At 57.9% G+C, this 57,671-nt stretch carries 48 protein-coding genes (1 of these 48 running past the window's edge); 39 read left to right on the forward strand and 9 right to left on the reverse strand.

From position 1 onward, the window contains the following. The 18 genes from X566_RS25065 to X566_RS17390 all read left to right on the forward strand — a co-directional run. Window positions 1-507 (forward strand): hypothetical protein (locus X566_RS25065; RefSeq protein ID WP_034469906.1); only part of this gene is annotated, 507 nt, incomplete at its 5' end. A gap of 818 nt (window positions 508-1,325) precedes the next feature. After that, a complete protein-coding gene (locus X566_RS17315; protein ID WP_034469920.1) occupies window positions 1,326-1,778 on the forward strand; it encodes a hypothetical protein in 453 nt (150 codons plus the stop codon). 3 nt (window positions 1,779-1,781) lie between these two features. After that, window positions 1,782-2,579 (forward strand): hypothetical protein, encoded by a 798-nt coding sequence (locus X566_RS17320; protein ID WP_034469922.1) that lies wholly within the window; start codon window positions 1,782-1,784, stop codon window positions 2,577-2,579. Between the two features lie 13 nt (window positions 2,580-2,592). Then, on the forward strand, window positions 2,593-4,170 hold the full coding sequence (locus X566_RS25175) for a hypothetical protein (RefSeq protein WP_034469923.1): 1,578 nt from the start codon (window positions 2,593-2,595) through the stop codon (window positions 4,168-4,170). A 765-nt stretch (window positions 4,171-4,935) separates the two neighbouring features. Continuing rightward, entirely contained in the window at window positions 4,936-5,607 is a 672-nt protein-coding gene (locus X566_RS17335) for a transglycosylase SLT domain-containing protein (RefSeq protein WP_034469926.1), read from the forward strand. A gap of 19 nt (window positions 5,608-5,626) precedes the next feature. Further along, window positions 5,627-6,202 (forward strand): 3TM-type holin, encoded by a 576-nt coding sequence (locus tag X566_RS24425; RefSeq protein WP_081740304.1) that lies wholly within the window; start codon window positions 5,627-5,629, stop codon window positions 6,200-6,202. Between the two features lie 85 nt (window positions 6,203-6,287). Continuing rightward, window positions 6,288-6,959 (forward strand): response regulator transcription factor, encoded by a 672-nt coding sequence (locus X566_RS24430; RefSeq protein WP_081740305.1) that lies wholly within the window; start codon window positions 6,288-6,290, stop codon window positions 6,957-6,959. Further along, window positions 6,949-8,343 carry a sensor histidine kinase gene (locus X566_RS17345; protein ID WP_034472238.1) on the forward strand — a complete coding sequence of 465 codons (1,395 nt, stop codon included), beginning with the start codon at window positions 6,949-6,951 and terminating at the stop codon, window positions 8,341-8,343. Before X566_RS24430 ends, X566_RS17345 begins: the two co-directional genes overlap by 11 nt. Window positions 8,344-8,467: 124 nt before the next feature. Further along, window positions 8,468-8,923, forward strand: a complete 456-nt coding sequence (locus tag X566_RS24435; RefSeq protein WP_244434864.1) for an RT0821/Lpp0805 family surface protein — start codon at window positions 8,468-8,470, stop codon at window positions 8,921-8,923. Between the two features lie 107 nt (window positions 8,924-9,030). After that, entirely contained in the window at window positions 9,031-10,422 is a 1,392-nt protein-coding gene (locus X566_RS17350) for a hypothetical protein (RefSeq protein WP_034472240.1), read from the forward strand. Between the two features lie 113 nt (window positions 10,423-10,535). Further along, window positions 10,536-11,639, forward strand: a complete 1,104-nt coding sequence (ccmI, locus tag X566_RS17355) for a c-type cytochrome biogenesis protein CcmI (protein ID WP_034469929.1) — start codon at window positions 10,536-10,538, stop codon at window positions 11,637-11,639. Window positions 11,640-11,646: 7 nt separating this feature from the next. Further along, window positions 11,647-12,138, forward strand: a complete 492-nt coding sequence (gene ccmE / locus X566_RS17360; protein WP_034469931.1) for a cytochrome c maturation protein CcmE — start codon at window positions 11,647-11,649, stop codon at window positions 12,136-12,138. Further along, a complete protein-coding gene (locus X566_RS17365) occupies window positions 12,135-14,117 on the forward strand; it encodes a heme lyase CcmF/NrfE family subunit (RefSeq protein WP_034469933.1) in 1,983 nt (660 codons plus the stop codon). Before ccmE ends, X566_RS17365 begins: the two co-directional genes overlap by 4 nt. An 8-nt stretch (window positions 14,118-14,125) precedes the next feature. Further along, window positions 14,126-14,662 carry a cytochrome c-type biogenesis protein gene (locus X566_RS17370; protein WP_409337843.1) on the forward strand — a complete coding sequence of 179 codons (537 nt, stop codon included), beginning with the start codon at window positions 14,126-14,128 and terminating at the stop codon, window positions 14,660-14,662. Window positions 14,663-14,758: 96 nt separating this feature from the next. Continuing rightward, the gene (locus X566_RS17375) at window positions 14,759-16,321 is read left to right on the forward strand and encodes a Do family serine endopeptidase (RefSeq protein ID WP_034469935.1); all 1,563 of its coding nucleotides are present in this window, start codon (window positions 14,759-14,761) and stop codon (window positions 16,319-16,321) included. A 246-nt stretch (window positions 16,322-16,567) separates the two neighbouring features. Further along, the gene (locus X566_RS17380; RefSeq protein WP_034472243.1) at window positions 16,568-17,293 is read left to right on the forward strand and encodes a response regulator transcription factor; all 726 of its coding nucleotides are present in this window, start codon (window positions 16,568-16,570) and stop codon (window positions 17,291-17,293) included. 3 nt (window positions 17,294-17,296) lie between these two features. After that, the gene (locus tag X566_RS17385; protein WP_034469937.1) at window positions 17,297-18,703 is read left to right on the forward strand and encodes a HAMP domain-containing sensor histidine kinase; all 1,407 of its coding nucleotides are present in this window, start codon (window positions 17,297-17,299) and stop codon (window positions 18,701-18,703) included. Between the two features lie 8 nt (window positions 18,704-18,711). After that, entirely contained in the window at window positions 18,712-21,672 is a 2,961-nt protein-coding gene (locus X566_RS17390) for a bifunctional [glutamine synthetase] adenylyltransferase/[glutamine synthetase]-adenylyl-L-tyrosine phosphorylase (protein ID WP_051444307.1), read from the forward strand. Between the two features lie 27 nt (window positions 21,673-21,699). Here the strand turns inward: X566_RS17390 and X566_RS17395 are convergent, their stop codons facing one another. The 5 genes from X566_RS17395 to X566_RS17415 all read right to left on the reverse strand — a co-directional run bounded on the left by X566_RS17395 (window position 21,700) and on the right by X566_RS17415 (window position 28,706). Continuing rightward, entirely contained in the window at window positions 21,700-24,027 is a 2,328-nt protein-coding gene (locus tag X566_RS17395) for an ATP-binding protein (protein ID WP_034469939.1), read from the reverse strand. 246 nt (window positions 24,028-24,273) lie between these two features. Continuing rightward, complete coding sequence (locus X566_RS17400) at window positions 24,274-25,647, reverse strand: cation-efflux pump (RefSeq protein ID WP_034469941.1); 1,374 nt, start codon at window positions 25,645-25,647, stop codon at window positions 24,274-24,276. A gap of 169 nt (window positions 25,648-25,816) precedes the next feature. Then, window positions 25,817-26,788 carry a zinc-binding dehydrogenase gene (locus X566_RS17405; RefSeq protein ID WP_034472248.1) on the reverse strand — a complete coding sequence of 324 codons (972 nt, stop codon included), beginning with the start codon at window positions 26,786-26,788 and terminating at the stop codon, window positions 25,817-25,819. 35 nt (window positions 26,789-26,823) lie between these two features. Continuing rightward, complete coding sequence (locus tag X566_RS17410; protein ID WP_034469943.1) at window positions 26,824-27,606, reverse strand: SDR family oxidoreductase; 783 nt, start codon at window positions 27,604-27,606, stop codon at window positions 26,824-26,826. A gap of 101 nt (window positions 27,607-27,707) precedes the next feature. Then, a complete protein-coding gene (locus X566_RS17415) occupies window positions 27,708-28,706 on the reverse strand; it encodes a nitronate monooxygenase family protein (RefSeq protein ID WP_034469945.1) in 999 nt (332 codons plus the stop codon). A gap of 315 nt (window positions 28,707-29,021) precedes the next feature. Between X566_RS17415 and X566_RS17420 the strand changes: the two genes are divergently transcribed. Continuing rightward, window positions 29,022-30,260 carry a CaiB/BaiF CoA-transferase family protein gene (locus X566_RS17420; RefSeq protein WP_081740306.1) on the forward strand — a complete coding sequence of 413 codons (1,239 nt, stop codon included), beginning with the start codon at window positions 29,022-29,024 and terminating at the stop codon, window positions 30,258-30,260. A gap of 6 nt (window positions 30,261-30,266) precedes the next feature. Here X566_RS17420 and X566_RS17425 read toward each other — a convergent pair whose 3' ends face one another. Beyond that, window positions 30,267-30,953: an HAD family phosphatase gene (locus tag X566_RS17425; RefSeq protein WP_034469947.1), complete on the reverse strand. Its 687-nt coding sequence runs from the start codon at window positions 30,951-30,953 to the stop codon at window positions 30,267-30,269. A 447-nt stretch (window positions 30,954-31,400) separates the two neighbouring features. Here X566_RS17425 and X566_RS17430 point away from each other — a divergent pair, with 447 nt between their 5' ends. The 10 genes from X566_RS17430 to X566_RS17475 all read left to right on the forward strand — a co-directional run bounded on the left by X566_RS17430 (window position 31,401) and on the right by X566_RS17475 (window position 42,146). Continuing rightward, complete coding sequence (locus tag X566_RS17430; protein WP_034469948.1) at window positions 31,401-32,339, forward strand: ABC transporter permease; 939 nt, start codon at window positions 31,401-31,403, stop codon at window positions 32,337-32,339. Beyond that, window positions 32,336-33,244: an ABC transporter permease gene (locus tag X566_RS17435; protein ID WP_081740307.1), complete on the forward strand. Its 909-nt coding sequence runs from the start codon at window positions 32,336-32,338 to the stop codon at window positions 33,242-33,244. The genes X566_RS17430 and X566_RS17435 overlap by 4 nt, the downstream gene beginning before the upstream one ends. A gap of 244 nt (window positions 33,245-33,488) precedes the next feature. After that, the gene (locus X566_RS17440; RefSeq protein WP_051444308.1) at window positions 33,489-34,919 is read left to right on the forward strand and encodes an ABC transporter substrate-binding protein; all 1,431 of its coding nucleotides are present in this window, start codon (window positions 33,489-33,491) and stop codon (window positions 34,917-34,919) included. An 18-nt stretch (window positions 34,920-34,937) separates the two neighbouring features. After that, the gene (locus X566_RS17445; RefSeq protein ID WP_034472253.1) at window positions 34,938-35,930 is read left to right on the forward strand and encodes an ABC transporter ATP-binding protein; all 993 of its coding nucleotides are present in this window, start codon (window positions 34,938-34,940) and stop codon (window positions 35,928-35,930) included. Continuing rightward, the gene (locus X566_RS17450) at window positions 35,927-37,030 is read left to right on the forward strand and encodes an ABC transporter ATP-binding protein (protein ID WP_034469951.1); all 1,104 of its coding nucleotides are present in this window, start codon (window positions 35,927-35,929) and stop codon (window positions 37,028-37,030) included. The genes X566_RS17445 and X566_RS17450 overlap by 4 nt, the downstream gene beginning before the upstream one ends. A gap of 120 nt (window positions 37,031-37,150) precedes the next feature. Then, window positions 37,151-38,191: a branched-chain amino acid ABC transporter permease gene (locus X566_RS17455; RefSeq protein WP_034469952.1), complete on the forward strand. Its 1,041-nt coding sequence runs from the start codon at window positions 37,151-37,153 to the stop codon at window positions 38,189-38,191. A gap of 2 nt (window positions 38,192-38,193) precedes the next feature. Further along, on the forward strand, window positions 38,194-39,969 hold the full coding sequence (locus X566_RS17460; protein ID WP_051444310.1) for an ABC transporter permease subunit: 1,776 nt from the start codon (window positions 38,194-38,196) through the stop codon (window positions 39,967-39,969). Further along, the gene (locus X566_RS17465) at window positions 39,966-40,676 is read left to right on the forward strand and encodes an ABC transporter ATP-binding protein (protein WP_034469954.1); all 711 of its coding nucleotides are present in this window, start codon (window positions 39,966-39,968) and stop codon (window positions 40,674-40,676) included. The genes X566_RS17460 and X566_RS17465 overlap by 4 nt, the downstream gene beginning before the upstream one ends. 97 nt (window positions 40,677-40,773) lie before the next feature. After that, window positions 40,774-41,019 carry a DUF6489 family protein gene (locus X566_RS17470; protein WP_034469956.1) on the forward strand — a complete coding sequence of 82 codons (246 nt, stop codon included), beginning with the start codon at window positions 40,774-40,776 and terminating at the stop codon, window positions 41,017-41,019. 134 nt (window positions 41,020-41,153) lie between these two features. Then, a complete protein-coding gene (locus X566_RS17475) occupies window positions 41,154-42,146 on the forward strand; it encodes an alpha/beta fold hydrolase (protein ID WP_034469958.1) in 993 nt (330 codons plus the stop codon). 27 nt (window positions 42,147-42,173) lie between these two features. Here the strand turns inward: X566_RS17475 and X566_RS17480 are convergent, their stop codons facing one another. Continuing rightward, a complete protein-coding gene (locus X566_RS17480) occupies window positions 42,174-43,094 on the reverse strand; it encodes an alpha/beta fold hydrolase (protein WP_034469960.1) in 921 nt (306 codons plus the stop codon). A 214-nt stretch (window positions 43,095-43,308) separates the two neighbouring features. On the opposite strand from X566_RS17480, the gene X566_RS17485 reads away from it, so the two are divergent. After that, complete coding sequence (locus X566_RS17485; protein ID WP_034469961.1) at window positions 43,309-44,598, forward strand: DUF445 domain-containing protein; 1,290 nt, start codon at window positions 43,309-43,311, stop codon at window positions 44,596-44,598. Window positions 44,599-44,657: 59 nt separating this feature from the next. Here X566_RS17485 and X566_RS17490 read toward each other — a convergent pair whose 3' ends face one another. Next, entirely contained in the window at window positions 44,658-46,187 is a 1,530-nt protein-coding gene (locus X566_RS17490) for an acyl--CoA ligase (protein ID WP_034469963.1), read from the reverse strand. Between the two features lie 33 nt (window positions 46,188-46,220). Further along, window positions 46,221-47,225 (reverse strand): 2-dehydropantoate 2-reductase, encoded by a 1,005-nt coding sequence (locus X566_RS17495; protein WP_034469965.1) that lies wholly within the window; start codon window positions 47,223-47,225, stop codon window positions 46,221-46,223. 209 nt (window positions 47,226-47,434) lie between these two features. Here X566_RS17495 and X566_RS17500 point away from each other — a divergent pair, with 209 nt between their 5' ends. The 9 genes from X566_RS17500 to X566_RS17540 all read left to right on the forward strand — a co-directional run. Then, complete coding sequence (locus tag X566_RS17500; RefSeq protein ID WP_034469967.1) at window positions 47,435-48,295, forward strand: alpha/beta fold hydrolase; 861 nt, start codon at window positions 47,435-47,437, stop codon at window positions 48,293-48,295. 165 nt (window positions 48,296-48,460) lie between these two features. Beyond that, a complete protein-coding gene (locus X566_RS17505; RefSeq protein WP_034469969.1) occupies window positions 48,461-49,336 on the forward strand; it encodes a branched-chain amino acid ABC transporter permease in 876 nt (291 codons plus the stop codon). 12 nt (window positions 49,337-49,348) lie between these two features. Beyond that, window positions 49,349-50,500 (forward strand): branched-chain amino acid ABC transporter permease, encoded by a 1,152-nt coding sequence (locus X566_RS17510; protein ID WP_034469970.1) that lies wholly within the window; start codon window positions 49,349-49,351, stop codon window positions 50,498-50,500. Continuing rightward, complete coding sequence (locus X566_RS17515; RefSeq protein WP_034469971.1) at window positions 50,497-51,255, forward strand: ABC transporter ATP-binding protein; 759 nt, start codon at window positions 50,497-50,499, stop codon at window positions 51,253-51,255. The genes X566_RS17510 and X566_RS17515 overlap by 4 nt, the downstream gene beginning before the upstream one ends. Window positions 51,256-51,271: 16 nt before the next feature. Then, window positions 51,272-52,051, forward strand: coding sequence for an ABC transporter ATP-binding protein (locus tag X566_RS17520; protein ID WP_034469972.1), 780 nt, complete (start codon window positions 51,272-51,274; stop codon window positions 52,049-52,051). A 100-nt stretch (window positions 52,052-52,151) separates the two neighbouring features. After that, the gene (locus X566_RS17525; RefSeq protein ID WP_034469973.1) at window positions 52,152-53,999 is read left to right on the forward strand and encodes a long-chain fatty acid--CoA ligase; all 1,848 of its coding nucleotides are present in this window, start codon (window positions 52,152-52,154) and stop codon (window positions 53,997-53,999) included. Between the two features lie 87 nt (window positions 54,000-54,086). After that, on the forward strand, window positions 54,087-55,277 hold the full coding sequence (locus X566_RS17530; RefSeq protein WP_034472258.1) for an ABC transporter substrate-binding protein: 1,191 nt from the start codon (window positions 54,087-54,089) through the stop codon (window positions 55,275-55,277). Window positions 55,278-55,424: 147 nt separating this feature from the next. Next, window positions 55,425-56,582 carry an ABC transporter substrate-binding protein gene (locus tag X566_RS17535; protein ID WP_409337837.1) on the forward strand — a complete coding sequence of 386 codons (1,158 nt, stop codon included), beginning with the start codon at window positions 55,425-55,427 and terminating at the stop codon, window positions 56,580-56,582. Window positions 56,583-56,783: 201 nt separating this feature from the next. After that, window positions 56,784-57,671, forward strand: partial view of an ABC transporter substrate-binding protein gene (locus X566_RS17540; RefSeq protein WP_051444313.1) — the 5' portion only. 312 nt of this gene lie beyond the right edge of the window; 888 of the gene's 1,200 nt are visible here — the first part of the coding sequence; its start codon is at window positions 56,784-56,786; its stop codon lies beyond the right edge, outside the window.

Here is a 57,671-nt window from a genome sequence, read left to right on the forward strand (position 1 = left end):
GCGGTGGGTGGCGTCGATATCACCAACCTCATCGCTGGTGCTGCAACGCAGGTCACGTCTCATGATGGCGGCGCGCTCAGTCTGACGGCGCCCGGGACGTTGTTCGATCTTGTTTCCAGTGGTCCAGTCTACTTTCCGGTCGCGTGCAACGTCGTGATCATCGGGACGATTCGCGGCAACGGCGGATCGTCCTCGCATCAAATCCCAGGAGCCGGCGTCTACCCGTCCGAAGGCAAAGATATGACCTTCGGCATCTATGTGAATGACGGCCTGATCCCCGGTTCTGATCTGACCTTTACGTGGGCCACGACGCTTGCCGCCGGCGTCGTGTTTCCGCTCCCAGCCGACTTCAGCATGGTGGTCATGGGACAAGCCGTGATCCCCGCCGGCACGCACACCGTCAAGATCAAGGCCCGGTACATTCGTTACGAGAGCGGCGTCACGGACTGGCGCTCTTACGTGCGGGTGACATCCGCAAAGATGGTCATGACCCAAAACCGCAGGTAGCTATGACGTTTCCCACCTATCATACCGGATCAGTGAGCGTGAGTGACGGTGGCGTCGTCGTCACCGGCCTCGACACGCGCTGGCAACGTGTCAACGTCCGCGAAGGTGACCGCATCATCATCGATCCGGACGCAGGCCATCCCGAAGTGACGATCCTGTCAATCGAGGATGCGACGCATCTGACGCTGGCACAGCCCTGGACGCATGGTGACAAGGCCGCCGNGTCGTATCGGATCATCAAGGGCTCGATCGATCGCACGGTCGGCGCGCGCTCGTTTGAAGACATCGACAAGGCGCTGGCGGCGCTCAATGCCGACGGCTTCTACCACTTCGTGCCGCCGGCCGACGACGGACCGGACGAATCCGATGGNTACGATGGTCAGTACGCCTATCAGGAATCGACCCGCAAGAAGTGGATCAAGGAGGACGGCGCGTGGCGATATCTCGGCGTCACCGATGCGATCTTCTCGCGCTATGACATCCTGATGGATGATCCCGGTCAGCCGGGTTCCGGCGAACAGCTCTTGAAGTGGGTTGCGCCGTCCGTGGTCACCTTCCGCGCCGGGCTTGCGGAAAGCCGCGCACGGGCGGACATCGCCGCCACGGCAGCCGCCACGTACGCACTGCGCAAGAATGGCGTCGCGTTTGCCACCATGACGTTCGCGGCGGCTGCCAGTGTCGCAACCTTCACGCTTGCGGCCGACACGTCATTCGCCGCAGGCGACGTGCTCACTATCGTTGCACCCAATCCCCGCGACGCCACCCTGAAAGGCGTTGCGGCCACCATCGTCGGCTATCGCTAAGAAAGGACGCTTCCAATGGCCGTTACCGCGAATGTCTACAACCACTACATGGCGCTGATCGCCGCACAGACGATCAACAACGCCAACCTCAAGCTGATGCTGCTGAAGTCCACGGCATCGTTCAACGCCGCGCACACCACCGTTGATGCGGTCGCCGGCGCCGGCCCGACCCGTGCGCACGAGTTCTACGGCAATGGTTGGCCGCAGGGCGGCAAGGCGGTGACGAACGTCGCGGCAACCACGATCACCACCAACGATGCCAAGCTTTCCGGCGATCAGACCTCGCAGACTGCGAGCGGTGGCAACATCGGCCCCTGTCGTTATGTGCTGCTGTACGACGCAACCAGCATGAAGCCGCTCGTGCTCTATGACCTCGGCCAGGACGAGTATGCCGGCGACACCACCGACTTCAAGTTGACCTTCGACCTGCTGGGCTCAGCCGGCACGATCTATACCTTGACGGTCTGACCGATGCTCGCATTCGGCGCACTGGAAGAACATCCGCTCGGCGATTACGGCTTCGCGGGTCCAGGTGTGAACCTGAGCCTGCCGCCGATCGATCTACTGGCGGACGTTCGCCCGGCCGCCGCGCGCGCGGGTCGCGATGTCGCGCTGCCTGCGGTCGGCGTGGCTGCGCAGACGATGGTTATAACGCCGCAACCCGGCAAGTGGCTGGGTCTGCCCAGCATCGCGATCGCGGCCGATGCCAAGTCGGCGACGATCGGTTTCGGCCGCGCGGTGACGCTCCCGGCAGTGATGTTGTCCGCCGACGTGCCGGCGCCGACCCTGCGTCTCGGCAAGAACATCAATCTGGTGCGCGTGCCGATCGCGATGACGCTGCCACCGGTGATTGTTTCGCCCGGCAAGTGGCTTTCGTTGCCGCCGGTGACGATTGCGGCGGCTCCGAAGTCCATCGGCGTTCTTGCCGGCCGATGGATGAAGCTGCCGGCGGTGCCGCTCACCTTTCAGTATGGGCCGTTGGTCATCCAAGCCGGCCGTATCTTCAATCTGGCGCACACGTTCCAGCGCACCAATGACGTAGGCGCACTCGCCGAAGGCGCGCTGGGTGAATTCGCGCTTGGCGGCGAAGGCGCGCCGCTGAGGCAGACCTATTCGCGACCGGTTTCAATCCGCTTTAACGCGACGCAGCCGACCGTTCTCGCCGGCCGCAATCTAGCACTGCCGCCGGTGCACCCCGTTGCACAGTTGCCATCGCCAGAAGTCATCGCGCGCAGTCGCCGCAAGCGCGTGAGTGTCGTCACCAGCTAAAGAGGTTCGTTCCATGCCTAAACTTTTCGACCGCGTGAAGGTCAACGTCCCGACCGCCGGCACCGGCTCGATCACGTTCGGTCCCGCATCGTCCACTGCGTTCCTGACGCCAACTGAAGCCGGCGCGATCGACGGCGATACCGTACGCTATATCCTGGTGGATGGCACCGACTTCGAAGAAGGTGTCGGCACGATCTTCTCGTCGGCTGCGCAAATGGCCCGCACGACGGTCACCAAGTCCAAGATCGGCGGCGTCGTGGGGGCGACAAAGATCAACCTGAGCGGCACGGCAGTTCTCGCGTTCACCGCATCGGCATCCGACATCCTCAATCCAGCGAACAATCTTGCGGACCTGCTGGATAAGGCAGTCTCACGCACGAACCTTGGGCTCGGCACTGGGGCGACTCCTCAGTTCGCCGGACTCGAATTGGGCAATGCAGCGGATACCAGCGTTACGCGCCCGGCTGCGGGACGTTTGCAAGTCGAAGGCGAAGAGGTTCTGACAACGAAAGACCTATCGTCGAATTTGACTGCAACTCAGAAACAGCGTTTACGAGCTAATGTCGGTGTGGCCCTCAAAAACTACATCATCAACGGCGCGATGATGGTTTCGCAGGAAAATGGCAGCGCCGCTCTGACGGCGAGCGGTTCATATCCTGTAGATCAGTTCCTGATTGGGGTGGGTACATCAGGAACGATTCAGTTTTCGCAGGTCGCGGCGATCACGCCCGCAGGAAGTCCGAACCGGCTCAGCGTCCTCGTGACGACCGCTGATACGTCGATTACTTCTGGCGAGCTTGTCGGCATCGTCACCAATCTGGAAGGTCAGATGGTCGCCGATCTTATGCTCGGCACTGCCAGTGCGAAGAACATGACTCTCAAGTTCGGCGTCAAAGCCCCGGCCGGAACATACTGTGTGGCCTTCCGCAACGGTGCGACGCGATCCTATATTTCCGAGTTTACAATCTCCGGTGGGGAAGCGAACACCGATGTCTATAGGACGATCACAGTCCCTGGCGATCAGTCAGGTACTTGGGCGAAAGACAACACGCAAGGGCTGTCGGTCACCTGGACGTTGGCTGCTGGTTCGAGTTTCCAGACTCCGGCCGGTACATGGGGCAGCGGAAACTATGTTGGGTCGTCGAGCCAATCCAACTTCATGGCTACCAACTCTAACGTATTTCAATTGTTCGACGTGGGATTGTACGAGGGATCGGTCGCTCCTGAATTCGTCGTTCCCAATTTTGCGCAAACGCTCCGTGAGTGCATGCGGTACTGGGAGAAGTCCTACGACTATGGCGTCGCGCCGGGCAGTGTTAGCTCCCCAGGGCATTGCGCAGCGTTTGACGTCGGCACGTCTAACCAGACCATTCTAACTGGTGTGCGATTTCAAGAACCTAAGCGCGCATCAGGGTGCGCCGTTACGCCTTACTCGTATGGGTCAGGCGCGGCAAACAAGGTCTACAACTCCGGTGTGGGGGGCGATGTAACACCAAACGTCGATAGTATCGGACAAACAGGATTCCGCATCTTCGCCGCTGGAATGACGTCCGGGATGTACTTTCACTACACTGCAAATGCGAGGCTGTGATGTCCAGCATGCCAAGTTCACGGACGAGGTGCATTCGTTCGCTGAGTTCATGCGCCCGAACGGGATCGTCGTTCATAGCGCATTGTTGCCAGTAGCGGGGGGCATCCGCATTGAGTATGACGCGAGCGGCGGTGTTGTTGATCCATACGAGCCGCCACCACCGCCGGTCCCGACCTCTATCTCCGACCGGCAGTTCTTCCAGCAACTCCCGACCGACGGCGTGATCAGCGAGGCCGAGGCCCTGTTGCGACTGGCAGGATCCCGGCCGCCATGCTGGCGCTGATCGATCAGCTCCCGGCCGAACAGCGGTTCGGCGCACGGAGGTGCGACTGTGTTTGATCACTGCCATCCAGTCGTTTTAGCGCTCGGGGAGCTTTGTCATTTGAGTCAAACTCGGCTGAATGAGTTGTTTATGAATGCAGCGCCTCTCTAGCAGCGAGTGAAAGATTATTCCCCTGAGACCGTAGTCCGCATATGAGCGGGAGCGTCGAAAGACATCGAAGCCGTATACTAATGAGCACGGATCGGCAACGAGCATAATAGCTTAAAATAATTCGTCAGCCGATCGGAGCTTTTGGAGCGAAAGATCAATACTCCATGCTGGGGCGCCGAGTGGTTGTAACCGTGTGCGATGGCGGTAGCACTAAATTAGCGGCGTCGGCTCAGACCAAATAGCCGCTGGATATCGCAGTTGAAACTCAAGTCCATGGCTTCGATGGTCGGTGCCAACCCGACGTCGGGCAACGGATTATTTATGGAAATGTTATGGCCAACACGATTAGCTCGATTGTATCTGATGATACGTTGTCGCGCATTATCCAGATCGAGAGTGCAGGCAATCCGCTTGCAAAAGCCCGCACCTCAAGCGCGTTAGGAATTGCGCAGTTCATCGAGAAAACCTGGTTGGATGTGATCAGTCGACATCGTCCTGATCTCATGAGAAGCCGGAACAGAAACGATGTTCTTCGTTTAAGGACAGATCCAATCCTTGCCATCGAAATGTTAGGGCGATTGACGGAAGACAATGTCGCCATGCTGGGCGGTCCGGTTTCTGACGGCGATGTTTATCTCGCTCATTTTGCTGGCGTTGGAACTGCGAAGAGGATCATAAACTCTGGAGCATCCGTTCTCGTAAGTTCAGTCATGTCTCGTGCTGCAGTTGAAGCTAATGGTTCGATTTTGCGCGGTAAGACCTGTGCTGAGGTTCGAGCTTGGGCCGCAAAGAAGATGTCCGCGGCTGGCGGGCGAGATTGGATCGGCAAGTGGTACTTGACCGAGAACATGAAGCATCATGTCGAGGAGAGTCTGCAGCAAAGGCAGCAGACATCGGGCGAAGCAGAGGGTGCAAACGTGCGGCAGCCCGTTACGGCTATCGTGTTCTTCCTTCTGATGGCGCTCCTCGTCGCTGCTTTCATATTTATCAGACAAATTCCGTAATCAGCGAGTGGCGGGTGAAATGAATTGGAACGATGTAGCGCGCCAAGTGATTGGTCTTGGAGCGCCATTTCTTGGCAATGCTCTAGGAGGACCTCTGGGTGGAGCGGCTGGTCGAATTCTTGCAGAAGCTCTTGGGGCACCAGCAGCTACACCAGGCGGCGTAAGTGAGGTGCTGCCATCCGCGAATCCAGAGAAAATTTTGGAAGCCGAGAACCGCTGGATTGAAATGATTCGTGCTGAAGCTGATGCGCAACGAACAGCAATTAGTGAAACACATCAAACGATTCGAGCGGAGCTCATAAGCAACGATTTTGTTCAGCGTTGGTGGCGGCCGATTTATGCATTCGAACTAACGCTCGAATGCGCTGCACTATGGGCTGTCGTCGTTCACGAGTTCTGGACCGGTGATGTACAGACCATCAACGCGCTGGTGAACGCAATGGCCTTGTTGATCGCCTATTGGGGATTTCGATTCGGTGTGTTAGGTGTCTATGTCTCTGGTAGAACACGTGAAAAGCTTTGCGAAGTGACCGGTCGAGAGGCCGATAGCGGCGCAGTTGGCAAGTTGGTGAAGGCGATAACCCGTAGAAAATAGGATGATGTGACATCATTCATGCGCCGTTCACATGTAGCCGGGTCATTTAGTCTTAAGAGGGCAACGCCACGATAAGGAGGATGAGGTGCGGCTTCTTGTGGTCGAGGACGATCCGGACCTCAATCGTCAACTGACGGCGGCGCTGTCCGATGCCGGATATGTCGTTGATAGAGCCTTCGATGGCGAAGAAGGGCATTACCTTGGCGAAGGAGAGCCCTACGACGCCATTATTCTCGATATTGGCTTGCCGAAAATGGACGGGTTGTCCGTTCTAGAAGCTTGGCGTCGTGCCGGCAAAACCACGCCGGTCTTGATCCTGACGGCGCGTGACCGATGGAGCGACAAAGTCCAGGGCTTTGATGCCGGCGCGGATGATTATGTTGCTAAACCGTTTCACGTCGAGGAGGTCTTGGCGCGCATTCGTGCCCTTGTCCGGCGAGCTGCTGGTCACGCCAAGAGCGAGCTTACCTGTGGCCCTGTTCGACTTGATACGCGGACAGGGCGAGTAAGTGTTGACGGCAATCCAGTTAAGCTGACGTCGCATGAATATCGGCTGCTTGCTTATCTGATGCATCATGCGGGACGTGTCGTGTCCCGAACCGAGTTGGTTGAGCATCTTTATGACCAAGATTTCGATCGAGACTCCAATACGATCGAAGTTTTCGTAGGACGTATTCGCAAGAAGCTTGATGTCGATATCATCCAGACCGTCCGAGGTCTCGGATATCTGCTTACACCTCCGACCGATGCGCCTTAGTTCGCTTGCAACTCGGCTCTTCATCTCAGCAACAATTTGGGTGGTGCTGATCCTTTTTGTTACCGGTATTGCACTGTCCTCCCTCTACCAACAAGCTGTTGAGCGATCGTTCGATCGGCGGCTTAACCTTTATTTGCGAACACTCATTGCTGAAGTTGCTCCACCGGAAGACGCTGATGACAAGATCACTCCAGCTCTCGGAGAGCCGCTGTTCGAACTTCCCCTTTCGGGATGGTATTGGCAGATCGTAAGACTCGATGGCGGTAGGCGCAGCAATCCGTCCAAACCCGATGAGCGTGCGTCGCGTTCTTTATGGGACCAGAAGCTTCCCAAACTCGAAGATCAGGGAATTCCGCTCAATACGGCAGGGGTGCGTGTCGGCTATGTAAAAGGCCCGGAAGACCAACAACTGCGTGTGGTCGAGAGGCCCGTCGATTTTGGTGCGGACGGAAAATTTGTTGTTACGATAGCTGGTGATGCTACTGAAATATTCGAAGAAACCAGGACATTTGATTTTTACCTCATGGCGACGTTTGTCGCGCTTACGTTCGGGCTTCTGTTAACGACGTTGTTTCAGGTCCGGTTCGGTCTTGCGCCTCTCAAGCGCATTACGTCCGGGCTGACTTCGATTCGTGCGGGCACCGCCGAACGTCTAGAGGGAAGTTTCCCGGTGGAGATTGCTCCTTTGGCACGGGAAACAAATGCGCTGTTGGATGCAAACCGGGAAATCGTCGAGCGCGCGCGAACTCATGTTGGCAATCTTGCCCATGCTGTAAAGACGCCGCTCTCGGTTATCGTCAATGAAGCGGTTGCGCATCGCGATGAACCATTCGCATCCAAAGTTCTCGAACAGGCAGAGGTGATGCGAAACCAAGTTGCGCATCATCTCGAACGGGCGAGAATTGCCGCTCGTCTTACTGCAGTGACCACGCTGACGGACATTGCGCCCGTTGTTGAGAGTCTGCAGCGGACGATGGAAAAGATTCATCATGACCGGGACATCGAAATCGAAACCGATATTGCGGCCCCCCTCAAGTTTCGCGGAGAGCGCCAGGATTTGGAGGAAATGGTTGGCAATCTGGTGGATAACGCATGTAAATGGGCTCGATCACGCGTTCGCATCGAGGTTTCGTTGGGGAGCGCTATGCCAGACGATGCGATGACGATGGTTTGTATCGTCGTCGATGACGATGGACCGGGGCTCACGCTGGCGGAGCGTGCGCAAGTTGCGCGTCGAGGGCAGCGTCTCGACGAGACCAAGCCCGGATCAGGACTCGGACTATCCATCGTTACAGACCTCGTGCAGCTCTACCGTGGCAGCTTGAACCTGGGTGTGTCTCCATTTGGTGGTTTGAGAGCTGAACTGCTGTTGCCTGTCGGTTAATCGCTCTTGCTGTTGGAGGGCCGCCCCAGCTTCGCCCCAATCCTACGCCTTTGGTAGAAGAATGTGGTTCCGTTGGGCGGAATCGCGCCAGGGGGACAAAATGCTGCATTTTAGATTTGCGATCATGGTTGCTGGGGCCGTGGCGTTGACGGGTTGCGCGGGTGGTCCCGATGCAGGCCCTCGTGAGGGGACGGGCACGGCTGTTGGTGCGCTGACGGGAGCGTTGATCGGTTCGGCATTCGGTGGAGGAACTGGGGAGCGGATTGGTGGGGCCGTCGCCGGTGCGGCCATCGGAGGTCTATTAGGAAATCGTATCGGTGCTGCTCTGGATGAGGAGGATCGTCGATACGCCTATGAGGCCGAAATGGCTGCATTGGAGCAGGGTCAAGTCGGAGCCCCTGTGGGTTGGAGAAATCCCGGTTCCGGACGCTACGGCAACATTGTTCCAGGCCCGGCTTATACCCAACGAGGGGCCCGTTGCCGTTCGTTTACCCATACGATCTACATCAATGGACAACCGCAGGTGGCGCGCGGTACCGCTTGCCGTAACCCGGACGGGACCTGGACCGCGGTTGGTTAGGCCATCCTAAACACCATCTTAACGGGGTTTTTGTATTGTTCCCGCGACGCACAAGTGCGGACGCGGGGATTTCTACGACTATGGAGCAGCGGGCCCAATCGCAGCCTGTGAAACCGGTGGCGGTCGATCGGCTGCGAGCCTATTTGCGGCAATTGAGCCCCGGCGCCCAAGCGATGCTCATGGGGGAGTTCGAACGGGCGCTGACGCGTGGTGATGATGTATTCGTTGCCAACCTCGTGTTGGATGAGCTGCGGAGGATCACCCGCGTCCGAGAAACGAACGAGAGGCGCCGCATCCTAGAGCCGGCCCGGCTTGTATTTGCGTGTCTTGAGCCATTCCTGGTTGATGACCGTGAGTTGAAACCTGGGCAAATCCGTCGCTCATCGCTTGAGCCGATTTGGGTTTGGCTGTGCCAAACCGCAATTTCGGATGAGATACAGGAATTTGATCGAACGCTCGCGGTAAACGAAGCCCAGCCATCAGATCGAGCCGTTCGAAATGTTCAGGCTGCGGCGGTTCGGGCAATTTTTGAAGCGACATCACCGTCTTCCCGAGGAGGGGAGCGGAGCCGTAGCTTGATCCGGGTCGGCTCTCTTTCTGCCGTGGAAGATCTACAGACCATCGGATTGGCCATCGCCCACCGGGATGCCCTTGAGATATTTCAAGCACGTCTTCCCAAGATCATGCGTGCCTTTGGCGACACTCAAGTCGCCTCAATTCGAGGACAACTAAATCAGCTGCCGATACTGCAAAAGCCAGAGATTCTTCCGTTGACTTTGTGGCTTATCATGCAGCGGCTGACGTCGCCCTGGCAGCTCGTTCGGCTTGCGATTAGCGTCGTCGGTTCAGATGAAGAAAGTCGTATAGCAGGCACCCCGTTCGGTGTCGCCATTACAATGGCGCTCTATAGCCTTGCGCGTCTTGTGGAAGATCTTCGAAGCGATATCAAACGAGGTCGTTTCGACAAGTGCGCGCATCATCTGAAACCATTGCATGACGGATTGCGCGATCTTCGTACGGAATTGGATATTCGTTCCGACTCGCATTTAAGCAGGCAGCTCGTTGCTATTCGTACAGACGTCTCCAATGTACTAAAATCGGAAATTGAGAGCGTTCCCGGACGAGTGCGTAGGTTGTTGCGGCAGCGCTCCGACAAGGACATTAGTGCCGGGGCCAAGCTCGATCCGGCCGAAATCGACGAGACGGCCGCGTTGATTGACTTCGTTGCAACGTGTCGCAGCTATGCAGGGGAGCTCGCCATCAACGAAGTAACGCTCCGGTCGTTCTCCGACCTGCAGCATTACGTGGAATCGTCGACGGAAACGCTAGTCGAATCCCTCCGCAGCGGTGAGCCTCGGGCGAGAGCATTTCGGCAGTTACAGACCGAAGCCGCGATCCGCTTCTGTGAACTGATCTTCGGGCATGATTACGCGTCCTTGATGAATAAGGCTGCAGAAGTGGCCCTAACCGGGGAGCGGAAGGCTCCCAAAGCCAGTTGATTCAGAGGCTTACCGTCGGAAATCTCCCCAAATCGTCAATTGCATAGCGCTGTCAGTCATGGTGTAAACCAGCGATCCGCCGTGCGGCGGAGCTGGGGTTTCCGGAACCTGATATGTCGTTGTGGTTCGTGTTAGCGCTGATGACGTCCGTCGCGATTTTCGCGGTGTTATGGCCTCTGAGCCGTTCGCCGGTCTCGCGTAACGACGGCGGTGGGACAATGATCTACAAAGATCAACTCGCTGAAGTAGAACGTGATTTGTCTCTAGGAATCATTTCTCAAGCGGACGCGGAAATTGCCCGTATTGAGATTTCCCGGCGCCTCCTGTCGGTTGCCAATTCCCCGCAAGCTGAAGAACCTGTTTCGCGCGTGGGTCTCCGCCGGGCGATCGTTGTCATGGCGTTTGTCGGCATACCCGTCTTTGCCGGTATTCTATACCTCCAGCGTGGTTCGCCGACGTTGAAGGACTTTCCGCTTGCCGGCCGTATGACCGAGCCAGTTGCCTCTGCGTCGCTCGAAACGCTTGTGACGCAGGTTGAGGCTCATCTCGAGAAGAACCCACGCGACGGCCGCGGTTGGGAAGTCCTGGCGCCAGTACTGCTTCGGTTAGGACGCATCGATGATGCCGTGCGAGCGTACCGAAATTCGCTCGCGTACGGTACGGATACGGCTGTTCGCCGCGCTGATCTTGGTGAGGCTTTGGCCGCGGCGGCGGGTGGTGTGATAACCAGCGAAGCCAAGGCCGAATTCGAGCGCGCATTGCAACTCGACGCAAAGGACCCAAAGGCGCGATACTTCATGGCGGTTGCGGCCGAGCAGGATGGTCGTGCGAATGATGCGGCTACGATTTGGAGGGACATGCTCAAGACGGCGCCGGATGGCGCGCCGTGGCGCCCTGCGGTTGAACAAGCGCTCGCTCGTGTGAATGCCAGCATAGCACCTGAATTATCGAACGAGGCTGTCGCGGCGTCGAAGGATATGACCGCCGATGAACGCTCCGAAATGATTGCAGGCATGGTTGATAGGCTTGCTGCGCGTCTGAAGCAAAACGGCGATGACGTGGAGGGGTGGTTGCGTTTAGTCCGCGCGTATACGGTACTGGGGCAAGCTGAGAAGGCAAAACAGGCAATTTCAGACGCGCGCTCGGCTGCTCAAGCAGATCCGGAGCGGTTGCGCCGATTCAACGACGCCTTGAAGAATCTCGGTCTTGAAGGTTAGTCCAGCTATGACCAGAAAACAGCGAAGGCTTGTATTGATCGGCGGCGCGCTCGGCGTGCTCGCAATAGCCGCAGCGTTGGTCCTAAGCGCATTGCGCGATTCTATCGTCTTCTTTTCGACGCCCAGCATGGTTGCTGAAAAGAATATCCAGCCCGGTCAGCGGTTCCGGCTTGGCGGTTTGGTGCAATCGGGGTCCGTGAAGCGCGGCGAGAAGTTGCAGGTGACATTCGTCGTCACGGATGGCAACCGCGATCTGCCGGTGGCATTCACCGGTATTCTCCCGGATCTATTCAGAGAAGGGCAGGGTGTTGTTTCTGAGGGGACGCTCGATACCGCCGGCATATTCAGGGCAGATACGGTGCTCGCAAAGCACGACGAAACCTATATGCCGAAGGAGGTGGCTGACGCTCTCAAAAAGCAAGGCCACTGGAAGACCGAAGCGACTTCATCCGCTCCGGCGACGGATGGCGCGCAGACCGTGGATCGCAAAGTGCAATGATTGCAGAAGCCGGACACTATGCGCTTGTTCTTGCGCTGACGCTGGCTCTCGTGCAGGCGAGTGTGCCTTTGCTTGGCGTGCGTATCGGCGATTCCGCCTTGATGAGAGTTTCCGGCGCTACTGCAGTTGCGCAGTTCGGGTTTTCTCTGTTGGCCTTCGGGGCCTTAACGACGGCCTATGTCGTTTCCGATTTCTCGGTCGCCAATGTGTTTGAGAATTCTCATTCGCTGAAGCCGCTCGTTTACAAGATCACCGGCGTTTGGGGAAACCATGAAGGCTCGATGTTGCTATGGGTCCTCATTCTGGCGCTCTTCAGTGCTCTCGTTGCGATTTTTGGAACGAACTTGCCACTGACGTTGCAGTCGTTGGTACTTGCTGTTCAGGGGTGGGTCGCAGCGGCATTCTATCTCTTCATTCTCCTGACCTCGAATCCATTTCTTCGGCTTGCGGATCCTCCGATGGAAGGGCGGGATCTCAATCCCGTGCTGCAGGATGTTGGACTCGCGATCCATCCTCCAATGCTCTATCTCGGTTACGTGGGCTTCTCGATTTCGTTTTCGTTTGCGATCGCAGCATTGATTGAGGGGCGGATCGATTCCGCGTGGGCACGTTGGGTTCGCCCGTGGACGCTTTTAGCCTGGATTTTCCTGACGCTTGGCATCGCAATGGGCTCGTACTGGGCCTATTACGAACTCGGATGGGGTGGCTGGTGGTTTTGGGATCCAGTTGAGAATGCATCTCTGATGCCGTGGCTTGCAGGCACGGCCCTGCTGCATTCGGCGGTTGTCATGGAGAAGCGCAATGCTCTCAAGGTCTGGACCGTCCTGTTGGCGATTCTGACGTTCTCGCTTTCTCTCTTGGGGACCTTTCTGGTCCGATCCGGTGTGCTTACGTCCGTTCATGCTTTTGCCACCGATCCAGCGCGCGGCGTTTTTATTCTTGTCATTCTTTGCGCGTTCATCGGCGGAGGATTATCTCTCTATGCTTGGCGAGCATCATCGTTAACTCAAGGCGGCTTGTTTGCACCGATCTCACGCGAAGGTGCGCTGGTGCTCAATAACCTGTTCCTGACCACCGCTTGCGCGACAGTGTTGGTGGGGACACTCTATCCCTTGGCGCTTGAAACGCTGACCGGCGACAAGATCTCGGTTGGAGCGCCGTTTTTCAATTTGACGTTCGGTCCATTGTTTGTCCCGTTGCTGATCGCTGTTCCATTCGGGCCGCTGCTTGCTTGGAAGCGTGGTGATTTGGTTGCCGCCGCGCAGCGTCTGCTGGCTGCAGGTGTTGTTGCGCTGTTCGTTCTGGCACTGGTTTTGGCATGGACCAAAGGAGGGGCGGTCTTGGCGCCGCTTGCGATTGCGCTTGCGGTGTTCGTCATCGTTGGGGCTCTGACGGATCTGGCTGAGAAGATTGGCCTCTTTCGACTCAAGATGCCGCTCTCTGCAGCCCGTGCCGTTGGGCTGCCACGATCGACATGGGGAACAGCTTTTGCGCATGCGGGACTTGGCGTCGCATTGTTGGGTATCGTTTGCGAAACCACCTGGAACAGCGAACGTATCGTCTCGATGAAGCCCGGTGACATTGTGACAGTCGGAGGGTACGAAGCCAAGCTTGTGGGGCTGACGCAACGGCAAGGGCCGAACTATCGAGAGCGAGTTGCCCGGTTCTCGATTCTGAGCGACGGGCGCATAGTTGGCGAATTGTCGCCGTCGAAGCGGTCATTTTCCGCGAGGCGATCCGCGACGACCGAAGCAGCGCTGCTCACGCGAGGCGTGAGCCAGGTCTACATTTCGCTTGGCGAAGAGAGTCAGGATGGTTCGATCGACGCCCGGCTGTACTACAAGCCCTTGGTGTTGCTCATCTGGCTCGGTGCGGTCCTGATGGCATTTGGCGGCATTCTGTCTTTGTCTGATCGGCGCTTGCGTGTTGGCGTTCCTAAGCCGGCGCGAGGGATGCGTCCGATGCAGCCCGCAGAGTGACAATGCGCATTCTTCATGTATGCGCTACCGTAGCGGTGCTTTGCATTGTTCTTTTGAATGCAGCATTCGCCGTGCAGCCGGACGAGATAATGCGTGACCCCGCACTGGAAGCGCGGGCCCGAGCATTGTCGCGCGGGTTGCGTTGCATGGTTTGTCAAAACCAGTCGATTGATGACTCGGACGCGCCTTTGGCCCGCGATCTACGGCTGCTTGTGCGTGAGCGAATTCGCCAGGGGGATAGCGATGCGCAGGTGATTAATTTCCTAGTCGATCGCTATGGCTCCTTTGTGCTTCTGAAGCCACGCTTTGAGACCCAGACGTTGTTGCTCTGGCTGCTGCCGCCGTTTGCGCTCGGTATTGGAGTTCTGACACTAATCGTCTCCGCCAGACGAAGACGGCAGACCAATATCGTGGCTGGCCGATTGTCCGCGTCCCCGCTCAGCCCAGAGGAGCGGCAGAAGTTGGCGGAACTTATCGATGAGGATCATGCTTCTGACGCCTCACCAAAGTCCGCTGCGCCTAAGAGCGATATTACAAAAGTTTAATCTGGCCGAAAGCGGACCGTAAGCCAGCATACTCCATGTTGGACTCGACATACGACGCGGACGGCGTCGATGGAGTTTCGAACTGGAGATGTCGCTATGACCAGCGGGCCCGATCGTTCTTCCCCCCAATACACCCGGCGCGGTTCAATGATGGCTGCGCGCAAGTTCGCACTAATGGCCACGGTTGCGGCTGGCCTGGGCGGCGTAGCTTATGGACTGTCTCCGCCCTTCCAAACCGGCAGTTTTTTTGCGACCCCGGCACAGGCGCAGGTGAGCGCAAACGTTCATAGCGCTCAGCAGCCGGTCGGCTTCGCCGATATCGTCGAACGCGTGAAACCGTCGGTTATTTCCGTGCGCGTCAAGGCAATGGAAAAGCCTTCAGCGGAAAACAGCGATGACTCGCCGTTTCAACCGGGCTCGCCAATGGAGCGCTTCTTCCGTCGTTTCGGTGGCCCCGATGGCATCCCGGGCTTTCGAATTCCGCGGGGCCGAGGAGGGCCGATCAGTGGCCAAGGTTCCGGTTTCTTCATTTCTGCCGACGGCTATGCCGTAACCAATAACCATGTCGTCGATGGTGCAGAAAGCGTCGAAGTGTCGACCGATGACGGGAAGACCTATCCGGCAAAAGTCATCGGTACCGACCCGCGCACGGACGTCGCGCTGATCAAGGTCGACGGTCGCACCGACTTCCCATTTGCAAAGCTCGCAGACGGTCAGCCGCGTATCGGCGATTGGGTGCTGGCGGTTGGCAACCCGTTCGGTCTGGGAGGTACCGTGACTGCTGGTATTGTTTCCGCCCGCGGCCGGGACATCGGCTCTGGCCCTTATGACGACTTCATCCAGATCGATGCGCCGGTCAACAAGGGCAATTCGGGTGGACCGGCTTTCAACACCCAAGGTGAGGTGGTTGGCGTCAATACGGCGATCTTCTCGCCGTCAGGCGGCAGCGTCGGTATTGCTTTCTCGATACCGGCATCGACTGTGAAATCGGTGGTGGCTCAGCTCAAGGATAAGGGCGTGGTCAGCCGTGGCTGGATCGGTATCCAAGTCCAGCCGGTTACCGCTGAGATCGCGGAAAGCCTGGGCCTGAAGAAGGCGGAAGGTGCGTTAGTCGCAGAGCCACAGGCCAATAGTCCGGCAACCAAGGCGGGGATCGCTTCAGGTGATGTGATTACCGCGGTAAATGGCACCCCAGTTCGTGATGCTCGCGAGTTGTCGCGTACCATTGGTGCGATGCCCCCAGGCAGCAGCGTGAAATTGAATGTCGTGCAGAAGGGGCAGGAGAAGTCGGTCGATCTCACCCTCGGCGAGTTGCCGAATCCGCGTGAGGCTCGGGCTGCCGATAGTGATCAGGCTCGTCCGCAACGCGGAGCGGAGCTGGGTCGGCTTGGCTTGACGGTTGCGCCGGCGACCAGCGTCGCCGGGGCAGGTAACGAGGGCGTGGTGGTGACGGAAGTCGAACGGAACAGCCCTGCGGCGGACCGCGGATTCCGCGAAGGAGACGTGATCCTGGAGGTCGGTAGCAAAACTGTGAACAACGCTGCCGATGTGCGCAGTGCCATGCAGAGCGCTCGTAGCGATAGCAAGCACACAGTTTTGATGCGCTTGCGCTCCAATGGCCAGACGCGATTTGTCGCCGTTCCGTTGTCACGGGGATGAGCCCTCACCATATAAGTTTGGGAATGGATCGCCGGCATAAGTCGCCCCCCGCCGGCGCGCCTTTCCCGGGGGCGAGCCAACAGCTCGTCCCCACAGTTGCTCTTCCGGCGGAACAGAGCCCCCCTCTGTCGGAAGGTGCGCGACGGGCGGCGAAGCCCCCAATTCGCCGCCCGTTTCCGTTTTTGATGTCCGTCTTTCCTGTATGTGCAGACCTGCAACGACTTGATCGGCGTGGCACCTTTCGCCATGTTGACCGGAGGTCAAATCATCGTGGCTGAGCCCCTTTCCGATATGCGCCTACTGATCATTGAGGATGACCGCGAATCGGCGGACTATCTTGTGAAAGCGTTTCGCGAGGCCGGTCATGTCGCGGACCGCGCTGCGGACGGTGAAGAAGGGCTGGCTCTTGCTGAGACCGGCGATTACGACGTGATGATCGTCGACCGCATGCTCCCAAAACGCGACGGATTGTCCGTCATCGGCGCATTGCGCGAAATGGGGAATCGGACGCCAGCTCTGATCCTTTCGGCCTTGGGGCAAGTAGACGATCGGATCAAAGGCTTGCGGGCGGGTGGTGACGACTATCTACCGAAGCCCTATTCGTTTGCCGAGCTCCTGGCGCGGGTCGAGGTGCTGTCACGTCGCGGCACTGGGCCAGCGGAAGAAACCAGCTATCGCGTCGGCGATCTCGAGCTGGACCGCCTTTCCCGACGGGTTGTCCGTGGCTCGCAAGAAATCGATCTGCAGCCGCGCGAATTCCGGCTGCTCGAATACTTGATGAAGCACGCTGGACAGGTTGTGACGAGAACCATGCTGCTTGAGAACGTATGGGACTATCACTTTGACCCGCAAACCAACGTGATCGACGTGCACATTTCGAGATTGCGATCGAAGATCGATAAGGGCCAGGACAAGCCTTTGCTGCACACCATTCGCGGCGCCGGATATATGATCCGCGATGGCCTGCGGTGATCCGTGACGGCCTTTGGTAAGCTAATCAGGACGACCGCGTTTCGGTTGACGCTAGTCTATCTCCTCCTATTTGTGTTCTTTGCGCTTACACTTCTTGGCTATTTCGCCTGGAATACTCGCCGCCTTGTCACCGAGCAGATCAGTCAGACGGTCAACGCCGAGACCAACGAACTTGTCGGTCGTTTCGATACCGAAGGCTTGAGAGGGCTGGTAACAGCCATCGAAAGCAGAGCGTTACGGCCTGGGTCAAATCTCTATCTCGTCGCGACGCCTGCTGGCCAAGGAGTTGCCGGGAACGTCGGTTCGCTTGAACCCGGCGTTCTTGGCAGCATCGGTTGGGCCGAAACAAAATATCGACGGCTTGAAGAGCAGGATCTAGCGGATCACAGGGCGCTCGTCCGTATTTCGCAGCTTCCCGGTGGCTTTCGGCTGCTGGTCGGCAGAGATCTGGAGGAGCGGAGGAGGGTCTTCGGGATCGTCGCATCTGCAGCCCAATGGTCTTTTCTTGTCGTTATTGTATTGGGTCTGGGCGGAGGGTTGTTCGTCGCCAGACGTGTGCTGACGCGTATTGATGCCATGACCGGTACGGCTCAACGGATCATGGCGGGAGACCTGAGTGAGAGGCTTCCTATCGGGCGTAGTGGCGACGAGCTTGACCGGCTTGCTGGAAATCTTAACGCCATGCTTGAGCGCATCGAAGCGCTCATGCATGGTTTGAAGGAAGTGTCCGACAATATCGCTCATGATTTGAAGACGCCATTGACACGCCTGCGCAATCGAGCAGAGGAGGCTCTCGCGCGGTCCGGAAGTGAAGCGGATTATCGTGCCGCGCTGGAACGTACGATCGAAGAATCGGACGGCTTGATCCGAACATTCAATGCTCTTTTGATGATCGCCCGAGCTGAGTCAGGCCAGGCCCGGGAGGACATGATAAATTTCGACGCAGCGGATGTTGCGCGCGGCATTCATGAACTTTATGAGCCCCTGGCTGAGGATAAGGGACTTAGCCTGATCGTAAATGCAGAGGAGGCCTGTCTGCATGGTAACCGTGAGCTCATCAGTCAAGCGCTGGCTAATTTGGTGGAGAACGCCATTAAGTATGGCAAGCCGACTGCAGCTGATGGAGCCTTGAAAGTTTCCGACGCACAGGTCACAATTGCCTCGAGGATCGATGGTAATTTCGTTCTATTGAGTGTCGCCGACCACGGTCCCGGTATTCCAGAGGGAGATCGCCAGCGGGCGGTGGAGCGTTTCGTGCGTCTGGAAGCAAGTCGAACACTGCCAGGATCGGGCCTTGGCTTGAGCCTGGCGTCCGCGGTGGCGACGCTGCATGGTGGCGAGCTGCGACTCAGCGACAATAGCCCGGGGCTGTGCGCAACGCTTGTTCTTCCACGCCGGGGTATGGAATAAGAGCCTCCATGGATAGCGCCGCGACAATTGGCGCGGGCGGTTGCGCGCTGGCGGCGCGATTTATAGCTGGTCCGCGATCATCTTCTTCGGATGCTTGCGAACGGCTTTCTGATTGGCTGGGTGAACTCACGTTTGAACAACGTGCGGCGATCGAGGCGAACTGCGAAGCGTTCCCGCAAACGCGAATAATTCTGGAAGGCATCGCGGAGGCGTCGCCATTCCTGTTTGATCTCATTCGCGCGGATCCGCTCCGTCTCATCCGTCTGCTAGATCGAGATCCTGATCAGCACATCATTCAGCTGCTCGAAGACGTCTGTGCGAATGTGGACGCAGCCGCCGACGAGGCGACCGTCATGATAGCCCTGCGCCGCATGAAGGCAGAGGCGGCGCTTCTGATCGCTCTGTGCGACATTGGAGAGGTCTGGCCCATCATGCAAGTTACCGCAGCCTTGACGGACGTGGCGGTGACGGCGGTTCGATGCTCCATTCGATACTTGCTGGCGCAGGAAGCCGATCGCGGTCGTATCGTACCTAAGAACGCAAGCGCCCCCGAACAAGATAGCGGGCTGATCGTACTCGCTATGGGCAAGATGGGAGCAGGCGAGCTTAATTATTCAAGCGACGTTGACCTGATCGTTTTCTTTGAGCCGGAGCATTGCTCGCTAAAACCCGATATCGAGCCACAACCATTCTTTGTGCGCATCGCCCAGGGAATGGCCCGTTTGATGCAGCAACGTACGACGGACGGATATGTGTTTCGGGTCGATCTGCGGCTCCGTCCAGACCCTGCTTCAACGCCGGTTGCAGTCTCGGCGGCGTCCGCTCTGAACTACTATGAGCGAGAAGGGCGAACGTGGGAACGTGCCGCCATGATCAAGGCCACGCCCTGCGCCGGCGATTTGAAAGCGGGTGAGGCGCTGCTCGGTGAAATCGCTCCATTCGTCTGGCGCAAGCATCTCGATTTCGCAGCTTTGGCCGATGTCCACGACATGAAAAGGCAAATGCATGCGTACAAGGGGCACAGCGAGATTGCTGTTGAAGGGCATAACATCAAGCAGGGGCGCGGTGGTATTCGCGAGATAGAGTTCTTTGCGCAAACCCAGCAATTGATCGCGGGTGGACGGCATCCGCGTCTACGGACGAAGCAGACGCTCGAAGCGCTTGATCGTTTGGTCGAAGGGGAGTGGATCACCGATCAAGTGCGTGATGAGCTCGCCGATGCGTACAGATTTTTGCGAAAGGTCGAGCATCGTTTGCAGATGGTTGCCGACGAGCAAACTCATACACTGCCCGAAGATGCCGAAACGATGGAGAGGTTCGCACGCTTTCTTGGGTTTTCCGATCGCAATGCATTTGCTCTCGTGTTGTTGGGGCACCTCAAGCGTGTTCAGCAGCATTACAGCCACTTGTTTGAAGGCGAGGTTGGTAAGTTAGAGAGTCTTCCGTTCGAATTTCAGAATGGGGCACAAGACGCTAGGCTTCTGGATCACCTTTCAGCATTGGGTTTTAAGCAGCCGGCCGCGGTTGCCGATACTCTGAGGTTGTGGCTGTCCGGTGAATATCGAGCACTGAAATCTGAAGCTTCGCGTGATGCGCTGTTTGCTCTCTTGCCGTCACTCCTATCTAATCTGGCCAAAGCGGAAAACCCGGACGTTGCTTTCAGACAATTTGACAGCTTCCTGCAATCCGTTCAGCGAGGAGCTTCGCTGCTTACGTTGCTGCAACAGAATACCGAACTTGTTTCGTTGATCGCCTCGGTCGTGGGAACCGCTCCGCGGCTTGGCGACATGCTGGCGCAGCAGCCGCGTCTCATGGATGGTCTTGTTGATCCCCGCTTCTTCGGCGCGATGCCAAAGCGAGATGAAATTTCGAAAAGACTTGAAGCGTCGCTCGTCGGCGTGGATTCTTACGAAGATTTTCTCGATCGATTGCGCCTGTTCGGGCAGGAAAGCCTCTTTTTGATTGGCTCCAGGATATTGTCGGGGACAGTTTCTGCTCAATTGGCTGGGACTGTGTTTGCGGATGTTGCCGAAGGGATCGTTCAGACAATCCACGGTCTGGTCCTGGATCAATTCGCGCAACAGTATGGGATGGTTCGTGGTCAGGAAACCGCCATCATCGCCATGGGGCGGCTTGGCAGCCGGGAAATGACGGCGTCCTCCGATCTCGACTTGATTTTCGTGTATGACTTCGACCACGATCATCCCGACTCGAATGGGCCTCGCTCGCTGGAAGGGAGCCAGTACTTTGCGCGTCTTACGCAGCGTCTGATCAGCGCATTCACCACGCGAACGAATTACGGTGTTCTGTACGAGATCGATATGCGGCTCAGGCCGTCCGGAAGGTCTGGTCCTGTCGCGACGCGGCTGGATTCCTTCGCGCAGTATCAAGAAGTCGAGGCATGGACCTGGGAGCACATGGCGCTTACGCGGGCTCGGGTCGTCTCCTCGTCACCCACATTTCGGCGAAAAATCGAGGAGACATTCCGAAACGTTCTGACGCGCCCTCGCGACCATCGCATTATCGCTAACGACGTCCTGGAGATGCGTCACGCGATTGCCGAGGAGAAGGGGGATTCCGACATTTGGGATCTCAAATACGCTTCTGGCGGAATCATCGATATCGAATTTTTGGCCCAGTATCTCCAATTGATCCATGCGGCAGATCAACCTGCCATTTTGGACACGAGTACGCTGACTGTTCTCGATCAGGCGGTACGCTTGAACAAGCTTGCGCAATCGGATGCCGATGTTTTGCGACCGGCGATGCGATTGTATCAAGACCTCAATCAGATTCTTCGGTTGTGTCTGAGCGACCGGTTCAAACCGGACTCAGCAGGCGACGATCTATTGAGGCTGCTGACCCGCGCCGCTGGCGATCCCGATTTCTCTACGCTGGAGGCGCGCTTGAAGGAGACGCAGTTGGATGTGCGCCGGGTGTTCCTGAGGGTGCTTGAAGGTGCCACTTGAGCGGAGCAGCTAAGCGAGCAACCTGCGTTAGGCTGCGACAGCGTGCAGCGGCAGATCAAAGCGGTAGCTATCGCGCGGCAAGACGACCATAACGACTGTGCCGACCCCGAGCTTTGAGCGCAGCCTCATCGATCCGCCGTGGAGTTGCGCAAGCGATTTGGCGATAGCGAGGCCGAGGCCGGTTCCATGGTACGTCTTCGATAGCTGGCTTTCGACTTGCTCGAACGGACGACCGAGTTTGGTAAGCGAATGTGGTGCAATACCAATGCCGGTATCGGCAATGAGCAACATGACCGATTTCTCGAGTTGGCGTGTTCGTACGGTGATTTTTCCGCCGTCCGGTGTGAACTTCACGGCATTGGAAAGCAGGTTTAGAGCGATCTGCTTCATCGCGCGCCGGTCGGCGACGATATGCATATCAGTTTCCACCTCCGAACGCAGCGAAAGGTGCTTATCTTCGGCGCGGCGTGAAACAAAACGTAGCGATTCATTGACCGTTCGAGCCAGGTCAAGCGGCTCAAGGTCGAGTTTAACCCGCCCTGCCTCGATTTTCGACATATCGAGAATATCGTTGATCACGTCGAGCAGATACTGGCCGCTGGTGAGAATATCGCGGCAATACTCCTGGTACTTTTCCGATCCAAGCTGACCAAACAGCCCGCTACCCATGATTTCTGAGAAGCCGATGATGGCATTCAGGGGTGTGCGGAGCTCATGGCTCATGTTAGCCAAGAACTTCGACTTACTGTTGTTCGCTTCCTCCGCGCGGTTCTTTTCCAGAGCATACTTTTGCGCGAGGTCCGCAAGCTCTGTCGCTTGCCGCTCCAAGGCAACTTTCGATTGCTGCAATTCCTTCACGTTCGCTCGAAGTAGGGCATCGTTATCCAGAAGCCGTTGCTCGTGAGCTTTGATCTTGGTGATATCGGTGCCGACCGAGACATAGCCGCCGTCTTTGGTGCGACGCTCGCTGATATGCAACCAGGTTCCGTTGTCGAGTTGCGCCTCGAAGGTGCGTGCACCATGAGGCTGGGCGGAAGCATCGCCGATCCGTTCGCGGATTTGCGGCATACTGCCGACTTCGACGACGGTCTCATACGAAGTGCCTGGAGCGACAGCAGAGTCTGGAAGCCTGTGCAACCGCTGGAAGTACGAGTTGCAGAGCACGAGGCGGTTGTTCGCATCCCACAGTACGAATGCCTCCGGGATCGTCTCGATTGCATCGCGCAAACGCAGGTCAGCTTCGACGGTTCTTTCCGCGAGATTTTTCTGCTCAGTAATATCGAGAGCGATGCCGATTAGATGAGGGCCCCGTTCTCCCGCGGAGCGGACAAGCTCGCAGCGAACACGAAGCCATATCCAATGGCCTTGGACATGGCGCATACGGAAGGTTTCGTCAAAATGCGTTGCTTGTCCAGAAATGAGCTGATCGGCGAACGTGAAGAGGTCGATATCATCTGATCGAACCAGCGCGTTGACTTCGCCGAAGGTCAGAAGATCGCTTCGAGTTTCGAGACCTAGCATCGTGAACATCGATTGGGACCAGAATATTCTGCCGCGCGACAGATCCCAATCCCACAGCCCACAGCGTCCGCGGTTTAGGGCGGTATCAATACGACCCCGTACTGCGTCATTGATCAAATCGCCTTCGCGGGCGCGCGTCGATTGCCAGTGGAAGGCGAAGCCGAGAATAAGCACGACGAAGCCGGTCGTCGCCGACAATGTGATTGATAGGGCTGCGTGGGATGGTATCGGACCTTCAGTCTGTTCCTGAACAACAATCAGTTGTGCGGATGAGGGGCGGATGCTTCTCAACGAGGCGAGCATCGTTGTCCCGTTCGTCAGACGGACCTCGGTCGTGCCGGCGCGCGAGCCTGCTGTAAGGGTCGATTCCGCAGCGCCGAGGAGGTCGGCAACTTGATCCACATCCGTTAGAGCGTTGCTGTCTGGTGTTCTGGCGAGCACATGGCCGACGTCGTCGAGAATGAAGACGTGCCGGCCAGCCGCTATACCCCAGGAGGGAATCAGGCCCGGCAACAGGGTCTGATAATGTTCGGCGGTGGCGGCACGGTCTTGACGCGTAGACGTCTGGCGATCGAGGCGGTCAGCCAAAATATCGGCGAGTGCGGCTATTTCTTTGCGCGTAGAGTTGTATTGCTGTCTGCTCTGGTCGATCACCTGAACGGCGGCGCCGACGAAGATCGTGAGCAGGAAGGCGACGATTAGGGTGGGGACCGCTCGGCGGAGCATCGGCTCGGCGAGAACAAGCCGATGATAGGCCGGCTTTGCGATCGATTGTGCCAATCCCTTGATCGAATCGGATTGGACGCATGCCTCAACTGCACGCGCTCGCGCCATGCGAAATTCCCCCTCAGGATGCTTCCCCACATCCACATCGAAAGCTGCAGGAGCTGCTTTCGAATCAATGTGATTTGAATCGACGGCGGCCGATTTGTCGAGAGTCAACGAATCGTTAAGGCGAAATAAATTTGTCCCAAGGTGTTTTGCGACGGCTGCTCGCCGCAAACATGAGTCCGAAACGAGAACCTCGGCACGATTGCGTTGACGGCTTGGGTACGAATCCGGCTCGAGCGAGGGAAGCTCTTACGGATCGTCAGCTGGCTCCGCATGGCTGATGACGCGTTTGACCGTTGAGAATTGACGCCGTAACTGCCGCTCGATCTCATCGATCCGCTGATGGACGTCGCTGACGGTCATGCCGGGATCGCATCGGCAGTGAAAGTTAACGAATTCGCCAGCGTCACTGTCGCGAACCCGCACGTTGTGTACGTCGTGGAGCTTACCGTCGGCCTCAGCAAGCGATACCAGTGCATTTCGGATCAATTCGACACGTTCTGAAGTGGCTTCCACACCGAGCGGAAGTTCTGGCTCCAGCGGTTCGATGTGTGTGTCCACCTCGACATCGGAGCCAAAGTCGGAGCGGATGGCGGATTCGAGCGCCTGGGTGATATCATGGGCGCGACTGAGAGGCATATCGCGGTCCACCTCAAGATCAATGCCGACCGTCAGTTTATCTCCCAGATCGTGTACCGTGACGTGATGAATGGCTAGACCGGCATTGCGGGCAATGACCATGATTCTGTCGCGGATGCTCTCATTGTCGCGTGCGACAGGGATTGCCGTGAAGGTCAGATCTGCCTGAGGCAGCACCTGATCGATCGTCGCTTGTGCCTGCCATTTCAGCTCGTTCAATCGATCAATCGGAAGGGTCCTTGGTACTTTGACACTGGCGTCGACAAAATATGTGGGACCAACCATCCGCACGCGTAGACGCTCGACGTCGATGATCCCTGGAATCGAGCGCAGGGCAGCCTCGGCTTTATCGGCGGCTCCCTCTGGGGCTCGATCTGTCAGAGTCTCGATCGTGTCGCGTCCAAGCCGCAACCCCAGAAACGAAATGAGAATCGCGATGCCGATAGCAGCTGCTGCGTCACCCCATTTGTATCCCCAGGCACTAAGGGCCAAGCCGATGATGACCGCGATCGACCCATAGACGTCGGATGCAAAGTGCAGGGCATCGGCCGCCAATGCCTGGCTCTTGGTTTCTTTTGCGGTCCTGTGTAGCGCCCGCGCGCGCCAGAAGTTGACCGCCATATCGATCAGCAGGACGACGAATGGAATGGCGGAAATAGAGCTCGGGGCTGTGCCCTCGCGCAGACGGCTCACAGCCTCGACGACAATGCCGCCGGCAAGAATGTAGAGCAGGGCGATGATACCGAGCGCGGACAGGCTTTCGATTTTGCCATGGCCATAGTGATGCTCAGTGTCAGCTGGACGATCCGAGAAACGGACGACGACCCAAGTGATAATGGTCGCGAAGAAGTCGACTAGACTATGGAGCGCGTCCGAGATCAGTCCGAGACTTCCGATCGCGATCCCCACCACGAATTTAAGGGTGGCCATGCCGGCGCTGGCCGCAATGGAAATCGTCGCTACGCGTTGCTTGGTGCTTGCCATCGTCCGCCTCGTCTGAGCGGTACCGTTTAGGCAGCGAGAACAGCGGGGTCAATTCGCAGCAGGGCCAAATTAATGGCCCTTGCAAATGAAAATGCATATGGTTCGCAAAGTCGCGCCAGCAAGCCCGCACGGGGTCGCGCTGAGATGCGCTCGCCCGACCAGAGTGACATCACGTACGAAGAACAATTTTTCCGAAGTGCCTGTTCTCTTCCATATGTGCGTAGGCATCGTCGGCCTGATCCAACGAAAACACTTTATCGATCGGCAGCGCGAGCTTTCCGGACACCACCGAATCCCAGATATCGTCCTTAACCGCGGCAGTAATAGCGCGGATCTCATCGATCGTGCGGGTGCGGAATGTCACGCCGATGTAATTGATCCGCCGCAGTGCGTGCAGATCGAAATCGAACTCTCCGATCATGCCGCCCAGCCTGCCAACATTGACGATGCGGCCCTCGATCTTGGTCGCGCGCAGATTTCCGTTGGCGACGACACCAGAAACCTGGTCGACAATCATATCAACACCATCTCCGTTTGTTGCTTCCAGTACCTGATCCACCCAATTGGAATCGAGTGTGTTGATAGCAAGATCGGCGCCATAATCGTTCAAGCGGGCGCGCCGTCCCGAATCCGTCGAGGTGCCGATGACGAGGCTTGCACCCTTCAGCTTTGCAATCTGCATGGCCATGAGACCGACACCGGAACTTGCGCCCTGAATAAGAACGGTCTGGCCTGACTTCAGCGCACCCGCGGTCACGACGGCATTGTGCATGGTATTGAGTGCAACCGGTAGAGTTGCCGCTTGTTCGTAACTCATGTTGTTAGCGGGAATCGCGAAGACTCGTCCGTGATCCATCAGGCCGAATTCGGCAAAGGCGCCATTAATCGAGCCCATCACACGGTCCCCCACCTTGACGCCTTTTACGCCAGGACCGATCGCTACGACCTCGCCAGCGCCTTCGCCACCGAGGATCGAGCCTGTTCCGCCGCGCGTACCGTGGGCTCGTCCCTTTGCCATGCCGAGATCTGCGCGGTTGAGACAGGCGGCGCGGATACGGACGAGAACCTGGGTGCCGGTTGCCTGCGGCTGAGGCACGTCAGCAATAACGGGACCATTTTCTCCGAGCACGTAAGCTTTCATGGGATGTTCCTGCATCTTGGAAGGCGCGGGTGACGTCACATCGTCCAGCCGCCGGCCGTTAGGCCGCCGTCGATCGTCACGATGACACCGGTGGTGTAGCCTGAGCGATCGGATGCAAGAAAGGCCATCATATCCGCGATCTCGCGGGGCTTTGCAGCCCGGCCGAGAGGATAGCCCTTGACCAGTTCACGGTAGCGGCTTTCGTCGCCGAACTGGCGTTTCGCAACCTCCCGCAAACGATGAACCATCCGGTCGGTCTCGACCGGTCCGGGATTGATACCGATGACGCGGATGTTGTCTTTCAAGCTGCTTCCACCGAGTGTTCTCGTGAATGCCATCAGGGCTGCATTGCCGGTGCTGCCAGCAATGTAACCGGCGTTGAGGCGTTCGCCAGCGGCGCCCAAATCGTTGATGATGACGCCGTGCCCCTGCGCCTTCATGCGCGCATAGACGAGCCGCGTCAGATTGATATAGCCGAAGACCTTCAGCTCCCAAGCATGGCGCCATTTTGCCTCATCGACAGTCTCGAGAGTTCCTTGCGGAATATCGCCGGCATTGTTGACGAGAATATCGATCGGCGAGGCGTTCTCAGCCAGCTCGGCGAGATCTTCGGATCGTCTGAGGTCCGTCACATGACAGACGACCTCGACACCATGGGACGTGCGGAGCGCTTCCGCAAGCTGGTCCAACATTGCGCCGTTGCGTGCTGCCAGATGCAGGTGGCAGCCTTCCTCGGCAAACGCTTCCGCCGCTGCGGCACCAATCCCTTTCGAGGCGCCGGTGATCAGCACGCGCTTGCCGCGCAGATGAAGGTCCATGGCTCGCCTCCCGATGTTATGACCCGCCGTCGTATAGTCAAAGAGCGCAGATCACGGGAATGATCTGCGCTCTTGTCTTAATCAGCACACCCTCGGCCTGCTTAGGCGGCTGCTCCCTGACGCTTACCGCCGACGATCATGCTCTCAAGACGACCGCGGATGATCTCTTCGGCATCCCTGACAATGCGGGTAATCAGTTCGGCGCATGTCGGAATGTCATGGATCAGGCCTTGGATCTGACCTGCCGTCCAGATGCCGTCCTTCCAATCGCCGGTCGCATAGACCTGCTTGCCCCGAGCGCCTGCGACCAGATCGCGAACGTCTTCGAACTTGGCGCCTTCCTTTTCCATCGCAACCACTTGGGTGCTGATCGGATTCTTTGCCACGCGAGAGGTGTTACGCATGGTACGGAAGATCAGTTCCGTGGCACGTTCGTCATTGGCGACGATCTGCTCCTTCACGAGCTGATGGATCGGGCTTTCCTTGGTCGCCATGAAGCGCGTGCCCATGTTGATGCCCTCGGCACCGAGCGTCAGCGCTGCAGCAAGACCCCGGCCATCACCGAACCCACCCGACGCGATCATCGGAATCTTGACCTTGTCCGCGGCCGCCGGGATCAGGATCAAGCCGGGAACGTCATCCTCGCCAGGGTGCCCGGCGCATTCAAAGCCATCGATCGAAATCGCGTCCACGCCCATGCGCTCGGCAGACAGTGCGTGCCGTACGCTGGTACATTTATGGATGACCTTGATGCCATGCTTCTTGAATTCGTCGACATGCTCCTGCGGCTTATTGCCAGCCGTTTCGACAATCTTGATGCCGCTGTCGATGATGGCCTGCCGGTATTCAGCGTAAGGCGGGGGCTTGATGGTCGGAAGGATCGTCAGGTTCACCGCGATCGGCTTCTTGGTCAGCGTCCGCGCGCGGGCGATCTCCTTGCGCAGATCATCGGGGGTTGGCTGAGTGAGCGCGGTAATGATGCCGAGACCGCCTGCCTCGGACACCGCTGCCGCGAGCTCGGCGCGCCCAACCCATTGCATGCCGCCCTGCACAATCGGGTGCTCGATCCCGAGCAACTCCGTAAAGCGTGTCTTTAGCATTCTAATTCCCCTGCCGTTTCCAGGTGTTACCAATACGCCTAAGGCGTTTGTTTATGAGCGCAGATTGCCGCCGGGGAGATGGAAAGTCCACACCTCCCGCGCAGTTTCCGCGAATGCAGCCTATGCTTAAGCGCAGGCTGCTGCGCTGCACGCTCGGGAGGGCTCCGTCGCGGTGCCGGTTCCTGCACGGTTGCTGGAACTGGGGCGGACTTGCGGCTCAATCGCTGCTTCCCGTAAGAATGGTGGCACAAGAACGACGTGGTGTCGTCCATGCAGCAAGTCACGCGCTGCGTCCAGGGATAGGACCAAGGATCAATGACAATCTCTCAAAAAACAAAGGGTCCATTGGATGGGGTGCATGTGCTGGAGATCGCCCATTTCATTGCCGGTCCGCATGCCGCCATGATCCTGTGCGACCACGGCGCCGACGTTATCAAGGTGGAGCCGCTGACCGGCGAGCATTCACGCAATGCCGTCGCGGTGGACCAGTTCAACAACAGTCTTTTCTTTGCCTGCCACAATCGCGGCAAGCGGGCGGTCGCGCTCGACCTTGGGCATGCGGACGCGAAGAAGGCGCTCGATCCGCTGCTGAAGTGGGCTGATGTGGTTATCACCAACTACGCGGGTAGCGTACCTGACAAGCTCGGTTTTGGCTTCGAAAGGCTTCAGCAGATCAACCCGCGAGCCATTTTGGTGCATATTACCGGTTATGGAAGTTGGAGCGACAAGCGCAAGTACGTTGCCTTTGACGGCATCATTCAGGCCAACAGCGGCCTTGCGCATCTGAATGGCCATGAGGATGGCCCGCCACTGAACAGCCAGGTTCTGGTCGCGGATCATTCCACAGCGGCCCACGCGGCAAACGCCGCTTTGTGCGCCCTGTTCGAGCGGACGAGGACCGGAAAGGGGCAGTTCATCGAGGTCGGAATGCTCGAAGTCTTGTCCTCGATGCTAAATACGGTTGTGCCCGACTATGATGTGAACGGCGAAATTCCGATGCGTTATGGACAGCGCCCGAAGGATCGGTTCGGCGGGTCTTTTAAGGCCAAGGATGCCTACTTCGTCGTCGCCCCCGCGACGCCAAAGATGTGGAAGGATCTGTGCAACCTGATGGGGCATCCGGAGTGGACCGATCCGAAGATCGGCCGCCGGCCCGGTTACATCGACGATCCCGAATTGCGCAAGGTCATCGACAAAACGGTGGAGGACTGGGCTGCGCAACGGACGGCAGAGGAGGCCGTTGTCATTTTCCAGAAGCTCGGCATTCCGAGTGGCGTTATCCGAAGCATCGAACGGGTATTCGAGGAGGAAAACAACAAGCCAAACTCGCGCGTGCTGACCAAGGTCCAGCTGCCGAACAACCCGAAGCTGGTGACCGTGCCGGGGCGATCGTTCCGCTTCCCTGACGAGACGACGGAATACAAAGCTGCGCCAGGCCTCAATGCAGATACGTTCGAGGTTCTGTCCGAACTCGGTATTTCCAGCGGCGAGTTGGAGGGTTTGGTGTCCGCGGGAGTTCTCGTCAGACCAGCGACGAAGCAAGCGGCTGAATAATAGGCGCTACTCGGCGGATGATATGCGGGCTGCTGTCGTAAGCAGCAGCTCACGGACCTCGTGCAGATCGCAGGCGACGCGAATGCACATGCTGCGGATGTCGTCGGTCGGCTGAATCAGATCGGGAACCATGACTGTCATCATGCCGGCTGCCGAGGCCGCACGGACGCCGTTGGACGAGTCCTCCAGCGCGAGGCAATACTCTGGAGCGGTGCCGAGCATCTGCGCGGCCCGTAAGAATGGGTCCGGGTTGGGCTTGCCTTGTTGGTAGTCGCCATGCGCCACGATAAAATGGAAGCGATGGGCGATCTCGTGGGCCGCCAGATGACGCTGAACGGATGCGTGGCTGGATGATGTCGCAATCGCGCAAGGCAATCCGCTGCTTTCCAGGGCTTGCAGCAGCTCGGTGACACCGGCTTTCAGGTAGACCCTGTTCTCGGTCAACCGGTGAAAATCCTGCGCAGCTTCCGCCCAAAACGTTTCGACACTGAACCCCTGGCCGTAGTGATCGAGAAGGAGGCGGCGGCTCGCATCGGCGGGCAGTCCCACCATCGCGAGAAACAGCGTATCCGACATTTCGAAGCCCAGCCGTGAGGCGGTCGCGATCATCGCCTCGCGATAGATCGTTTCAGTATCAAAAATTAGGCCGTCCATGTCGAAGACAACGGCACGCGGGGAACGGGGAAGCATCATGGCGTCCGGTTAGAGCCCCAGCCGGTGCGGGTAAAGTCAAGATTTGCATCAGCAGATTACTGCCAGAGGTCTCGCAGCCGTTCGTCTGGCGAACGGTTGTGCCGAGAGCGGGCTCCCACGCAGCGAGAGGAGCGTCGATGATGCGACGCAAAATTCTCGTCGCGCTTCGCATCAACGAAACTGAAGGCATCTCGGTCGTGCTCCTACGGCGCGAGGACGAACGATCTCCATAGGCGCATAATGACGCAGCGTGTTGTGGCTGCAGATGGTTTGACACCGTGTTCGAAAGCTGTAACGTTTCCAAACAATGAAGATCGCATGGCGTGGATCAGCCAAAGCGATTTGAGGGAGGAGTGACGTTCGCGACGTCGTAGAGATCTAAGCCACATCACGAAATAAGAACGAGTCCTGTCGCGCGCGCTCTGAGTCCGATCCAGCGGATTTGATATGGGACGTCAAATCGTTCATCGGCTGATTATTTCCTTCCCAGCCTTGTTGGGCGTTTTGTTTCTGTGCTTCTGCCTGATGCAGGTTGTACCAGCAGATCCGGCGGCGATTATTGCTGGGCCGGACGCAAGGGCGGAGACGATCGCCGCGATCAGAGCCGATCTCGGATTGGACCGTCCGATCATCATTCAGTTCGCAGACTATATCTGGCGGGTTCTGCACGGAGACCTTGGCCGCTCGATCATCTCGAACAAGATGGTGATCGAAGAGATCGCCATAACGATGGGACCGACGCTCGAACTTATGGTCGCGGCGATGCTATTCGCGATTCCGATCGGAATGGCGCTTGGAACAATCGCCGCGGTTAAGCGTGGAACACTCATCGACCGTTCGATCATGGCCGTAGCGGTGGCGGGTGTGTCGATGCCCGTGTTCTTCATTGGTCTGATCCTGATCCAATACGTCGGATTCAAGTGGGCTCTCCTGCCGTTTCTGGGCCGCGCTGGACCGGTTTGGGCTGGCGGGCTGCCGAACCTTATCCTACCTGCTTTGACGCTCGGGAGCGTCCTGATCGGACCGATCGCGCGTCTCACGCGGACGTCGGTGCTGGAAGTGCTGGGGGCCGATTTCGTTCGCACTGCGCGGGCGAAAGGTTTGCCTGAGCGCATCGTCATCGTTCATCACGCTCTGAGGAATGCACTTATTCCCGTTGTTACTCTGATCGGGTTGCAGGCCGCCTTCCTGCTTGGAGGCGCGGTGGTCACGGAAACGATGTTTTCATGGCCTGGTGTGGGACGGCTCGCCGTCGGTGCGATCATCTCCAGCGATTTTCCAACGGCGCAAGGTGCGATCATGATCCTTGCGCTGGCGTTCCTCATGATCAATCTGCTTGTCGACGTTCTCTACGTTTATCTCGATCCACGGGTGGCACGGCAATGAATGTGCAAGCTCCCCTGACTGTCGATACCGGGACCAGCGCCAAGGTGCAGTCTGAGCCGCAATCGGTGCTGCCGAGCCGCCCTAGCATCGTGCGCCGGTTGACGCGTGACAAAGCAGCAGCGGTCGCAGCGATCTTTCTTGCGTTGGTCGTTCTTGCTGCCGTCTTCGCGCCGATCGTCGCACCTTATGACCCGTATTTTACCGATCTTTCCAAGGCGATGCAGGCGCCGAATGCCGAGCATTGGTTCGGCACAGATACGGCAGGCCGTGATGTGCTGAGTCGGGTGATCTATGGGACGCGCAATACCCTTGCGATTGGACTCATCGGGGTCATTTTCGGCGGCGTCATTGGCGGTTTTCTGGGCATCCTCGCTGCATATTTCCGGCGCTTGGATGGTTGGATCATGCGGATCGTCGACGTAATGCTGGCCTTTCCGGCGATCCTCCTTGGGCTTGCGGTGGCGGCGATTTTCGGCGCGGGCCTGATGGCGGTCATCGTTGCGGTCGTCGTCGCGACCGTACCGGACGTAGCGCGCGTGGCGCGCGGTGCGGCAGTCGGGGTGATGGGGCAGGAGTACATGGAGGCGGGGCGGGCCGTCGGAGTGTCCGATGCCACATTAATTTGGCGCTACCTGGCTCTGAACTGCATTTCAACGATTTTCGTTTTTCTGACGCTGCGTTTTGGTCAGATCATTCTGATCGGTTCTGCACTCAGCTTTCTGGGATTGGGGGCGCAACCGCCGACCGCTGAGCTCGGCATGATGGCGTCGCAGGGGCGCGACTTCCTCTTCATTTCAGAGCACATCGCGATCATTCCAAGCCTGATGATCTTCCTGATCGTTCTTGCGGCCAATATCCTTGGCGATGCTTTCCGTGACGTGCTCGATCCAAGGCTACAACAATAAAACTACACAATAACGTCGCAGTGAGACCGAGGCTGCGGAGAGGAACATCGAAGGACAAGCTACCCGGAACCAAAAGCATCAGTAGCGCGCAATGGCGCGACAGGGAGGGGATTTGATGAGGAACGCTCTGCTGGGATTGGCTGCGGCCGCCTGCATAACCTCATTCGCGCAAGCTCAAACCTTGACGGTTATGAATGCTGTCGAATCCGCCCATATGGATCCAGCACGCACCACTGGCCCGCCCATGCTGATCTATTTGGTTGGCGATACGCTGGTCTCGCTCGACTACGACCTGAAGACAATCCAGCCGCTGTTGGCGAAGTCCTGGACGATCAGCGAAGACGGCAAGTTGTATACGTTCAAGCTTCGCGATGACGTCACCTTCTGCAGCGGCAAGAAGTTCACGGCGAACGATGTTGTCTTCTCGGTCAAACGTGTGGTCGACAAGGAGACAAAATCGCCATTCTACTGGCGCATGGGAAAAGTGAAGGATGTTCGCGCGCCCGATCCTACCACCGTCGAATATGAATTGGAGGAGCCGTTCAGCGAGCTGTTGCCGAACCTGGCGATGTTCCAAGCGACGATTCTCAACGAAGACAATGTCAGGGAGCTCGGGCGCGACTTTGGGGTGAAGGGCATCGATGGCACCGGCCCGTTCTGCTTCACATCGTGGGAGCCTCGCAATCAGGCGGTCGTGACGCGGCGTCCCGAATACAAGTGGGGGCCGCCGTTCTATGCAAACAAGGGGCCGGCGAAATTCGAGAAGATCGTCTTCAAGATCGTGCCGGAGGAGGCCGCGCGCCTGGCTGCCATGGCCAGCGGCCAGGTCGATCTGACGACGACAATGGCGGATCAGTATCTGCCGCAGATCGCAAAGATGCCGACCCTGCAAATCCTGCATCCGACGCGGGAAACGAGGACGTTCTATCTTGGCTTCAAGACCACGCGGGAGAATGTTTCCGACGTGCGGGTCCGAACGGCGCTGAGCCTTGCTATCCAACGCAAGCCGATCGCGGACTCGATCTATTTCGGCAATGCGGAGCCGGCCTCCACGTATGTTCATCCGAAGACACCGGATTTCAATCCGGACACGCCAACGCACCTCGGCAAGTATGATCCAGAACAAGCTGCCAAGTTGCTGGACGAAGCGGGTTGGAAGCTGGGGCCTGACAACTTCCGCTATAAGGATGGCAAGAAGCTGACGCTTCAACTTTATGGGTTCGCGGGTGGACGATCGCCGAAGGTAGCGGAGGCCGTACAGGGCGCCTGGCGGAAGATCGGCGTCGATCTGCAGATCCAGATGTGGGACGGGACGATCGTGTTCTCGAAGCTCGCGCAGCAGGACTACGACATTTGGTCGATCGCATACCCTTACTCAAGCGTAGGGGACGCTGCGCTGATCTATTATCATTCGAGAAATATCCCGACGCCCAATCGGATGAACTGGAAGGACAAGGAAACCGACGACTGGCTGGATGCAGCCAGCGCGGCGCTTACCGAGAAAGATCGGTATGACAACTATTCGAAAGTGATGAAGAAGGTGCATGAGAATGCGCTTTGGGTGCCGATCGTGCACGAAGGCGTGGTGATGGTGGCCAACAAGAGGCTGAAGAACCTCAAGGCTCACAACATCTACGCATCGATGATTTACAAGGCTCTCGACGTTGGTCCTTGAAAGTCGGGCGAGGTGAAGATGTCTGAGACGTTGCTCGAAGTCCGGGATCTGCGAACCTATTTCGAAACGGATCGCGGATTGTTCAAAGCTGTCGATGGGATTAGCTTCAAGGTTGGCCGCGGTCAGACTGTCGGCCTCGTCGGAGAGTCGGGCTGCGGCAAGAGCGTGACTTCTCTGTCCATCATGGGACTGGTCAGCGAGACCGGGAGCGTCGATGGAGGCGGCATCATCTTCGAAGGCAGAGATTTATTGAAGATGTCGACGGAGGAGAGGCGGCTGCTCCGCGGACAGAAGCTTTCGATGATCTTTCAAGAACCGATGACCTCACTCAATCCGGTGCACACGATTGGTCAGCAGATCGTTGAGGGGCTGCGTGCTCACACGGATCTTTCGACGCAGGCGGCCCGGGCGCGCGCAATCGAGATGCTGGATCTGGTGCGCATCCCATCGGCTGCATCACGTTTCGACGACTATCCGCATCATATGTCCGGAGGGATGCGGCAGCGAGTCATGATTGCGATGGCGCTGGCTTGCGATCCGACGCTGTTGATCGCAGACGAGCCGACGACGGCGCTTGACGTGACCATCCAGGCGCAGATTCTCGACCTGCTGCGCGATCTGCAGCAGCGATTGGGGATGGCAATCCTGATGATCACGCACGATCTCGGCGTCATAGCTGAGATCGCCGACGAGGTCGTCGTCATGTATGCGGGAAAGATCGTCGAGAGCGGTCCAGTGCGCGATTTGTTCTCTGATCCGCAGCATCCCTATACGATCGGTCTGCTCGGTTCGATCGCTCGAATGGATGTCGAGCGCTCCCGGCTGGCAACAATCGAGGGTGTGGTGCCAAGCGCTCACAATCAACCATCGGGATGCCGCTTTGCGCCGCGGTGTCCGTTCGCGGATCACCGCTGCCATTTTGACCCGCCACCCTTACGTGAGATTGCCAGCACGCATCGGGTCGCTTGCTGGAAGGCTCCGGTTGAACTGTTGACGGGAGCCGCAGCATGAGCATGAACGGGCAGGGGGAAGTCGTTCTTCGCGCTCGCAATCTCACCAAGCATTTCGGCGTGAAGCGGGGGGTGGTTGTCTCCAAGACGATTGGACTCGTGCGAGCAGTTGATGACGTCAGTCTTGAGATAAAGCGCGGAGAAACGCTGGCGCTCGTAGGTGAGTCTGGCTGCGGAAAGTCGACCACTGGAAGGTTGCTGCTCAGGCTGCTTGAGCCAACCAGCGGGTCGATCGAATTCAAGGGCAAGGACATCGCGGCGCTCGACAAGACCGCCTTGCGGCAAATGCGCCGTCATATGCAAATCATCTTCCAGGATCCTTATGCCTCGTTGAATCCACGGATGACGGTCGGAGAAATTCTCGCTGAACCGATGGCCGTCCACGGGCTTGCGGAAGGGAAAGAACGAGATGACCGTGTCCGTGAACTGCTGCAGGTCGTTGGCCTCGCTCCCGAGCATGCAAGCCGGTATTCGCATCAGTTCTCCGGAGGGCAGCGACAACGTATCGGTATTGCGAGGGCGCTTGCTGTCAACCCGGACCTGATCGTTTGTGACGAGCCCGTTTCGGCATTGGACGTTTCCATCCAAGCGCAGGTGGTCAATCTTCTGCAGAATTTGCAGGAGCGCTTCGGTCTTTCTTATCTGTTCATTGCTCACGATCTGGCTGTGGTGAAACATATCAGCGATCGTGTCGCCGTGATGTATCTTGGTAAGCTGGTCGAGATTGCCGACAAGCGTACACTCTACACGAAGCCCTCACATCCCTATACCCAGGCCCTGTTATCGGCGATCCCTCGTCCGGATCCGACGCGCGAACGCGGTCGTATTCTGTTGCCGGGCGATGTTCCGAGCCCACTCAACCCGCCCCCCGGGTGTCGTTTTCATACTCGCTGCGCTTACGCCCAGGCGCGATGCAAGCAAGAGGAGCCCCAGCTAAGGGCGGCTGGTCCGGGGCACCGCGTTGCATGCCATTTTTTTGAGACGATACCGCCGCACGCCGTAGTGAGCAGCGGTGGCAACAACGGGGGAAAATTCGCCGAGCGGCTTGCCGCGTTCGAAGCGGCGAAGTTGCGAAAGGCCGTCGCCCAGCCCGCCGTATGAAGGTGCTGAGGGCCGGCATGCCGCTTGAGCTTGGTTCCGATAGTTGTTATTCGCGATAACTGTTGCGGTCGCGGAGGCTGATTGGCCCTGGCGTGGGCCGGTCTCTATCGGGGACGACGCTTGGATACCACCATCTTTCTCTTTCTGCTTCAGGACGGCGTTACGAACGGCGCCGTCTATGCGTTGCTTGGGCTCGCCTTGGTTCTGGCCTTTGCTGTCACCCGCGTCATTCTCATTCCGCAGGGCGAATTTGTAACCTTTGGGGCTCTCACTTACGCAACGCTAGCCACCGGCAAACTTCCCGGGACCGTTTGGCTGGTGGCCTTGATGGGAGCTGCCGCCTTTGTCTTCGATATGTGGAGTATGCGGCTATCGCTTCGGCTCGGGCCGGTGCTGCGTTCTGCAATCCTCTATCTTCTTCTCCCCCTCGCAATTCTGCTGATCGCGCGCACGTTGATAAGCTCGCAGATCGATCCCTTCCTCAATGTCATCCTCTCACTCATCATCGTTGCGCCGATCGGCCCCTATCTTTATCGGATCGCATTCCAGCCGATGGCGGAGGCATCAGTCCTCACATTGTTGATCGCCTCGGTGGGCGCGCATTTTGCCTTGCTAGGCCTTGGTCTGGTTTTCTTCGGCGCCGAGGGACTTCGCGGCCCGGCTTTGTCTGATGCGTCGCTGGTGATGGGACCTGTACCCGTCACGGGGCAGAGCCTTGCCGTTTATGCCGTGACCGCTGGCTTGATCGTTATTCTCTGGCTGTTCTTTGGATATTCGCTCTACGGCAAGGCATTGCGTGCGACTGCGGTGAATCGCATCGGCGCTCGGTTGTCCGGCATCCGGACATCATTGTCGGGACAGTTGGCCTTTCTACTGGCGGCCATCATTGGAGCAATCTCAGGCATCCTGATCGTGCCGATCACCACGATCTACTACGACACGGGCTTCTTGATTGGTTTGAAGGGATTCGTTGCCGCCATCATCGGAGGGCTGATCAGCTATCCCTTGACTGCGGCGGCGGCCCTTCTGGTCGGTTGCGTGGAGGCCTTCTCGTCATTTTACGCGAGCAACTACAAGGAGGCGATCGTCTTTACGCTGCTTCTGCCGGTGTTGCTGTTGCGGTCGCTGGCCGCGCCTTCCGTCGAAGAAGAGCACGATTAGCGATGGTACAGCGCTGGCCCGTTCTGCTCTTCGCTTGTGTGATGGCAGCAATTCCATTCGTTCCCGGCGTGCCGCCTTTCTGGCTCGTGCTGCTGGACAATATCGGTCTTGCTGCGCTGGTGGCTATCGGCCTCGTTGTGCTGACGGGCGTGGGTGGATTGACCTCTTTCGGACAAGCCGCATTCTGCGGGTTTGGCGCGTATACAACTGCCGTTCTGACCACATCCTACGGCCTTTCCCCATGGCTTACATTGCCGGCATCCCTGATCGTTGCGGGCACTGCGGCTGTGCTTTTAGGGCTGGTGACCGTGCGTTTGTCCGGCCATTACCTGCCGCTCGGGACCATCGCGTGGGGCATCAGCCTCTATTACATCTTCGGCAAGGTGGAGATGCTTGGCCGTCACGATGGCATTTCGAGCATCCCGTCGCTGGCAATCGGACAAATGAATTTCGTCGAGCCACGCGCGATCTATTTTTTGATCTGGTTTGCCGTCATTCTCGCCGCTCTTTTGACGATGAATCTCCTGGACTCGCGCACCGGCCGAGCGATCCGCGCCCTTCGTCGAGGGTATGTGGCGGCGGAGGCATTTGGCGTGAGGACCGCACGGATGAAGTTGCTCGTCTTCATCCACGCGGCCGTGCTGGCCGGCTTGTCCGGCTGGCTCTACGCTCACTTCCAACGCGCGATCAATCCTACTCCGTTCGGGCTCACGGCGGGAATCGAATATCTCTTCATCGCCGTTGTCGGCGGTGCCGGATATGTCTGGGGTGCCGTGCTTGGCGCGGGGGTCGTAACGATCCTGAAGGAGGTTCTCCAGGGCACGCTTCCGGCCGTCTTTCATGTTCAAGCTCAGCTCGAAACGATTGTTTTCGGAATGCTGCTTGTGTTGTTGCTCCAGGTCGCGCCGGGGGGCCTATGGGGAAAGCTTCTGCTTCTGCTGCCCAGCCATGTCTCCGGTCGAGGAAGGGCGGTTGGTGGCAACACAGAGCTTCCAGCACGGCAGCGATCGAACGATCAGACAGACCGCCTCCTGGAGGTCCGTGGTGCGCGCAAGCAGTTCGGCGGCGTGATTGCCGTCAACGATGTCTCGTTCGATGTCAAAGCAGGAGAACTGGTCGCGCTTATCGGCCCGAATGGTGCTGGAAAGAGCACCATGTTCAATCTGATTACCGGTGTGCTGAAGAGCGACGGCGGACAGATTTCCGCTCTGGGACACCGTGTCGATCGCGCCAGTCCGCAGCAGATCGTCCAGCTCGGTGTCGCTCGGACGTTTCAGCATGTGAAGCTCATCCCCGATATGACCGTGCTGGAGAATGTGGCTCTCGGCGCGCATTTGCGGGGACGAGCTGGCGCGCTCCGCAGCCTCGTGCGGCTTGATCGGGCCGAGGAAAACAAGCTACTCGCGCAAGCGATGCATCAGATCGAGCGGGTCGGTTTGACCGACCGATGCTATCAGCCGGCGGGCAGTCTTCCGCTCGGGCAGCAGCGGATTGTCGAGATCGCCCGTGCTCTGTGCGCCGATCCCGCGCTTCTGCTGTTGGATGAGCCTGCAGCCGGGCTGCGGCATATGGAAAAGCAGAGCCTCTCGGCGTTGTTGCGTCAGCTTCGTAAGGAGGGGATCGGTGTCTTGCTGGTTGAGCACGATATGGGATTCGTGATGGAGCTGGCGGATCGCGTGGTGGTGCTCGAATTCGGAACCAAGATCGCCGAAGGGCTCCCCGAAGCGGTGAAAAACGATCCCGCCGTGATCGAGGCCTATCTCGGTGTGGCTGCATGAGCGACGAATTGCTGTCCGTTGAGCAGGCATCGGTCGCTTATGGCAACGTCGAAGCCGTGCGCTCGGTATCGCTCGATGTGCGCAAAAATGAGATCGTCACAATTATCGGCGCAAATGGTGCTGGCAAAACCACGCTGCTGAATGCGATCATCGGTATCCAGCGGTTGAAGGGAAAGCTGGCGTTCGAATCTCGCGATCTTACCCGGCTGGATATCGAAGAGCGCGTAGCCGCAGGCCTTTGTCTCGTACCGGAGCATCGCGAGCTGTTCGGTACGATGACGGTGGGAGACAACCTCGAACTCGGGGGATTTCGGATTAACGCAACCGAAGCCGTGCGTACGCTGGAGATGGTATTTGCGCTGTTCCCTCGGCTGAAGGAACGGCGCAAACAACTCGCAGGGACATTGTCCGGCGGAGAGCAGCAGATGCTGGCGATGGGGCGGGCTATGATGGGACGTCCCCGATTGCTGATGCTGGATGAGCCGAGTCTTGGTCTGGCACCGCGCATTGCTGCCGATATCTTTCGGATCGTAACCGAACTCCGGCAGTCTGGTGTGTCGATTCTGCTGGTTGAGCAGAACGCCCGTGCGGCATTGCGCATCGCAGACCGGGCGTTCGTCATGGAGCTCGGTGAATTCGTCCTCAGTGGTCCTGCGAGCGAGATTGCGGCCGACCCACGCGTGTCCGCAAGTTATCTCGGCTCCTAAAAGTTGGTCTGCCGTGGTTTACTCCGGCATGAACTCGGTCCAATCTCGGATTGCCGGCAGAGGTGGACCAGTGGCGTCGAAGTCAGGGACAAGGACAATGAAGGTCAAGATCGAAATTGATTGCACGCCGATCGAAGCCAGAGATTTTCTGGGATTGCCGGATGTCAAGCCGATGCAAGAAGCCATGATGGATCAGATGCAGGCGAAGATGCAGGAGAACCTGAACAAGTTTACGCCGGAGAGCTTGATGCAGAGTTGGTTCTCATTTGACCCCAAGGTGGGCGAACGCTTCCAAGACATGTTTATGAACATGGCTGGCCTGGGAGCGCGCAAAGACAAATAGGACAACTGCACGTCCAAATTTTCGCCCAAACTGTCTTCCGTTCAATCGCTGCTTGTTCCCGAAGGGCCGACGTCGCAAGTTGCCCCGCTTATCGGATAGAGGCTTTGTAACGTTAAAATGCCAGGATGTAGGCCATGATCGAGATGCCGCCGTTACAGTTCGCTCGTACGAATGGGATTCGCATGGGCTACTATGAGGCGGGCCCCATCACGGACAAGCCTCCCGTTGTTTTGTGTCACGGCTGGCCCGAGCTTGCGTTCTCCTGGCGGCATCAGATCAAGGCCCTGGGCGATGCGGGTATTCGTGTCGTTGCCCCCGATCAGCGCGGATATGGCGCAACGGATCGGCCTGAGCCTGTCGAGTCCTACGATCTCGAACATCTGACGGCAGACCTTGCCGGGTTGCTGGATCATTTGCAGGTTGAAAGGGCAGTGTTCGTGGGGCACGACTGGGGCGGATTTGTTGCATGGGGAATGCCGTTGCGGCATCCGCATCGTGTGGCCGGTGTTGTCGGCGTTAACACGCCGCATCTGCCACGGGCGCCGATTGATCCGATTGCGCTGTTTCGGAAACGATTTGGCGACAGCATGTACATCGTGCAGTTCCAAGATCCCGGACGTGCGCCGGATCGCATCTTCGCCGAGAACGTCGAAAAGACCTTCGACATGTTCATGCGCCGGCCTGGACCACGTCCTGCTTCGCCGCAAGCCGGCGTTACGGATGCGGACGGCAAACCATCGCAGCTCAGTTTAGCCTTTCCGCAATTCGTGCAGGCCTACGACAGCAAGGCGGATCCTCGTCAGCCCATTCTGTCGACGGAGGAGAAGAAGGTCTTTGTCGATACTTATGCCAAAACAGGCTTTACCGGCGGGATCAACTGGTATCGGAACTTCACGCGAAATTGGGAACGCTCTGCCGATCTCGATGTCACAGTGCGGGTGCCCGCACTGATGATCATGGCTGAGAAGGATCTCGTGCTTCCCCCGTCGGCGGCAGACGGAATGGAGAAGCTCGTGCCTGATTTGGAAAAGCACCTGGTGCTGGATTCCGGGCACTGGACGCAGCAAGAGAAACCTGACGAGGTCAATGCGAAGCTGATCGAGTGGTATAGACGTCGTTTCGGGTGATGCGGAGGAGGCTACTTTGATGCGCGTCTAAGCCGCCTGGCGGCTGTTCGATCGGATATGGTCTACAATTCCTTCAATGATCTGCGGCCACATGGGTATCGGAATCGCGTGTCCCATCTTGTCGACCATCATGAGTTTGGCGCCTGGAATGGCACCCGCCGTATCGAGTCCGGCTTCGGGGCGGACCAGAGGATCGACGGCGCCGTGGATGACCAGCGTGGGAATTCTGACATCGCGAAGAGCAGACACTCGGCTCCTGGAGGCCAGGATCGCTCTGAGCTGCCGTCCGGCGCCTTCAAGGCTTAGTCCGCTCGCATAGCAGCGCTTGGCACGCAAGCGGTCCTTGGCTTCGTCTTCAGGAAAAGAGCCCGCTCGCAGAACGCGCCAGTTTCTGGCAAAGACGGTGATATACTCCTGCTCGTTCTTCGGTGCTGACGACATCAGCAGCGCTGCGACCTCCCGTTTCGGCTGTGGCAGCTTGGGATTTCCGGTCGATGACATGATCGACGTCAGAGTCCGTACGCGCTCCGGCATGTGAATCGCCATTTCCTGCGCGATCATCCCACCCATCGACGCACCGACGATGTGGGCGGATCGGATATTGAGCGCATCCATCAGTCCCGCGGTGTCGTTAGCCATATCGCGCAGCGTGTACGGTGCATATGGCGGAATGCCGAGAAAGCGGAGCTTCAACAGCTCGGTCAGTGTGATCCGCTTGCCGCCAGTGAGCTTAGTGGATTGTCCAACGTCACGGTTGTCGAACCGAATTACACGGAACCCGTGTGAGGCAAGCTGTGCGCAGAACTCATCATCCCAAAGGATCATTTGGGCGCTCAAGCCCATAATGAGAAGCAGCGGCTCGGCGTCTGGCAAGCCGAAACTATCGTAGCAGATGTCGATACCGTTGGACTTGACGAGCTGCGGCGGCGCATAGGGACAGTCGATCAAGGGTGCATCTCCGGTCAACAGCGGATCATACAGTCTTCGTCCAATCGCTGGAGCCCCAAGGGCTCTCGTTGAGAGTCGCTGTCTGCCTCACAGGCGGCATAAATATCATAGCATGTTATCAAAGAATGCATATTTCGCTTTGGGGCGGTTCTGATACGGCGGTCCCGCTCGCAGAGGTGGTTTGATAATGGTGTCGCTGGTGTAAGTGTGGGCAATGCCTGAACGGCCGGAGAGTTTACTATCTGATATCCGGATCGATGCGTCTCGCGCGGCTGAACTCCGACGCATCAAGAGTATTGCGGCCGCGGTTCTGGCCACTTGTCTCGTGACATTGGTCTTCGCCAAATCTATGGAATCTCGTCACCCGGTCTTTGGGTTTCTTGCTGCCTTCGCCGAGGCGGCAGCCATTGGCGGGCTGGCCGATTGGTATGCCGTTGTTGCTCTGTTCCGCCGGCCGCTCGGCTTGCCGATTCCTCATACGGCGATCATTCCCGCAAATCAGCAGCGGATAGCCGAAAAGCTCGGCGAGTTTATTGAGCGGCACTTCCTGGATGCCACTCCCGTCGAAGTGAAGCTGCGTAGTATCGACTTCGCATCTTTCATTGCCGACTGGTTGGCGGACGAAAAACGCAGCACGGAGTTGGCTCGCTTCGTAGTGAAGCTTCTGCCGGGCGCCCTTGATGCCGCAGAAAGCTCCGGTCTCCGCAGCTTCCTCGCCAAACAAATACTGGCGCGTGCGCAGTCGCTGGATCTGACGCCAATGGTCTCAGGAACGTTACGGGCCTTCGTGCGCCAGGGGAGACATCGCGCGCTGCTAGACGAGATCCTGCAGACTGTTCACAATGCGATCCACGAGCCACAGGTCCTGGAAGCCATTCGCATCAAGATTCGTGACGAGCTGCCGACCATTCTGCGGTTCTATCGCGCAGATGCCTTCGTGATGAAGAAGATCGCAGCTTCTGCGACAGCGTTTTTCGAAGACGTGCGGACTGATCAAAATCATCCTCTTCGAGGCGAGTTGGATCGTCTGATCTTATCCTTTGTCGATAGCTTGGACAGCGATCCGCGGTACGCCAATCGTATTCACGATCTGAAGATGGAGATTCTGAATCGTCCGGAGATCGCGACAGTTGTGCAAAACGTCTGGTCGGGCGTGCGTGAGTTCGTGGTCCGTAATGCAAGAGGGGAGACAACCGTCCTGCAGCAGCAGATGGCCGGAGCCTTTATGGAAATTGGTCACCAGCTCGCGGCCGATGCGGACATGCGCACCGAAATCAATCAGGGCATGGTCGTCGTCTTGCGCAGCTTCATCTTGGAGCAGAAAAGTGGTGTTTCGACTTTCATTGCGGACCAGGTCAAGGCGTGGGACATGCGCCAATTGATCTCCTTAATCGAGGTCAATATCGGCAAGGATCTGCAATACATTCGCTTCAACGGTACCATTATCGGCGGCTTGGCCGGCCTCACGCTACACGGGATCGAGGTCGCATTGCGCTCGCTTTAACCGCCGCAGCCGCTCGCGCGAGGGTACGGCGGTTTCGGACGTTCGTAGGGGTGGAGCGCTCAAGCCAAGCCGAGTTTTTCGGCGAGACCGATGCGTTGTAGCTTTCCCGTTGCGCCGAGCGGAATCTTGTCGAGGAATACGATCTTACGAGGAACTTTGAAGCTCGCGAGCCGCTGCGAGCAAAAATCGCGAAGCTCCTTCTCGTCTCCGGACGTCCCTTCGCGAAGAACGACGGCAGCTGCGACCTCTTCACCAAGCTTCTCATGAGGCATTGCGAACACGACAACTTGCTGGACAGCCGGATGATCCATCAGCACCTCATCGACCTCTCGTGGAGAGATCTTTTCGCCGCCGCGATTGATGATCTCCTTTAGCCGTCCTGTCAGGCTGATGTAGCCTTCATGATCGATGGTGCCCTGGTCGCCGGTGCGGAACCAGCCGTCGGTGAAAGCCGAGGCGTTCGCCGCCGGATTGTTTTCGTAACCGCAGGTGACATTGGCGCCGCGGATCACGATCTCACCAATCTCCCCTGATTGCAGAAGAGCGCCGGTGTCATCCATAATCGCGACCTCGGGACCGGCGGCCAATCCGACCGAGCCGGGTTTGCGCATGCCACGTAAGGGGTTCGAAGCCATCTGGTGCGATGCCTCGGTCATCCCATAAGCTTCGATCAGTGGTGCTCCAAATGTGTTTTCAACTTCGGCAATGACCTGTGGCGGCATCGACGACGAGGAGGAGCGAATGAAACGCAGCGGGTGACGGGCGATGATCTCCCTGTTGCCGCTTGCGCGCGTGAGGATCGCCTGATGCATCGTCGGCACGGCCGTATACCACGTCGGCTTGGCCTCATCCATCCAGGCAAAGAACCGCAATGCATTGAAGCCCGGCGTACAGAACACGCGTCCGCCGGCCGACAGCGGTGCAAGCACACCGGCTATCAGTCCGTGAATGTGAAAGAGCGGCATGATATTGAGGCCGCAGTCCGTCGTGTCGAAAGCCAGCGTCTCGGCGATATTTCCCGCCGACGTGCAAACATTGCGTTGGGTCAGCGGCACGATCTTCGGCCGGGAGGTGGTGCCGGACGTATGCAGAATCAGCGCAATGTCGTCTGCCTCGGCATGGCCCGCGCGACAGCTCCCGGAGCGATCGTCACACTCTAGCGAGAAGTATCCGGCGCCTTGGGCGTGGTCGGGATGCAGGGTCACAATCTTGATGCCAAGTCGCCGTGCGACATCGATCGCCGGCGACGTGCTGCCTGTTTCGACGACAAGTGCCTTGGCCTTCAGGTCGGACATGTAGAATTCGAACTCATCCGCCTTGTAGGAAGGATTGAGCGGTGCGGCGGTGGCTGCGCTGGCGACGCCGATGAAGGTTGTTGCCATGTCGGGGCCGTTCGGCAGAACGATCGCGACCCGATCATCGCGACCCACGCCGAACGCGTTCAGGGCAGCAACCGTCTGCTCAACCATTGTCCGTAGAGCGCTGTATTTCAGCGGGGTAGCTCCAGGGGCGGTGATCGCGGGCTGGTCGTCTGCTCCTGATCCGATCAGTTCACGAAGGGTGGAGCTTCTGGGGGAACGAAGGGGCATCGCTGAGTGCTCTGAGTTGATAGAGACGTGAGGTCAGGCGGAGGTGATCCGAAGCTGACCGTTCTGATTGATGATGGTTTGGCTGAGGAGTTTCACCAGCGCATAGGCGGTGTCGAGATGCGGTGTCGGAACGTCCATCAGCCGTCCGAGTTCGATCACCGAGCCGATCAGGGCGTCGGCCTCGACGGCGCGACCGGCCTCGATATCCTGAAGCATCGACGTTTTGTGTTTGCCGACGGCTTCGCCACCGGCGATGCGCTTTTCGATCGGGATGCGGAAGCGGATTCCCAGCGCTTCACCCACGCTCTGCGCTTCGCGCATCATGTCGGCCACCAGTGCGCGCGTCAGCGGATATCGACAGAGATCCTCAAGCGTCGCGTGGGTCAGGGCGCTGACAGGATTGAAACTGAGGTTGCCCCAAAGCTTGGTCCACAATTCGGCGCGGATGTCGGACACGACGGGCGCCTTGAAACCGGCTTGCTTGAACGTTTCCGAGATCGCCTTAATACGCGACGTCTCGCTGTTGTCGATCTCGGACAACGAGAATCGATTGCCCTCGATGTGCTTGATCGTTCCCGGTGCAATGATCTCGGCTGCTGGATACACGACCGACGCAATAACGCGATCGATCGGCAGATTCTTGCCGACTGTTCCGCCGGGGTCGACGCTCTGCAGAACGGTGTTCGCGTGGGGGCCCTCCTGCTTGAAAAAGTACCACCATGGAATCCCGTTCTGCGCGGTGAGAACGACGGTATCGTGATCATAAAGATGCTTGAGGTCGCCAACGATCGCGGCGACCTGATGGGCTTTCATGCCCAAGATGACGAGGTCTTGCTTGCCCGCCTCGGCAATACGGTCTGTCGCGTGAATGCGTGAGACGATCTCCTGGCCATTGTCTTCAATAAGGGTCAGACCGTTGGCCTTGATGGCGGCGAGATGTGGCCCGCGGGCAATGACGCTGACAGCTTCGCCGGCTTGGTGGAGTTTCGCGGCAAGCAAGCCGCCTATTGCACCAGCGCCGACAACGCAGATCCTCATCGTCTATCCTTTGGTCGCGGTCCGGAACGGTCCTCGGACTCGATTGCGAGGAAAGACTTGAACCAAAGATCGGCGTTCGCTTCAAGGTTTGAGCCGCGATCCGGAACGAAACAAAGACTTTCGATGATCACGATGTGATGAGGATGGATCGCTGTCAGCTGCGCTCATATAGTGATCCGCATCAGTACCCTGCACGTACCCGGATCAACATGCCTGGACAACCATCGCCGTTTTTCCAACAGCAGCCACCAGTTTGGACGCCTGTTCCGATACCAGAGCAGGTCGCGGCTACCGAGGGGTTTGCGCCGATTCCTGACGGCGGCAATCTTTGGTATTGGGACACGGGAGGTGAGGGGCCTGCGGTGGTCCTGCTGCATGCCGCATCGGGTAGCGGCGCAATGTGGGTCTACCAGCAACCCGTGCTGGCGAAGGCGGGGTATCGCGTTATCAGTTACTCCCGTCGCGGCTACCTGAAATCCAGCGCCTGCGATCCCAGGGAGCCTGGGATCGCATCAGTCGACCTGCATCATCTGTTGACCCATTTGGGAGTCAGCAAGTTCCACGTTGTCGGCTTGGCTGCGGGGGGCATCGTCGCGGTCGACTATGCGCTATCATTCCCGGAGCGACTGCTCAGTCTGACGCTGGCATCAACGATCATGGGCGTGACAGATCAGAACTATCTCGATCTCTGCAATCTGTTTCGGCCGGCGTTCTTTGCGCAACTGCCGAAGGACTTTCAGGAACTGAGTGCGACCTACCGAGCCGGAAATCCTGCCGGTGCGGATGCATGGCGTAATCTTGAAAAGCAGTCGCTGCTTAGCGTTCGCGTCAATCAAGCGCTCGCGAACGTTATTACTTGGGCGAAAGTCGAGACGATCGAAGCGCCAACGCTGCTGCTCACCGGTGACGCCGACCTCTGGACGCCGCCTTCAATCCTGCGGCTGCAGGCCAGCCATCTGCGGAATGTGCAGACCGCAATCATCCGCGAAGCGGGGCATGCCCCGAACTGGGAGCAGCCGCTGGCCTTCAACGATACGCTCCTGGAATTCCTCAGGAAGCATCCTTCCTAAAATGTCAGGGGCGACTGGTCGCGGCAAAACGCCCAAGGTTTGTCCATAAAGCCGGCTTGATGATTTTCCCCAAACATGCCCTTATGCGGACCGGAAACGCTAGGTCCGGCAGTGCAAAGATGACCAAAAGGTCACGGGTGCGCCGGGTTGGGGGAAAGTGCAGGCATGCTGGATCTTATTCAGCAGCTCGTGAGCGGTGTTGCGCTGGGCTGTATTTATGGGCTGATCGCGCTCGGCTTCGTTCTCATTTACAAGACAACTGAGGTCGTCAACTTCGCTCAGGGCGAGTTGTTGATGCTGGGCGGCTTTTTTGCCTTTACCTTCATCGCGCTACTCGGCTTGAACTACTGGGTGGGATTCGCGCTCGCAGTCGTCTGCATGGCTGCTTTCGGTGCTGCGAGCGAACGGTTCGTATTGCGGCCGATCCTCGGCAGCCCGCAGTTCTCGATTGTCATGGCCACGATCGGCCTCGGCTATTTTCTCCGCTCTGTCGCCGGCATGATCTGGGGGACAGATGATCTGAAGATCGAAACTCCGTTTTCGTCGGGCGTTTTGCGGATCGGCGACCTCGTTCTCGCGCATGACAAGCTGTCGGTGATCGTTGCCACGGCGATCCTTTGCATCGTCCTCTATCTCTTCTTCACGAAGACGCAACTCGGGACCGCCATGCGCGCGACCTCCGAGAATATGCTGGCCGCCTACTATATGGGCATTCCCGTCAAGACGGTCGTGGCGCTGACCTGGGCGATCAGCGCCGCCGTGGCCGCCTGCGCCGGCGTGTTGCTGGCGCCGATTACGTTCATTCATTCCAACGTCGGGCTTGCGCTTGCGTTGAAGGCGTTCCCCGCGGCCGTACTGGGCGGGTTCGGGAGTATTCCAGGTGCGGTGGTCGGCGGCATCATTATCGGTGTCATCGAGAACCTTGCGGGCTTCTATCTGGCCCAGGGATGGAAGGACGTCGCTCCCCACGTGGTCTTGCTCGCTGTTCTGCTGCTCAAGCCCGAAGGCCTGTTCGGCCATACGGGACGGAAGAAAGTCTGAGGCGGTTCGTCCATGCGCTTTATCTTCAAGACGGACTACGATCAGGACATCCGCATCTTCAAGCATAGCGGCTACTGGTGGTCGTATAGTGTCCTGCTATTGCTGCTAGCGGCCGCGCCATTCCTGCTCGGAAACTATCTTCTGAGCCAAATGGTGTTCGTTTTCATCTATGCGACGGTCGGTGTTTCTCTACTCATTCTTGTTGGATTCACGGGGCAGGCCTCCCTCGGTCACGCCGCATTCCTTGCGATCGGCGCCTATACGTCGGCGTACTGTCAGCAGCACGGCATTCCGTTTGTGGTCTACTTTCCGCTTGCAGGCGTTCTGACTGGAATTGTCGGTGTTCTGGTTGGCTTTCCCGCCCTGCGGCTCCAAGGAATCTATCTCGTGATCGCAACGATTTCCTTCGGAGCGATCATCGAAGAAATTCTGGCGCGTTGGGAAAGCGTCACCAATGGCAACGAAGGATTGAAAGTGCGGACCCTCGATCTTTTGGGGCTGCCGGTTCCGCGCGATAGTGCGGGTTTTTACTTTCTTTGCCTTGCGCTGTTGATTGCCGTGATCCTCGCGACGCTCAATCTGCTTCGCTCGCCGACCGGACGAGCCTTCGTCGCCATCCGCGATAGCGAAACGGCGGCGAAGAGCATGGGGATCGATGTCGCAGCCTATAAAGTCCGCTCTTTCGGCATCAGCGCCACGATCACCGGATTGGCTGGATGTCTCTATGCGCACAAGCTCTCGTTCATCAGTCCCGAGATGTTCACGCTGCTGCTTTCGATCGAGTTCATCATCGTGATTATCATCGGCGGCGTGTTCAGCCTGCATGGGGCTGTGCTGGGTGCGATCTTCATTGTGATGATCGATCCGCTGCTGACGATGTTGAAGGATGATCTTCCTGGCGTGATCGGCAATTTCGCGAGCTTGTTTGGAGCCGATGCCCCAACCGCGAACCATGTGCAGGACCAGGCAGCCAAGATCGCCTCGGCGCCTGGATTGAAGGGCGCGATTTACGGCTTGATCATCGTTGGCTTCATCCTGTTCGAACCGACCGGACTTTACGGTCGATGGTTGAAGATCAAGCTCTTCTTCCAGACGTTCCCGCTTTACAAGGCGGCAACTTTCAAACGCCAGAAGACTTACGTGAAATCGGAGCGCAACCGATGAGCTTTCTGGTCGCCGAGAATCTGTCGCTTCAGTTCGGCGGCCTTAAGGCCGTGGACCAGGTGAACTTCTCCGTCGAGAAGGGTGAGATCTTTACGATCATCGGGCCGAACGGTGCCGGCAAGACTTCGATCTTCAATCTGATCTCACGGCTCTATGATCCAACGTCCGGACGACTGTTCTTCAATGGCGAGGAGTTCACGCGCGCGCCGCCGCACAAGATCGCGAAGATGGGTATTGCGCGCACGTTTCAGAACATCGAGCTGTTCGACAATGCGACTGTGCTGAACAATCTCCTGGTGGGTCGCCACTGTCACGCGACGACGAATGTGGTGCAGGAAATCCTGTTCCTGCCGGCGGTTCGGCGAGCTGAATTCGAGCACCGTCACAAGGTCGAGCAGGTGATCGAATTGCTCGATCTGGAGCCGTATCGGGACAAGCTGATTTCCGGACTGCCTTACGGTGTTCGGAAGGTGATCGAACTCGCGCGGGCGCTCTGCTCGGAGCCAAAGTTGATCTTGCTCGATGAGCCATCGTCGGGGCTCAACGTCGAGGAGACGGACGATATGTCATTCTGGATTCGAGATATCCGAAACGAGCTCGGAATAACTGTCTTGATGGTGGAGCACGACATGAGCCTCGTGTCGCGGGTGTCTGATCGCGTTCTCGCGCTCAACTACGGCCGCGAACTGGCAACCGGTACGCCTTCGCAGGTGCAGGGCCATCCGGAAGTGGTTGCCGCCTATTTGGGCGCTTAGGGGGCAGGGCGATCGTATGAGCGATGCAGAGCCGATCCTGAAGGTGTCCAATATCGAAAGCTACTACGGCCCGATCATGGCGATCCGGGGCGTAAGCCTCAGTCTGCCGCGGGGCAAGATCGTCACGGTGCTCGGGGCCAATGGTGCGGGAAAAACGACCATCTTGAAGACCATTTCCGGGGTTCTTGATCCCCTGAAAGGCTCGGTGGAATTCGAGGGGCAGGCGATCCAGCGGATGGATCCGGATAAGATCGTCCGGCTCGGCATCAGTCATGTGCCCGAGGGGCGAGAGGTCTTTCCTTTCCTTACAGTCCGTGAAAACCTGGCGATGGGCGCCTTTCTGCGGACCAGCCGCGACGAGGTGGCGCAGGATCTGGAGCAGATTTACGGGTATTTTCCTCGGCTGAAGGAGCGGCTAGACCAGCCGGCCGGGCAACTCTCCGGCGGTGAGCAGCAGATGCTCGCGATCAGTCGGGCGCTGATGAACAGGCCCAAGGTGCTGTTGTTGGACGAGCCGTCGCTCGGTTTGTCGCCATTGTTGGTCAAAGAGATTTTCGCCATCATTCGGCGGGTGAATGCCGAGCGTGGCGTGACGATCCTGCTGGTGGAACAGAATGCCAAGATGGCACTTGAGACCGCGGATTATGGATACGTGCTCGAGGTCGGTCGCGTGGTGATGGACGATTCTTGCGAGCGATTGATGCAGAGCAAGGATATCCAGGAGTTCTATCTCGGGGCGAAGGAAGACAGTGCCCGCGGCGAGCGGCGCTGGAAGAAGAAAAAGACCTGGCGCTAGCGAACTTGGCGCTAAGCAGGCTTCGAAAATTGCACGTCGTGGCGGACTTCGACGCAAGATCGGAGACGTCAGGCATGTTTCTGTTTGAGGGAGCGCCATCATGAGTGCGAAGCCATCCCTGACGGTCGGGGAGACGTTGCCGAAGACGTTCTTGGCGGCGATAGAAGCGCGTGGTGATCGCACAGCGATCCGCGAGAAGCGGTTTGGAATCTGGAAGTCGATTTCCTGGCGTGAATGGCTGGAGACGACCAAGGAGATTGCCTACGCGCTCGATGCGATTGGCTTTAAACCTGGCGATGTCGCGTCGATCCTCAGCAATACGGTCGTCGAGTGGGTCTATGCCGATATGGGCGTGCTTTGCGCCGGAGGCGTTTCATCGGGCATTTATCCGACCGATTCCGTCAAGCAGGTCGAATACCTTGTCAACGATAGTCGCACCAAGGTCATCTTCGTCGAGGACGACGAGCAGCTCGACAAGGTTCTCGACTGCCGCAGCCGTTGTCCCACGCTGGAGAAGATCGTCGTCTTCGATATGGAGGGGCTGGGCGCTTTCTCCGATCCGATGGTTGTCTCGCTCGAGGCCTTCATGACGTCCGGCCGCCAGCACATGGTCGGAAACGAAGGGCTTTGGAAGCGGATGATCCAATCCCGAGGGCCGAACGATCTCGCAATCCTCGTCTATACCTCCGGTACGACCGGCCCGCCGAAGGGAGCGATGCACGCCCATCGCAGCGTCTGCTTCCAGCTTGCGCATGCGGACGGGTTGTTCCCGTTGATCGAGCGCGACGAGCGACTGCTGTTCCTGCCGCTTTGCCATGTGGCCGAACGGCTCGGCGGCTACTATTATAGCCTGGCAACCGGCTCCATCATGAACTTCGCGGAGAGTCCGGAAACCGTGCCGGACAACATCAGGGAGGTGCAGCCTACGGCATTTCTCGCGGTGCCGCGGGTTTGGGAGAAGTTCTATTCTTCGGTGATGATTGCGCTGAAGGATGCGACGGCTCTGGAAAAATGGGTTTATGAGAAATCGATAGCGGTTGGCTATGAGCTCGCAGACTGCCGGATGGAGGGGAGAGAGCCATCCGCCGCGTTGAAAGCCAAGTTTCAGGTCGCGTACTGGCTTGCGTTGCGGAATATCCGCAAGGCACTCGGCGTCGATCGCTGCAAGTATCTCTATACGGGTGCTGCGCCGATCGCGCCGGAGTTGATCCGGTGGTATCTCGCGCTGGGCCTTGGAATGTACGAGGTCTACGGCCAGACCGAAAACTGCGGCATCGCGACGATCATGCCGCACGACCAGATCAAGCTCGGTACCGTCGGAAAAGTTGTCCCGTGGGGCGAACTGAAGCTCTCGCCTGAAAACGAAATCCTCCTGCGTGGAGATTTCCTCTTCAGCGGCTACCTCAATCAGCCGGAGAAGACCGCAGAAACGATCGACAAGGATGGCTGGCTGCATACCGGAGACGTTGGACAGATCGACAATCAGGGCTTTGTGAAGATCAGCGACCGGATGAAGGACCTGATCATCACAGCGGGCGGGAAGAACATCACCCCGTCTGAGATCGAGAACCAGCTTAAGTTCTCGCCCTATATTTCCGATGCCGTCGTGATCGGTGACAGGCGGCCTTATCTGACCTGCCTGATCATGATCGAGCAGGAGAACGTCGAGAAGTTCGCCCAGGATAAGAGCATTCCGTTCACGAACTACGTTAGCTTGTGCCGCTCACAGCAGGTCCAGCAGTTGATCTCCGATGAAATCGAAAAGGTGAACGCGAATTTCGCACGCGTGGAGACCATCAAGAAGTTCTATCTCATCGAACAGCAGCTCACGCCGGAAGATGAAGAGCTTACGCCGACCATGAAGCTGAAGCGCAAGTTCGTGAACAAGAAGTATGCGACGGAGATCGAAGCGATGTATGGAGCCGCTGCGGCGCCCAAAGTTGCCTGAGAGGAGAACAACCAAGAGCCAGCAACGGCCGGAAGCAACCTATGAGGATAACGCTCGGAACGAGGAGGACATGTCATCATGGAACGGATGATACTCAGAGCCAGTTTGCTAGGCGGAGCACTTGCATTTGCCGTTACGCCGTCGCTCGCTCAAACGAAGACGACCAACCAGGGCATTTCGGCCACTGAAATTGTGGTTGGTACACACCAGGATCTGTCCGGCCCGATCAAGGGGTGGGGTGTGCCGGTCAGCAACGGGATGAAGATGGCGACCGACGAGATCAACGCCGCCGGCGGGATCAACGGCCGCAAAATCAAACTGGTGGTCGAGGATAGTGGCTATGATCCGAAGAAGGCCGTTCTCGCCACCCAAAAGATGATCGAGAAGGATAAGATATTCTCGGTGGTGGGCGCCATGGGATCGCCGACCGTGCTGGCCGCACAGGACATCGTGCTTGATGCAGGGCTTACACAGTTGTTTCCGCTCACGGCTGCCGAGTTCACGTATAAATTCGATCCGGCCAAGCCGCAGGAACGCTTGAAGTTCAACAATCTGCTTCCCTATGTCGAGAGCAGCCGCGCTGCGATCAAGTACATGATCGAAGAGTACAAGGTGCAGAAACCCTGCATCATGTATCAGGACGACGAATATGGGAAGAACGTGCTCGAGGCGTATGAGACCCAACTCGACGCGATGAAGGTCAAGCATGCGACGGTGACCAGCTATAAGCGAGGCGCATCGGATTTCAGCGCGCAGATTTCCAAGATGAAATCCGACGGATGTGATCTGGTCGTGCTCGGCACGGTCATTCGCGAGACCATTGGTGCGATGGCCGAGGCCAAGAAGCTCGGCTGGGATGTCAAATTCCTGGGCGCTACGCCTGCGAACGTCCTCGAAGTGCCAGCCCTCGGCAAAGACGTCGTTGAGGGATTGTTCTCCGCTGCGGCGTTCGAGGTGCCATATGAAGACACCGCGAAAGGCAAGGTCAAGGACTGGCTGGTCAATTACAAGAAGGCGTATGGGACCGACGCAAACACGCAAGCGATCATCGGCTACAATGCCATGATGACGTTCGCGCATTATGCGAAGCTTGCAGGCAAGGATCTCACCGGTCAGAAGTTCCTGGATGCGCTTGAAAGCGGTGATGTGTTCCAAGATATTTTCGGCAATCCGCCGACTAAGTTCTCCAAGACCAATCACCTCGCGTCTACGATTACGCAGGTGCAGAAGGTCGAAAAGGGCCGCTGGGTGGTCGTCAAAGGCGGTCTGATGTTCTGATCGGCGATCGCTTTCGCTATCTCATAACCGCAGACCCGGACGTATGCGCCCGGGTCTTTCACGATACGAACAATCCGGGTCAACCGTGGAGGGGCGTCAAAAATGATCGAGAATAGACGGAGAGCGGGCGGGCTTGTCGCTGCGGCAATGCTGTTGGCGACGCCGGCATTCGCGCAGACGAAAACCACCAATCAGGGGATCACGGCGACGGAGATTGTCGTCGGTACTCATCAGGATCTTTCCGGCCCGCTTAAGACGGCGGGCGTGCCGATCGCGAACGGGTTGAAGCTAGCCGCCGAGGAGATCAATGCCTCCGGAGGGATCCACGGTCGGAAGATTCGACTGGTCATTGAGGATAGCGGCTATGATCCGAAGCGCGCCTTGCTGGCGACGCAGAAGATGATCGAACGCGACAAGATATTCTCGTTGATCGGCGCTTTGGGTTCGCCAACCGTGATGGCGGGGCAGGATATTCTTCTTGATGCGGGGATCACGCAGCTGTTTCCAGGAACAGCAGCGGAATTCACGTACAAGTTCGATCCGGCAAAGCCCCAGGAACGGTTGAAGTTCAACAATCTGCTGCCGTATGTGGAAAGCACGCGCGCGGCCATGAAGTATATGGTCGAGACGTTCAAGCCGCAGAAGTCCTGTATCATGTATCAGGATGACGAGTATGGGAAGAACGTCCTTGAAGGTTTTGAGAAGCAGCTCGCAGCGATGAACCTGAAGCCTGCAACGATCACGAGCTATAAGCGCGGCGCGGCGGACTTCAGTTCACAGATCTCGAAGATGAAGGCAGATGGCTGTGACCTTGTCATGCTTGGCACCGTCATCCGAGAGACGGTGGGGGCGATGATCGAGGTCAAAAAGAACGGTTGGGACAATGCGAAGTTCCTGGCCTCGGCGGCGGCGAATTTCCCGGACGTGCATGTGCTGGGCAAGGACGCGGTCGAGGGACTGTATGCCGCGGCGGCCTTCGAAGTCCCTTATGAGGATACGGCGAAGGGAAGGGTGAAGGATTGGATCACCGCCTACAAGAAGGCTTTTGGCTCGGATGCCAATACGCAGGCGGTTATCGGCTACAATGCGATGATGACGTTTGCGCATTATGCGAAACTTGCCGGAAAAGATCTGACAGGCCAGAAGCTGCTCGATGCGCTGGAGAGCGGGGATGTCTATCAAGACATTTTCGGCAGTGCGCCGACCAAATTCTCAAAGACCAATCATCTCGCTTCAACCGTCACCCAGGTTCAGAAAATCGAGAACGGCCGTTGGGTGGTGGTTAAGGGTGGGCTTGTCTTCTAGCGATGCCAGTGACCCGACGAAAGTCGCGGAGGCATCGCTGACGGATGCATTCGCACTTTTGCTCCGGGAGCGGCAGTAGGCTTCGTCCGGGCTTGCCCGAAACTGCCCGGCGAGCTTGCTGAAGTGAGTGTAACCTGTTGCGCGGGGCAGAGGCCCTCCGAGCGGAAGGCCAAATCGATAGAACAACAAGCGGGAGGAACGATGAGAGCGACCGCACTGAAGGCTGCTTTGCTCTGTTCGGCGATGGCGATGGCGGCGACACCCTCGACTGCGCAGGTCAAGACGACGAACGAAGGCATCTCGGCCACTGAGATCGTGGTTGGCAACCATTCGGACTTGTCCGGACCGGTGAAGGTTTGGGGAGTGCCGTTCACCAACGGCATGAAACTGGCTGTCGATGAGGTGAATGCGGCCGGCGGCGTTCATGGTCGCAAAATTAGACTGATCATCGAAGATAGTGGTTATGATCCAAAGAAGGCTGTGCTCGCAACGCAGAAGCTGATCGAGAAGGATAAGATTTTCTCGATGGTTGGCGGCGGCGGTTCGGCCCCGGTGCTGGCTGCGCAGGATCTTGTAATCGATGCCGGCATTACCCAGCTTTTCCCGCTCACGGCAGCAGAGTTCACCTACAAGGTCGATCCGGCGAAGCCGCAGGAGCGGCTCAAGTTCAATAACCTTCTGCCCTATGTGGAGAGCACCCGGGCGGCGTTGAAGTACATGGTCGAGAGCTTCAAGCCGCAGAAACCCTGCATCATGTATCAGGATGACGAATACGGGAAGAATGTTCTCGAAGGCTTCGAGAAGCAGCTCGAAGCGATGAAGATCAAGCCCGCATCGATGACAAGCTATAAGCGCGGGGTTTCGGATTTCAGCGCTCAGGTATCCAAGATGAAATCGGATGGTTGCGATTTGGTCGTGCTCGGCACGGTCATCCGCGAGACTATCGGTGCGATGGCCGAGGCTCGCAAACTGGGCTGGGACGTGAAGTTCATGGGCGCGAGTGCGACCAACGTCATGGAGGTTCCGCAACTCGGCAAAGACGTGGTGGAAGGGCTCTACGCCGCGGCGGCGTTCGAGGTGCCTTACGAG

It is taken from the genome of Afipia sp. P52-10, from assembly GCF_000516555.1.
In the GTDB taxonomy this organism is placed as follows: Bacteria; Pseudomonadota; Alphaproteobacteria; order Rhizobiales; family Xanthobacteraceae; genus P52-10.

Coding starts and splice junctions, on each gene's coding strand:
- X566_RS17315 (WP_034469920.1), top strand. CDS start 1,326: ATGGCCGTTACCGCGAATGTCTACAACCACTACATGGCGCTGATCGCC.
- X566_RS17320 (WP_034469922.1), top strand. CDS start 1,782: ATGCTCGCATTCGGCGCACTGGAAGAACATCCGCTCGGCGATTACGGC.
- X566_RS25175 (WP_034469923.1), top strand. CDS start 2,593: ATGCCTAAACTTTTCGACCGCGTGAAGGTCAACGTCCCGACCGCCGGC.
- X566_RS17335 (WP_034469926.1), top strand. CDS start 4,936: ATGGCCAACACGATTAGCTCGATTGTATCTGATGATACGTTGTCGCGC.
- X566_RS24425 (WP_081740304.1), top strand. CDS start 5,627: ATGAATTGGAACGATGTAGCGCGCCAAGTGATTGGTCTTGGAGCGCCA.
- X566_RS17345 (WP_034472238.1), top strand. CDS start 6,949: ATGCGCCTTAGTTCGCTTGCAACTCGGCTCTTCATCTCAGCAACAATT.
- X566_RS24435 (WP_244434864.1), top strand. CDS start 8,468: ATGGTTGCTGGGGCCGTGGCGTTGACGGGTTGCGCGGGTGGTCCCGAT.
- ccmI (WP_034469929.1), top strand. CDS start 10,536: ATGTCGTTGTGGTTCGTGTTAGCGCTGATGACGTCCGTCGCGATTTTC.
- ccmE (WP_034469931.1), top strand. CDS start 11,647: ATGACCAGAAAACAGCGAAGGCTTGTATTGATCGGCGGCGCGCTCGGC.
- X566_RS17365 (WP_034469933.1), top strand. CDS start 12,135: ATGATTGCAGAAGCCGGACACTATGCGCTTGTTCTTGCGCTGACGCTG.
- X566_RS17375 (WP_034469935.1), top strand. CDS start 14,759: ATGACCAGCGGGCCCGATCGTTCTTCCCCCCAATACACCCGGCGCGGT.
- X566_RS17380 (WP_034472243.1), top strand. CDS start 16,568: ATGTTGACCGGAGGTCAAATCATCGTGGCTGAGCCCCTTTCCGATATG.
- X566_RS17390 (WP_051444307.1), top strand. CDS start 18,712: ATGGATAGCGCCGCGACAATTGGCGCGGGCGGTTGCGCGCTGGCGGCG.
- X566_RS17395 (WP_034469939.1), bottom strand. CDS start 24,027: ATGGCGCGAGCGCGTGCAGTTGAGGCATGCGTCCAATCCGATTCGATC.
- X566_RS17400 (WP_034469941.1), bottom strand. CDS start 25,647: ATGGCAAGCACCAAGCAACGCGTAGCGACGATTTCCATTGCGGCCAGC.
- X566_RS17405 (WP_034472248.1), bottom strand. CDS start 26,788: ATGAAAGCTTACGTGCTCGGAGAAAATGGTCCCGTTATTGCTGACGTG.
- X566_RS17410 (WP_034469943.1), bottom strand. CDS start 27,606: ATGGACCTTCATCTGCGCGGCAAGCGCGTGCTGATCACCGGCGCCTCG.
- X566_RS17415 (WP_034469945.1), bottom strand. CDS start 28,706: ATGCTAAAGACACGCTTTACGGAGTTGCTCGGGATCGAGCACCCGATT.
- X566_RS17420 (WP_081740306.1), top strand. CDS start 29,022: ATGACAATCTCTCAAAAAACAAAGGGTCCATTGGATGGGGTGCATGTG.
- X566_RS17425 (WP_034469947.1), bottom strand. CDS start 30,953: ATGATGCTTCCCCGTTCCCCGCGTGCCGTTGTCTTCGACATGGACGGC.
- X566_RS17430 (WP_034469948.1), top strand. CDS start 31,401: ATGGGACGTCAAATCGTTCATCGGCTGATTATTTCCTTCCCAGCCTTG.
- X566_RS17435 (WP_081740307.1), top strand. CDS start 32,336: ATGAATGTGCAAGCTCCCCTGACTGTCGATACCGGGACCAGCGCCAAG.
- X566_RS17440 (WP_051444308.1), top strand. CDS start 33,489: ATGCTGATCTATTTGGTTGGCGATACGCTGGTCTCGCTCGACTACGAC.
- X566_RS17445 (WP_034472253.1), top strand. CDS start 34,938: ATGTCTGAGACGTTGCTCGAAGTCCGGGATCTGCGAACCTATTTCGAA.
- X566_RS17450 (WP_034469951.1), top strand. CDS start 35,927: ATGAGCATGAACGGGCAGGGGGAAGTCGTTCTTCGCGCTCGCAATCTC.
- X566_RS17460 (WP_051444310.1), top strand. CDS start 38,194: ATGGTACAGCGCTGGCCCGTTCTGCTCTTCGCTTGTGTGATGGCAGCA.
- X566_RS17465 (WP_034469954.1), top strand. CDS start 39,966: ATGAGCGACGAATTGCTGTCCGTTGAGCAGGCATCGGTCGCTTATGGC.
- X566_RS17470 (WP_034469956.1), top strand. CDS start 40,774: ATGAAGGTCAAGATCGAAATTGATTGCACGCCGATCGAAGCCAGAGAT.
- X566_RS17475 (WP_034469958.1), top strand. CDS start 41,154: ATGATCGAGATGCCGCCGTTACAGTTCGCTCGTACGAATGGGATTCGC.
- X566_RS17485 (WP_034469961.1), top strand. CDS start 43,309: ATGCCTGAACGGCCGGAGAGTTTACTATCTGATATCCGGATCGATGCG.
- X566_RS17490 (WP_034469963.1), bottom strand. CDS start 46,187: ATGCCCCTTCGTTCCCCCAGAAGCTCCACCCTTCGTGAACTGATCGGA.
- X566_RS17495 (WP_034469965.1), bottom strand. CDS start 47,225: ATGAGGATCTGCGTTGTCGGCGCTGGTGCAATAGGCGGCTTGCTTGCC.
- X566_RS17500 (WP_034469967.1), top strand. CDS start 47,435: ATGCCTGGACAACCATCGCCGTTTTTCCAACAGCAGCCACCAGTTTGG.
- X566_RS17505 (WP_034469969.1), top strand. CDS start 48,461: ATGCTGGATCTTATTCAGCAGCTCGTGAGCGGTGTTGCGCTGGGCTGT.
- X566_RS17510 (WP_034469970.1), top strand. CDS start 49,349: ATGCGCTTTATCTTCAAGACGGACTACGATCAGGACATCCGCATCTTC.
- X566_RS17515 (WP_034469971.1), top strand. CDS start 50,497: ATGAGCTTTCTGGTCGCCGAGAATCTGTCGCTTCAGTTCGGCGGCCTT.
- X566_RS17520 (WP_034469972.1), top strand. CDS start 51,272: ATGAGCGATGCAGAGCCGATCCTGAAGGTGTCCAATATCGAAAGCTAC.
- X566_RS17525 (WP_034469973.1), top strand. CDS start 52,152: ATGAGTGCGAAGCCATCCCTGACGGTCGGGGAGACGTTGCCGAAGACG.
- X566_RS17530 (WP_034472258.1), top strand. CDS start 54,087: ATGATACTCAGAGCCAGTTTGCTAGGCGGAGCACTTGCATTTGCCGTT.
- X566_RS17535 (WP_409337837.1), top strand. CDS start 55,425: ATGCTGTTGGCGACGCCGGCATTCGCGCAGACGAAAACCACCAATCAG.